Annotated in this window: 41 protein-coding genes; 35 read left to right on the plus strand and 6 right to left on the minus strand. The window is 34.8% G+C overall.

Annotated elements, in window-relative coordinates; genetic code table 11:
* Positions 1 to 628 precede the first annotated feature (628 nt).
* Complete coding sequence (gene rpmB / locus LACWKB10_RS09190) at positions 629 to 814, minus strand: 50S ribosomal protein L28 (protein WP_034981532.1); 186 nt, start codon at positions 812 to 814, stop codon at positions 629 to 631.
* A gap of 163 nt (positions 815 to 977) precedes the next feature.
* Between rpmB and LACWKB10_RS09195 the strand changes: the two genes are divergently transcribed.
* The 17 genes from LACWKB10_RS09195 (at position 978) to LACWKB10_RS09275 (ending at position 25177) form a co-directional block, all read left to right on the plus strand.
* Positions 978 to 1340 (plus strand): Asp23/Gls24 family envelope stress response protein, encoded by a 363-nt coding sequence (locus tag LACWKB10_RS09195; protein ID WP_034981534.1) that lies wholly within the window; start codon positions 978 to 980, stop codon positions 1338 to 1340.
* A 21-nt stretch (positions 1341 to 1361) separates the two neighbouring features.
* Positions 1362 to 3020 carry a DAK2 domain-containing protein gene (locus LACWKB10_RS09200; protein ID WP_034981536.1) on the plus strand — a complete coding sequence of 553 codons (1659 nt, stop codon included), beginning with the start codon at positions 1362 to 1364 and terminating at the stop codon, positions 3018 to 3020.
* Between the two features lie 2 nt (positions 3021 to 3022).
* On the plus strand, positions 3023 to 5059 hold the full coding sequence (recG, locus tag LACWKB10_RS09205; RefSeq protein WP_034981538.1) for an ATP-dependent DNA helicase RecG: 2037 nt from the start codon (positions 3023 to 3025) through the stop codon (positions 5057 to 5059).
* 17 nt (positions 5060 to 5076) lie between these two features.
* The gene (gene plsX / locus LACWKB10_RS09210) at positions 5077 to 6081 is read left to right on the plus strand and encodes a phosphate acyltransferase PlsX (RefSeq protein ID WP_034981542.1); all 1005 of its coding nucleotides are present in this window, start codon (positions 5077 to 5079) and stop codon (positions 6079 to 6081) included.
* Between the two features lie 4 nt (positions 6082 to 6085).
* Positions 6086 to 6328, plus strand: coding sequence for an acyl carrier protein (gene acpP, locus LACWKB10_RS09215; protein WP_034981544.1), 243 nt, complete (start codon positions 6086 to 6088; stop codon positions 6326 to 6328).
* A gap of 119 nt (positions 6329 to 6447) precedes the next feature.
* Positions 6448 to 7458 carry an ABC transporter ATP-binding protein gene (locus LACWKB10_RS09220; RefSeq protein WP_034981546.1) on the plus strand — a complete coding sequence of 337 codons (1011 nt, stop codon included), beginning with the start codon at positions 6448 to 6450 and terminating at the stop codon, positions 7456 to 7458.
* Positions 7459 to 7461: 3 nt separating this feature from the next.
* Positions 7462 to 8439, plus strand: a complete 978-nt coding sequence (locus LACWKB10_RS09225) for an ATP-binding cassette domain-containing protein (protein WP_034981548.1) — start codon at positions 7462 to 7464, stop codon at positions 8437 to 8439.
* A gap of 2 nt (positions 8440 to 8441) precedes the next feature.
* On the plus strand, positions 8442 to 9401 hold the full coding sequence (gene opp4B, locus LACWKB10_RS09230; RefSeq protein ID WP_034981550.1) for an oligopeptide ABC transporter permease: 960 nt from the start codon (positions 8442 to 8444) through the stop codon (positions 9399 to 9401).
* A 16-nt stretch (positions 9402 to 9417) separates the two neighbouring features.
* Entirely contained in the window at positions 9418 to 10341 is a 924-nt protein-coding gene (locus LACWKB10_RS09235; protein ID WP_034981552.1) for an ABC transporter permease, read from the plus strand.
* 191 nt (positions 10342 to 10532) lie between these two features.
* Positions 10533 to 12305 (plus strand): oligopeptide ABC transporter substrate-binding protein, encoded by a 1773-nt coding sequence (locus LACWKB10_RS09240; RefSeq protein ID WP_034981555.1) that lies wholly within the window; start codon positions 10533 to 10535, stop codon positions 12303 to 12305.
* Positions 12306 to 12506: 201 nt separating this feature from the next.
* Positions 12507 to 14276, plus strand: coding sequence for an oligopeptide ABC transporter substrate-binding protein (locus LACWKB10_RS09245; RefSeq protein ID WP_034981558.1), 1770 nt, complete (start codon positions 12507 to 12509; stop codon positions 14274 to 14276).
* A gap of 175 nt (positions 14277 to 14451) precedes the next feature.
* Positions 14452 to 16224 carry an oligopeptide ABC transporter substrate-binding protein gene (locus LACWKB10_RS09250; protein ID WP_034981561.1) on the plus strand — a complete coding sequence of 591 codons (1773 nt, stop codon included), beginning with the start codon at positions 14452 to 14454 and terminating at the stop codon, positions 16222 to 16224.
* A 169-nt stretch (positions 16225 to 16393) separates the two neighbouring features.
* Positions 16394 to 18163, plus strand: a complete 1770-nt coding sequence (locus tag LACWKB10_RS09255; protein ID WP_034981563.1) for an oligopeptide ABC transporter substrate-binding protein — start codon at positions 16394 to 16396, stop codon at positions 18161 to 18163.
* 105 nt (positions 18164 to 18268) lie between these two features.
* Positions 18269 to 18955 (plus strand): ribonuclease III, encoded by a 687-nt coding sequence (gene rnc, locus LACWKB10_RS09260; RefSeq protein WP_034981565.1) that lies wholly within the window; start codon positions 18269 to 18271, stop codon positions 18953 to 18955.
* A 12-nt stretch (positions 18956 to 18967) separates the two neighbouring features.
* Positions 18968 to 22531, plus strand: coding sequence for a chromosome segregation protein SMC (smc, locus tag LACWKB10_RS09265; RefSeq protein WP_034981567.1), 3564 nt, complete (start codon positions 18968 to 18970; stop codon positions 22529 to 22531).
* A 2-nt stretch (positions 22532 to 22533) separates the two neighbouring features.
* Positions 22534 to 23718 carry a signal recognition particle-docking protein FtsY gene (gene ftsY, locus LACWKB10_RS09270; protein ID WP_081945390.1) on the plus strand — a complete coding sequence of 395 codons (1185 nt, stop codon included), beginning with the start codon at positions 22534 to 22536 and terminating at the stop codon, positions 23716 to 23718.
* Positions 23719 to 23752: 34 nt separating this feature from the next.
* The gene (locus tag LACWKB10_RS09275; protein ID WP_034981569.1) at positions 23753 to 25177 is read left to right on the plus strand and encodes a C69 family dipeptidase; all 1425 of its coding nucleotides are present in this window, start codon (positions 23753 to 23755) and stop codon (positions 25175 to 25177) included.
* Between the two features lie 67 nt (positions 25178 to 25244).
* On the opposite strand, the gene LACWKB10_RS09280 is transcribed toward LACWKB10_RS09275, so the two are convergent.
* On the minus strand, positions 25245 to 26678 hold the full coding sequence (locus tag LACWKB10_RS09280) for an APC family permease (RefSeq protein WP_034981571.1): 1434 nt from the start codon (positions 26676 to 26678) through the stop codon (positions 25245 to 25247).
* Between the two features lie 406 nt (positions 26679 to 27084).
* On the opposite strand from LACWKB10_RS09280, the gene ylxM reads away from it, so the two are divergent.
* The 7 genes from ylxM to LACWKB10_RS09315 all read left to right on the plus strand — a co-directional run bounded on the left by ylxM (position 27085) and on the right by LACWKB10_RS09315 (position 31843).
* Positions 27085 to 27426 carry a YlxM family DNA-binding protein gene (ylxM, locus tag LACWKB10_RS09285; RefSeq protein WP_034981574.1) on the plus strand — a complete coding sequence of 114 codons (342 nt, stop codon included), beginning with the start codon at positions 27085 to 27087 and terminating at the stop codon, positions 27424 to 27426.
* A gap of 4 nt (positions 27427 to 27430) precedes the next feature.
* A complete protein-coding gene (ffh, locus tag LACWKB10_RS09290; RefSeq protein WP_034981577.1) occupies positions 27431 to 28858 on the plus strand; it encodes a signal recognition particle protein in 1428 nt (475 codons plus the stop codon).
* Between the two features lie 85 nt (positions 28859 to 28943).
* Positions 28944 to 29216: a 30S ribosomal protein S16 gene (gene rpsP, locus LACWKB10_RS09295; protein ID WP_034981579.1), complete on the plus strand. Its 273-nt coding sequence runs from the start codon at positions 28944 to 28946 to the stop codon at positions 29214 to 29216.
* A 64-nt stretch (positions 29217 to 29280) separates the two neighbouring features.
* Positions 29281 to 29796, plus strand: a complete 516-nt coding sequence (gene rimM, locus LACWKB10_RS09300) for a ribosome maturation factor RimM (protein WP_034981582.1) — start codon at positions 29281 to 29283, stop codon at positions 29794 to 29796.
* Positions 29786 to 30511, plus strand: a complete 726-nt coding sequence (gene trmD / locus LACWKB10_RS09305) for a tRNA (guanosine(37)-N1)-methyltransferase TrmD (protein WP_034981585.1) — start codon at positions 29786 to 29788, stop codon at positions 30509 to 30511. Before rimM ends, trmD begins: the two co-directional genes overlap by 11 nt.
* Positions 30512 to 30628: 117 nt before the next feature.
* Positions 30629 to 30976: a 50S ribosomal protein L19 gene (rplS, locus tag LACWKB10_RS09310; protein ID WP_034981588.1), complete on the plus strand. Its 348-nt coding sequence runs from the start codon at positions 30629 to 30631 to the stop codon at positions 30974 to 30976.
* Between the two features lie 99 nt (positions 30977 to 31075).
* Complete coding sequence (locus tag LACWKB10_RS09315) at positions 31076 to 31843, plus strand: nucleoside phosphorylase (RefSeq protein WP_034981629.1); 768 nt, start codon at positions 31076 to 31078, stop codon at positions 31841 to 31843.
* 225 nt (positions 31844 to 32068) lie between these two features.
* On the opposite strand, the gene LACWKB10_RS09320 is transcribed toward LACWKB10_RS09315, so the two are convergent.
* A complete protein-coding gene (locus tag LACWKB10_RS09320) occupies positions 32069 to 32368 on the minus strand; it encodes a hypothetical protein (RefSeq protein WP_034981590.1) in 300 nt (99 codons plus the stop codon).
* Between the two features lie 60 nt (positions 32369 to 32428).
* Here LACWKB10_RS09320 and LACWKB10_RS09325 point away from each other — a divergent pair, with 60 nt between their 5' ends.
* Positions 32429 to 32803 carry a MerR family transcriptional regulator gene (locus LACWKB10_RS09325; RefSeq protein ID WP_034981592.1) on the plus strand — a complete coding sequence of 125 codons (375 nt, stop codon included), beginning with the start codon at positions 32429 to 32431 and terminating at the stop codon, positions 32801 to 32803.
* 37 nt (positions 32804 to 32840) lie between these two features.
* On the opposite strand, the gene lexA is transcribed toward LACWKB10_RS09325, so the two are convergent.
* Positions 32841 to 33464 (minus strand): transcriptional repressor LexA, encoded by a 624-nt coding sequence (gene lexA / locus LACWKB10_RS09330; RefSeq protein ID WP_034981594.1) that lies wholly within the window; start codon positions 33462 to 33464, stop codon positions 32841 to 32843.
* Between the two features lie 141 nt (positions 33465 to 33605).
* On the opposite strand from lexA, the gene LACWKB10_RS09335 reads away from it, so the two are divergent.
* The 5 genes from LACWKB10_RS09335 (at position 33606) to LACWKB10_RS09355 (ending at position 39282) form a co-directional block, all read left to right on the plus strand.
* Entirely contained in the window at positions 33606 to 33854 is a 249-nt protein-coding gene (locus tag LACWKB10_RS09335) for a DUF896 domain-containing protein (RefSeq protein WP_034981597.1), read from the plus strand.
* 69 nt (positions 33855 to 33923) lie between these two features.
* Entirely contained in the window at positions 33924 to 34139 is a 216-nt protein-coding gene (locus tag LACWKB10_RS09340; RefSeq protein WP_034981600.1) for a YneF family protein, read from the plus strand.
* 71 nt (positions 34140 to 34210) lie between these two features.
* Positions 34211 to 35977, plus strand: coding sequence for an ABC transporter ATP-binding protein (locus LACWKB10_RS09345; RefSeq protein ID WP_034981603.1), 1767 nt, complete (start codon positions 34211 to 34213; stop codon positions 35975 to 35977).
* Positions 35967 to 37757 carry an ABC transporter ATP-binding protein gene (locus LACWKB10_RS09350; RefSeq protein WP_034981606.1) on the plus strand — a complete coding sequence of 597 codons (1791 nt, stop codon included), beginning with the start codon at positions 35967 to 35969 and terminating at the stop codon, positions 37755 to 37757. The genes LACWKB10_RS09345 and LACWKB10_RS09350 overlap by 11 nt, the downstream gene beginning before the upstream one ends.
* A gap of 124 nt (positions 37758 to 37881) precedes the next feature.
* Positions 37882 to 39282: an FAD-binding oxidoreductase gene (locus LACWKB10_RS09355; RefSeq protein ID WP_034981609.1), complete on the plus strand. Its 1401-nt coding sequence runs from the start codon at positions 37882 to 37884 to the stop codon at positions 39280 to 39282.
* A gap of 93 nt (positions 39283 to 39375) precedes the next feature.
* On the opposite strand, the gene LACWKB10_RS09360 is transcribed toward LACWKB10_RS09355, so the two are convergent.
* Both LACWKB10_RS09360 and LACWKB10_RS09365 read right to left on the minus strand, forming a co-directional pair.
* The gene (locus LACWKB10_RS09360; RefSeq protein WP_034981611.1) at positions 39376 to 40551 is read right to left on the minus strand and encodes a cyclopropane-fatty-acyl-phospholipid synthase family protein; all 1176 of its coding nucleotides are present in this window, start codon (positions 40549 to 40551) and stop codon (positions 39376 to 39378) included.
* Positions 40552 to 40629: 78 nt separating this feature from the next.
* Positions 40630 to 41244, minus strand: coding sequence for a 1-acyl-sn-glycerol-3-phosphate acyltransferase (locus LACWKB10_RS09365; RefSeq protein ID WP_034981613.1), 615 nt, complete (start codon positions 41242 to 41244; stop codon positions 40630 to 40632).
* A gap of 58 nt (positions 41245 to 41302) precedes the next feature.
* Between LACWKB10_RS09365 and LACWKB10_RS09370 the strand changes: the two genes are divergently transcribed.
* The 5 genes from LACWKB10_RS09370 to LACWKB10_RS09385 all read left to right on the plus strand — a co-directional run bounded on the left by LACWKB10_RS09370 (position 41303) and on the right by LACWKB10_RS09385 (position 45158).
* Entirely contained in the window at positions 41303 to 42334 is a 1032-nt protein-coding gene (locus LACWKB10_RS09370) for a GIY-YIG nuclease family protein (RefSeq protein ID WP_034981615.1), read from the plus strand.
* Positions 42335 to 42490: 156 nt separating this feature from the next.
* Complete coding sequence (gene rpsB, locus LACWKB10_RS09375) at positions 42491 to 43294, plus strand: 30S ribosomal protein S2 (protein ID WP_034981617.1); 804 nt, start codon at positions 42491 to 42493, stop codon at positions 43292 to 43294.
* A gap of 39 nt (positions 43295 to 43333) precedes the next feature.
* Positions 43334 to 44209, plus strand: coding sequence for a translation elongation factor Ts (gene tsf, locus LACWKB10_RS09380; RefSeq protein WP_034981620.1), 876 nt, complete (start codon positions 43334 to 43336; stop codon positions 44207 to 44209).
* A gap of 291 nt (positions 44210 to 44500) precedes the next feature.
* The gene (locus LACWKB10_RS10420; protein ID WP_369792497.1) at positions 44501 to 44719 is read left to right on the plus strand and encodes a protein NO VEIN domain-containing protein; all 219 of its coding nucleotides are present in this window, start codon (positions 44501 to 44503) and stop codon (positions 44717 to 44719) included.
* Between the two features lie 256 nt (positions 44720 to 44975).
* Positions 44976 to 45158 carry a hypothetical protein gene (locus tag LACWKB10_RS09385; protein WP_034981623.1) on the plus strand — a complete coding sequence of 61 codons (183 nt, stop codon included), beginning with the start codon at positions 44976 to 44978 and terminating at the stop codon, positions 45156 to 45158.
* Positions 45159 to 45984: the final 826 nt, after the last annotated feature.

Here is a 45984-nt window from a genome sequence, read left to right on the forward strand (position 1 = left end):
CCATTTTCAAAGTAGTTGAATATTTAGTCATGAAAAAAGTGCTCCTAATAGTCAGATTAATGTCTAACTATTATGGAGCACTTCAATTCCGGGGGTTAACTTCATTCACTGCTGTTTTTTTATATCTCTTGGAACAAGTTGTTATAAGTTAATAAATATTTTTGGTATATCTCCTCAATTATCTTGCTGCTATGATTTCCACTAATAGTGGCAAGCTCCAAAACAAATTATATAATTAAAAAAATTGAAAGATTGGTATGATTTGTATCCTTTTTGATGAGTAAAAAAAGATTTACATTGGTGGAGATACTGCCTTTGTTATGTTTGATAAAACTTAAAATTACCAAATTTTATATAAGTAAATTGTTGCAATGAGAAGTGTATCGGCAACATCATCTTTTATTAATAGCAGAATATATAAAAAATTGAAATGAAAGATTTGCCAATGAGGTTAGCTAAAAACAATACCTTCAAGTAAAACTACAGACTATAACTTGTCTTTTTTTGACTTGAAAATTAATTGAAAGAGCAATAAGAATATCTCTATTTAAACATAAACTTTTAAACAGATTTTGGGAAATAAAAAAGCAGAAGAAAACTTCTGCTTTAAAAACTTTTTTATTTTACGCTAGGCACGGGTAACTTTACCAGATTTTAATGTCTTAGTTGAAACCCATACACGCTTTGGCTTGCCATCGACAAGAATACGAACTTTTTGAAGGTTTGGCTTCCACGCACGACGTGATGAATTCAGTGCGTGTGAACGTGTATTACCAAAAGTGGTCTTTTTGCCAGTGATATAATCTTTTGCCATTTGCTAAACCTCCTTTATTGTGTTTTCATACTAAATTAAGATAGCATAAGTTTAAGAACATTGCAACTGCAAAAGTATTTTTTAAGAAGGGATTTTTGCATTTAAACTTGATTACTATGATAAAATAGATTCATAATATGAGAACAATGATACGGAGGTAAACATGGCTGTAAAAATCAAAACAAAAAACGGTTTGATTGATATTTCAAATGGAGTGATCGCAACTGTTGTTGGTAGCGCAGCTACATCTAACTACGGTGTTGTCGGCATGGCTTCAAAAAATGCTATCCGTGATGGCTTCGATGGAATATTGAATCGAGCAAATTATAAGCGCGGTGTTGTTGTTAAGTCTGAGGATAATAAGATTACGGTTGATGTTTATATAATAGTCGGCTATGGTTTAAAAATATCTGAAGTAAGTCGCAACGTACAAGATAGTGTTAAATTCAATTTGAAAAATCAACTTGGAATTGAAACTAAAGCTGTTAATGTCATCGTTCAAAGTGTTAAAGTGCTTGATGAATAACTCAAGCGGAGGGTAGAAATATTGGTTTTAAAGGAAATAGACAGTAAAAAATTTAGAGATATGGTTCGCGTCGCTACGCACAGACTTGGTCGCAACGCAGAGTTTATTAACTCTTTGAACGTTTTCCCTGTTCCTGATGGAGACACTGGAACAAATATGAATTTAACTATTGAAAGTGGCGCTAAAGCTGTTGCCAAAAATACTAGTAATAGTGTGGGTGATTTGACAGAAAGCCTTGCTAAAGGGATGTTGATGGGTGCTCGTGGTAATAGTGGGGTAATCTCTTCTCAGCTCTTTAGAGGAGTTTATAAGGCAACTCAAGGCATGAAAACTCTTAATGCACAAGAGTTGGCCAATGCTTTTTCAAATGGGGTTGCAACAGCTTATAAAGCCGTAATGAAGCCAGTTGAAGGAACTATTTTGACTGTTGCTCGGATTGGTGCACAAGAAGGTGCCAATAAGGCCAATGAAACCGATGATGTTGAAGAAGTTATGAAGGCGATTGTTGAAGGTGCTAAAAAAGCGTTAAAGACAACTCCTGACTTATTACCTGTTTTAAAGCAAGTTGGTGTAGTTGATTCAGGAGGCCAAGGCTTACTCTTTATATATGAAGGATTTCTAGAAGGTCTTTTAGGTGAAGAATTTGCTGACCGGTACCAACCTGATGAAGGTGAAATGGATGAAATGATAAATGCCATGCATCATCAATCTGTACAATCACAACTTTCTACTCAGGATATTACTAATGGCTACTGTACCGAAATCATGGTTGATTTAACTGCTGATGTTCCTAATAAGAAAACTTTTAATTTAGATGAATTTAGGGAGCATTTATCTCAGTTAGGTGATTCACTTTTGGCAGTTTCAGATGAAGAAGTGGCAAAAGTTCATGTTCATACTGAACATCCTGGAGCTATTTTTGCGTACGGAAGCCAATTTGGTCAATTGGGAAAAATTAAAATTGACAATATGCGGATTCAACACGAAACAATAGTAAATAACAGTGAAGAAAATCAGGAAAATGTTGATTTTGCCGTAATAGCTGTTGCTTCTGGTAACGGAATTCGCAAACTTTTTGAAAGTGAAGGCGTTAACCGCATTATTTCTGGGGGTCAAACAATGAACCCTTCAACACAAGACATTATTGATTCAATCAAAAAATCAGGTGCTAAAAAAGCAATTGTGATGCCGAATAATGGCAACATTATTATGGCAGCCAAGCAAGCAGCTGAGGTGAGCGACATCCCAGTCGGCATTGTCCCTACTAAAACCATTTCACAAGGCTTGACAGCCATGCTTTCATTTGATCCAGACGATTCTCTTGATGACAATGTTGCAAATATGACTGATGCTCTTGATACTGTTGTTTCTGGTGAAGTCACCAAAGCTAACCGGGACACGAAGATTAATGATATTGAGATCCATCAAAATGATTATTTGGGGATTATTGATGGAGATATTAAGGTGGCTGAAACTGACATCATCACTGCAGCTTCATCAATGGTTGAAAAAATGTTGGATGAAGATTCCGAAATCGTTACTGTGATGTATGGACGAGATTCTAATAAGAAAGAAGCTCAGAAACTGATAGATGCTGTCAAAGAGAAGCATGATGATCTTGAATTTGAACTTCATGATGGCGGACAACCCGTATATAATTTTTTGATTTCTGTTGAATAATTATGTATGCAAAGGAATTATTTGCACCTGTCACTGATTTAAAAGGAGTTGGAACCAAAACTGCTGCTGCACTTGGAAGCTTAGAAATATATAGCATTTATGATTTGTTATATTATTTCCCATTTCGCTATGATGAACTGCAAACGATTCCACTTGACCAGATCATGGATGGTCAAAAGGTAATGCTAAAGGGAGTTGTGGCTACTGAAGCTTTTGTAAGCAGATTTGGCTACAAAAAGAGCAGACTTAGTTTTAAATTGAGAATTGACCATGATGTAGTCATGGTCAATTTTTTTAATCAACCTTGGTTGAAAGAAAAAATTGAGGTAGGTAAAGAAGTTGCAGTCTATGGTAAATACAATATCTCAAGACAAAGTTTAGCAGGTTTTAAATTTATTGCAGCTAAAGAAAATGATAGTGGCATGGCTCCAATTTACTCAGTTAACCGGCATTTAAGGCAAAAAAAATTAATTGATTTCATTAATATTGCTTTAGATGAATATTTGCCGGCTGTTGATGATGTTGTTCCAGTGGATATTCGACGGAAATATCGTTTGCTTCCTGAAAAAAATATTGTACAAAAAATGCATCACCCGCAAAATTTCAATGAGTCTCAGATTGCAAAAAGAAGTGCTATTTTTAGAGAATTCTTTATTTTTCAAACTGAACTAGCTCAGTTAACTGAAGTCAATCCACAAAACAAGGGGATTCCCAAAAAATATGACCTGAATGAAGTTGCTAAATTGACTAAATCTTTGCCGTTTGAATTGTCCACGGATCAAAAGCAGGTTATCAACGAAATTTTTGCTGACATGTTATCATCCAGACAAATGCAGCGTCTTTTACAAGGTGATGTGGGTTCAGGCAAGACTATTGTTGCGGTATATGCAATTTTTGCGGCTGTAACTGCTGGCTTTCAAGCTGCACTGATGGTTCCTACAGAGATATTAGCGACTCAGCATTTTAAAAAGATTGATGAATTGCTAAGGCCTCTAGGTGTAAGATGTGCGCTGCTAACAGGTTCTACGAAAGCTTTGGAACGAAAAGAAATTTATACAGAATTGACCGATGGCACAATTAATGTTGTGATAGGTACGCATGCTTTAATTCAATCAAACGTAATTTTTAAAAAATTAGGATTAGTAATTATCGATGAACAACACCGGTTCGGTGTTAATCAGCGGCAATCTTTAATTAATAAGGGAAATTTGCCTGATGTGCTTACTATGACTGCTACCCCAATTCCCAGAACTCTGGCATTAACGGTTTACGGCAACATGACTATATCTGAAATACGACATCTTCCAGCCGGAAGAAAAAAAGTAATTTCTTCATGGAAAACGAGTGCCCAAATGGATCAGGTTTATCAGCTAATGTGCGAGCAATTAAAGCAGGGATTTCAGGTATATGCTGTAACACCTTTGATCACAGAATCAGAAGCATTAGATTTAAAAAATGCAGAACAGCTTTATGATAAACTCAGTAAAGATTTTCCTGATGAAAAAGTAGCATTACTTCACGGTCAAATGCCTGGTAATAAAAAAGATGAAATTATGTCCGAATTTGCAGCTGGAGAAATTAATATTTTAGTTGCTACCAGTGTGATTGAAGTTGGTGTTGACGTGGCAAACGCTAATATGATGGTTATCTATAATGCTGATCGTTTTGGAATTAGTCAGCTACACCAGTTAAGAGGGCGAATAGGGAGAGGTAAGACTCAAAGTTATTGCATATTTTTGGCTGATCCTAACACACAGGCAGGTAAAGCTCGTATGAAAATAGTGGCATCAACAACAGACGGTTTTAAATTGGCTGAAGAAGATTTAAAGATGCGGGGAGAAGGAGATATTTTTGGTAAAGCTCAATCTGGTCTGCCTGAATTTCAAGTTGGTGATGTAGTTAATAACTACGATACAATGGTAGTAGCACAAAAAGAAGCTAGAAAATTAATTAAACTTGATCCTCTCTTGCAAAAATCAGAAAATAAAACTTTAAAACAAGTGATAGAATATAAACAATTACAGCAAAAGAGAACATAGTAAAGGTTGAGGATACAATGAGAACTATTGCTATTGATGCTATGGGCGGTGAAAATGCCCCTGAAGCAATTATTAAAGCAGTATTACGGGCCAAAAAGGACTTACCCGAGACAAAATTCATACTTTTTGGCGATCAGAAAAAAATAAAAGAATTATTGGGAAGTGATAGCAGTCGCACACAAGTAGTCAATACTTCTGAAATTATTTTAGATGAAGATGAACCAGTTAAGGCAATTAGATCTAAAAAAGATTCGTCACTTGTCGTGGCAGCACAATTTGTGAAGCAGGGCAAAGCTGATGCACTTTTTTCATTAGGTAATACTGGAGCTATTTTAGCTTGTGGCATATTTATAATAGGACGAATTAAAGGTGTGGCCCGTCCGGGATTCATGCCAACATTGCCTGTAAAAAATTCCGATGATGGTTTCAATATGATTGATGTTGGTGCCAATGCCAAAAGTAAACCAGAATACCTGCTTGCCTGGGCTAAAATGGCTTCATATTATGCAGAAAAAGTAAGAGGAGTTAAAAATCCTCGTGTTGGTCTTCTTAATAATGGATCCGAGAGTGATAAAGGTGATGATGTTCATCAAAAAGCATACCAGTTGCTATTGGAAAGCAAACTTAATTTTATTGGTAATATAGAAGGAAATGAGTTATTAGTGGGTAAAGCTGATGTAGTCGCAACAGATGGTTTTACTGGTAATGCAGTTTTAAAAAACATTGAAGGAACTTCAGGTGTTTTGATACATCTTTTGAAGCAAAGCTTGCTTGATAACGGACCTTTTGTTAAATTAGGTGCGTTAATGATAAAAAAGGCATTAAAAGGGTTAGTTTCAAAATTTGATGTTGACAAATATGGTGGCGCAGTTTTACTCGGAGTCAATGCTCCTGTAGTCAAAACACATGGTCGCTCAGGTCAGCGTGCTGTTTATTTTACAATTAAACAAATTGATAAAATTTTACAGGAAAAAATAATTGATAATTTTAAAGCAGAATTTGCAGTTGAAAATAGGGAGTAAAGACATGAGTAAAGAAGAAATTTTTACCAAAATTCGGGATATATTAGCAGATAATTTTGAAGTTGATAAAGAAAAGATAACTGATGAAACTAATTTCACTAGTGATTTGGACGCTGATTCCATTGACTTAGTGGAATTCATTTTACAATTAGAAGATGAATTCGGCGCCGAGATTTCTGATGAAGATGCGGAGAAATTAAAAACTGTAGGAGACGCAGTTAATTATGTTGCAGATCATCAAAAATAAGTAAAAAATATTCATTATTAATTTGCATACAAAATGTTTCACGGTTATAATTAGAAATTAAATAAATTTATTAAATATCTTTAATAAATTCATTGAAGATTTGAGAGGGGAAATGACCTTTGGAAAAACAAAGTGATCTCTTGCTAGATATCCAGCATTTGCATACTGCATATCGTTTACATGGAAAGTTTTATGATGCTGCAGATGATATTAATTTAACGTTGAAGCGAAATGAAATTTTATCCATTGTAGGTGAATCTGGTTGTGGTAAGAGTACAATTGCATCGAGTATTATCGGCTTGTACGACCATAAAAATACGAAAGTGACTGGTGATATTCTGTATAATGAGTTAAATTTAGTCGGATTAAATGAAAGCTTGTTTAACAAAATACGTGGAAACAAAATTGGTATGATCTTTCAGGATCCTCTAGCCAGTTTAAATCCGTTAATGCGTGTTGGCGATCAAGTAGCTGAAACGCTTTATTATCACACAGATATGAATGAAAAAGAGCGTCATGATCGTGTGCTTGAATTATTCAATCAAGTGGGAATGCCGAAGCCAGAAGAAACTTTTCAAATGTATCCTTTTGAATTGTCTGGAGGATTAAGGCAGAGGGTAGTGATTGCTATGGCGATTGCATGTAAGCCCGAAATTATCATTGCAGATGAGCCTACTACCGCTTTGGACGTTACTATTCAGGCTCAAATTTTGGATCTGCTTGAAGATATTCAAAGACAATCTCAATCTGGTATTATCTTAATTACTCACGATTTAGGTGTAGTTGCTGAAACTGCCGATCAAGTTGCAGTTATGTATGGTGGGCAGATAGTAGAAAAAGCTGATGTAAAAACTATTTTTGAGCATCCTTTGCACCCATACACTCGCTCCTTGTTAAATTCAATGCCTCAATCTGAAGATGAAGAAGAAGATTTGCACGTTATTCAAGGAACAGTTCCATCATTGCAAAATATGCCTAGAAAAGGCGACAGATTTGCTGCTAGAATTCCATGGATTCCTGCCAGTGCGCATGAAGAGGACCCAGTAATGCATGAAGTTGAGCCTGGTCACTGGGTAAGATGTACTTGCTGGAAGACGTTCCACTTTCAAGATGAAGTAGGTGGGGAATAGTTTATGGCTAAAGAAATCATTCAAGTAAAAAATTTAAAAGTTCATTATCCCATTAGATCAGGTTTTTGGAACAGAATTACTGATTATGTAAGAGCGGTTGACGATATTAGTATTACCATTAATGAAGGTGAAACCTATGGTCTAATTGGTGAATCCGGCTCAGGCAAGTCAACTACTGGTAAAGCTATTGTGGGTGTTGAGCCTGTGACTAGTGGCAGTATCCTTTACAAGGGTGTCGATATTACTAAATCTAGAAATCGGCGTAAACTAAACTACAATAAAGATGTCCAAATGATTTTCCAAGATTCAATGTCGAGTTTAAACCCGAGAAAACGAATAGAAGACATTATTGCTGAACCTATTCGAAATTTCGAAAATTTAACTACAGATCAAGAACGTGATCGAGTTCAAGAGCTGCTGGATATCGTGGGTATGCCTAGTGATTCAATTTACAAATACCCTCATGAATTTTCTGGGGGACAGAGACAAAGAATTGGCGTAGCTCGGGCGGTTGCAACTAATCCTCGTTTAATTGTTGCTGATGAACCAACTAGTGCTTTGGATTTATCTGTGCAAGCTCAAGTTTTAAACTTTATGAAGCATATACAACAGAAATATAATATTGCTTATTTGTTTATTTCTCATGACTTAGGTGTCGTAAAGCATATGTCTGAAAACTTAGCTATTATGCATCGTGGTCGTTTAGTTGAAATAGGTTCAAGAGAAGATATTTATGAGCATCCGATGCATATTTATACTAAGAGATTGCTTTCTGCTATACCGCAAGTTGACGTTGAGCATCGTGATGAGCATAAGAAACATCGACAAGAAGTTGAGCAAGAATTTCAAAATGATCAAAGCAAATGGTATGACAAGGATGGTCGTGTATTTCCTTTGCAACAAGTTTCTGGCAAACATTTAGTAGCCTTACCGAAAAATGAATTGAACGAAGAGAAGATAAAAGAAAAGGAGGGGGCATAATCATGTGGAAAACAGTTCTAAGACGAATTTTAATTATGATCCCGCAAATTATTATCTTGAGTATTTTGGTCTTTTTCTTGGCTAAGATGATGCCGGGTGATCCTTTTACTGGACAAATTAATCCAAATACTGATCCCAAGCAACTTGAAGCTTTAAAAAGAGCGGCTGGGTTATATGATCCTGCACCTGTTCAATATGCACGCTGGGTGGGAAACCTGTTTAAAGGTGATTTGGGAACAAGCTACATTCAACATGTTGCCGTTACTTCCTTAATTGCCGACCGTGCTGTTAATACTTTCTGGTTATCATTATTATCTACAGCTATCTGCTATGCTATTTCTATTCCTATGGGAGTGACAGCGGGTCGTCACCAAGATGAATGGCAAGATCAAGCAGTTCAAATTTTTAATTATGTTACTTTTGCTATTCCGCCGTTTGTATTTTATATTTTGGGAATCTGGCTATTTGGTTTTACTTTAGGGTGGTTCCCTATTTCTGGCTCTGTTTCTCCAAGTGCCTCTGGCTTTTGGGGAACATTAGGAAGCCAACTTTATCACATTATTCTACCTGCTATACTAGTGGGATTAATTACCACTACATCAATTGTGCAATACTTAAGAACTGGAATAGTTGATAATAAGGTAGAGGATTATGTTCGTACAGCCCATAGTAAGGGTGTACCGGAAAAAGTTGTTTTTAATAAACATATTTTACGTAACTCCTTATTACCAATAGCTTCTTCCTTTGGTACAGTCATTACGGGACTTTTAAGTGGTTCGATGATTGTTGAATCAGTTTTTAGTTATCCTGGAATGGGTAAGTTATTCTTAGATTCTATTGGTCAGCGTGATTACACAACTTTGACTGCCTTAATATTAATTTTTGGTATTTTAACACTATTAGGTAATCTACTTTCTGATATTATCATGAGTATAATTGATCCAAGGATCAGAATTAAATAAGGGGGGAGGAGAAAAGATGTCCGACAAGAAAGAAATTAAGACTAATTTGAAAGATAAAAAGAAAAATGTTTCTTCTTCTCCTGAATCAAGTTTTAAAGTAATTATTAGAGAAATTGTAAAAGATAAGGTGGCATTATCTGCCTTCGTCGTAATAGTGTTAATATTGCTATTTACCATGGTAGGCTCTTTATTCCTAAATTCTGCTCAGGTAACTGAAACTAATATTGTAGAAGCGTATAATCCATGGGGAACTGCTGGTCATATATTAGGAACTGATGATGGTGGACGTGATATCGTCAAATTACTAATAATGGGTGGACGAAATTCCATTTTGATTGGTTTGGGTGTAACCGTAGTCTGTGAAACTGTTGGTTTACTTGTGGGTCTAGTATCTGGATATTACGGTGGTAACATTGATGCCATAATAATGAGAATAGTAGATTTTGTTCAGGTATTGCCAACTTTCCCAATTGAAATTGTTTTGGTTTCTGTTATTCCGAACTACAATTCCTTTAGTTTAATTGGAATTATTTCACTTTTTGGGTGGCCTAAAACGGCAAGGTACTTTAGGGCTTTTATACTGTCCCAAAGAGAAAGAGACTACGTTTTGGCTTCCAAAACCTCTGGTTCTTCAGACCTTAAAATTATGTTTCGTGAAGTATTACCAAATATTACCTCGATGATTATTATTGACGTTGTATTAACTATTGCTGGTAATATTGGTATTGAAACTACGTTATCATATATTGGTTATGGTTTGCCGGCTTCTGTTCCATCGTTAGGTACTTTGATTGGATTTGCAAATGATCCGGTAAACGTAGTGAGTCGTCCCTGGCTGTGGCTTCCGGCTACAATTTTACTGTTAGCAATCTCGCTAAGTATAAATTACGTTGGTCGTGCTCTACAGCGTGCTGGTGATGCCAGACAACGTGAGAATTAATTCATTAATAGAATACAAAAAGCTTTGTCTAAAGAGACAAAGCTTTTTTTAATTAAAAATTATTATTATAAACTTATTAGACTATTATGATACTTTTTGATAAGATTCTTTTCTATGCTAGAATATGTTTGTTAGCTTATTCCAAGAATTTAGAATTTATTCAATAAAAAGATTGGAGTATGAATTAAATTATGAATAAAACAAAACTTTTATATTCTGCTGGTATCGTTTCAACTGCCGCGCTAACTTTAGTAGCTTGTGGCAAAGGCAATAGCACTGCTAAGAATGAAAATGCTAAAACTGCAAGTAAATTTCCACAATCTGTTCCTGTAAAAAAAACCAAAAAAGGTGGAACTTTAAAGTATGCAATTATGACAGATACTCCTTTTACTGGTATTTTTTCTGATGAATTATCGACTACAGCTATTGATAGTTCAGTAGCTGAACCAGGAGAAGAAGAATTATTTGATACTGATGATAATTTCAAAATTACTAATAAAGGTCCAGCTACAATGAAACTGGATCGTAAAGCTAAAACTATTACGATTAAAATAAAAAAAGGTGTGAAGTGGTCAGATGGCAAACAAGTTAATGCTAAGGATGTAGAGTACCCTTACGAAATTTTGGCAAATAAGGCGACCAAAGCACAACGTTATAGTAATCAATTTGAAGAAATTGTCGGAATGAAAGAATACCATAACGGTAAGTCAAAAACTATTTCAGGAATAGAAATGCCAGAAGGACCAGATGGTCTGACTGTCATTCTGCATTTTAAAGAGATGAAACCGGGTATGGTATATAGTGGTAATGGCTATTATTGGGAATATGCAGCTCCGTACCATTATTTAAAAGATATTCCATTTGAAAAATTACAATCTTCAGATCAAATTAGAAAAAAGCCACTGTATTTTGGCCCATATAAAGTTCAGAAATTAGTTCGTGGTCAATCTGTAACTTGGGTTCCAAATAAGTATTATTGGCGTGGCCAACCAAAGTTGGATAAAGTGGTTTCACAAGTGATTTCACAGAATTCGATCTCACAGGCAATTAAAAGTCATAAATTTGACATTGCTCAGGTAGTTAATTCTCAGTGGAACGAAGTTAAGGATACTAAAGGTGTTAATTTTGTTGCACAAATTCCTCTAGGATATCACTATATTGGCTTTAGAGTTGGAAAATGGAATGCTAAGGCCGGTAAAAATGTGATGAATTCTAAAGCAAAAATGAATAATCAAGCACTTCGTCAGGCAATGACTTATGCCATAAATATTGATGAAGTCGATCAGCATTATACTTCAGGTTTAAGTTTTAGAGTTCCGACTTTAATTCCAGCGCAATTTGGAGACTATTTTGATAAAAAAGCAAAAGGTTATACTTATAATTTGAAAAAAGCCAATCAAATTTTAGATAAAGCTGGTTATAAAAAGAAAGGCCAATGGCGTGTCCAGCCTAATGGCAAGCCACTTACTATCAAATTTTTAGCAATGACAGGCAGTTCAATTCAATCACCAACTGTACAAAACTATATTCAGCAGTGGAAAAAAATTGGCATAAAAGTGAAATTAGTTGGAGGAAGATTGACGGAATTTAACTCTTTTTATGACAAATTAGGGCATGATGATCCGCAAGTTGACATGTTTTTGGCGGCTTGGTCTTTGGCTAGCGAACCCTCTCCTGCATCTCTTTATGGTGAGACCTCACAGATGAATTATAGTCGGTTTGCAACTCCAGAAAATAATAAACTTTTGCAAGAAATAGATTCTCAAAAGTCATTTGATCATACGTATAGGGTTAAGAAATTCCATGAATGGCAGAAATATATGAATAAAAAGGCTTATGTTGTTCCTGTTGATAATTCTTATAAGGTAATAGCAGTAAATAATAAAGTTACAGGTTATTCCACCAAGCCCTCTGATAATTCTAATGGTCACCAATTATGGTACAAAATTGGATTTATAAAATAGAAAAATAAAATTTTTAATTAATTTCAATAAAAATGCATTGAGCTGATAAAGTCCAATGCATTTTTATTATTAAGAATAATTAAAATGATATTATTAATAAAATATTATTTTTTATTTAAAAATTTAATTTAATATGATATTATTTAGTATATTACACTCATAATTAGAAAAAGGACTAGATTTTGAAAGGATCAAATAATCATGAAAGAACATAGTCTGTTTTATACGATAGGATTAGTGACAGTTACAGCTTTGACAATGGTTGCTTGCGGTAAAAAAAATAATGATAATGAAAATAGTGCAAAAGAAGCTAGTAAATTTCCTGAAAAAATGCCTGTAAGAACTTCAAAGCGGGGTGGTGTAGTTAAAGTAGCTTTACAAACTGACTCACCTTTTACCGGTATTTTTTCAGATCAATTACAAGTGACGGCCGTTGATGCTGATGTAGCCTCTCCTGGTTCAGAATCTTTATTTGATACTGATGATAATTTTCGTTTTACGGATAAGGGACCAGCAACTTTGAGGATTAATCGCAAGAATAAAACAGTTACAATAGAAGTTAAAAAGGGAGTTAGATGGTCTGACGGCAAACAGGTTACTGCCAAAGATGTAGAATATCCGTATGAGATTTTATCGAATAAAGATACAAATTCACAAAGATATTCAAGTCAATTTGAACTTATAAAAGGTCTTAAGGAATATCATGAGGGAAAGGCAAAATCAATTTCAGGAATAGAAATGCCTGATGGCGAAAACGGTAGGAAAGTAATACTTCATTTCAAGCAATTGAAACCAGGAATGTATAATAGTGGGAATGATTATTTTTCAGAGTATACGGCTCCATATCATTATTTAAAAGATGTACCTTTTAAGAAGTTGGAATCATCAGATAAGATTAGAAAAAAACCTTTGTATTTTGGACCATTTAAATTAGAAAAATTAGTACGTGGTCAATCAGCAGTTTGGGTACCGAATAAATATTATTGGCGTGGTAAGCCAAAGCTGGATAAGATAGTGTATCAGGTAGTTTCGCCTAATTCTTCAACACAAGCTATTAAGAGTCACAAATTTGATGTTGTGAATGTAATAAATTCCCAATGGGATCAGGTGAAAAATACTAAAAAAGTAAAATTTATTGCAGAAATACCGCTCGCTTATTGGTTCATCGGTTTTAAGCTTGGCAAATGGGATCCAAAAACTGGTAAAAATGTCATGAATCATAAAAGTAAGATGGATAATGTTGCTCTACGTAAGGCAATTGGGTACGCAATGAATGTTGATGAAGTAACCAAGCACTATACTCACGGCCTTACATTTCATATAACTACTTTTATTCCTCCTCAATTTGGTGATTACTTTAACAAAAATATTAAAGGATATAATTATGACGTTAAAAAAGCCAATCAAATTTTAGATAAAGCTGGATATAAAAAGAAGGGTAAATGGCGTGTTCAACCTAACGGCAAACCATTAAAGATTAGATTCATGGCTAAAGCCGGTGATCCTAATCAAGAACCGATTATTGAAAATTATATTCAACAATGGCATAAGGTCGGATTGGATGTTAGACTGTTAAACGGCAGAGTAACTGAATCAAACACTTTTTATGATAAGCTTAATCATGATGACCCACAAGTCGACATGTTTGAGGCAGGATGGTTGTTGTCATCTGAGCCCTCAGCAAGAGGTATGTATTGGGAAAAAGGTGCAGCGAATTATGATCGTTTTGTATCTCCTGAAAATGAAAAATTGTTGCAGGAAATGGACTCACAGAAAGCTTTTGATCATAAATATCGTGTAAAAGTTTTTCATGAATGGCAAAAATACATGTTTGATCAAGCGTATATGATACCAACTGTCAATTCATATAAAATTAAAGCAATTAACGATCAAATCACAGGATTTTCTCTCAAACCATCTGAAAATAACAATGGTCATGTACTTTGGTACCAAGTGGGTTATGTTAAATAAAATTATGTAAGACTCAAGTTTTTAAGGCTTGAGTTTTATTTTTGCTAATATGAAAAGGTATTTTATAGAAAATTTTAATTAATAATTAATAAAATATTTATTTTACTAATCTTTTTTGTTATTATTTGATTTAGGTTTTAAATCGTGTTTGTACTTTTGTAAGGAGAGAAGAATGATGAAAGAAAAAAATTTTTTATGCTCCATCGGTATTATAGCTACATGTGCCATGGCTCTGGTTGGTTGTAATAAAGCAAATAAAAGTAATAATGAGGACAGTTCGAAGGAAGCAAGTAAATTTCCAAATGCTTTGCCAAAAAAGGAAACAAAGCAAGGTGGAACTGTTAGAGTTGCCGTTGAAACAGATACGCCCTTTACAGGAATATTTACTGATGAGTTAAGTGTAACTGCGACTGACGCAGAAGTTGCTTCACCCGGCGAAGAATCTTTGTTTTATACAGATGATAATTACAAAATAAATGATAAAGGTCCAGCAACAATGAAGCTGGATCAAAAAAACAAAACTATAACTATTAAAATCAAAAAGGGTGTTAAATGGTCAGACGGCAAACAAGTGGTTGCTAAGGATATGGCATATCCATATGAAATATTGGCTAATAAAAATACTAAAGCTCAAAGATATTCTACTAAAATGGAAGTTCTGAAAGGAATGAAAGAATATCATGAGGGCAAAGCTAAAAAAATTTCAGGAATTGAATTGCCAGACGGTGATAATGGTCGCAAAATGATATTGCATTTTTCCTATATGACACCAGGAATGGCCTTTAGTGGTAATGACTATTATTGGGAATCAGCTTCACCATATCACTATTTAAAGGATGTACCTTTTAGCAAACTCGAATCCTCAGATAAAGTTAGAAAAAGACCAATATATTTTGGACCTTATAAGTTAGATAAACTAGTTCGTGGACAGTCAGCTACATGGGTACCAAACAAATACTATTGGAAAGGCAAACCAAAACTGGATAAAATTATTTATCAAGTGGTTTCCCCTAATTCTACTTCTCAAGCAATCAAATCACATAAGTTTGATATTGCTCAAGTTATTAATGCTCAGTGGAAACAAGTAAAAGATACTAAAGATGTGAGATTTATTGCAGAAATTCCTTTATATTACTCATACCTAGGGTTTAAGGTCGGCAAATTTGATGCCAAAAAAGGTAAAAATGTTATGAATCCTCATAGTAAAATGAATAATAAAGCCTTAAGGCAAGCTATTGGGTATGCCATGAATGTAGAGGATGTCAATAAACGTTATAATAACAATCTGAGTTTCAGAATTCCAACATTAATTCCAAAGCAATATGGTGATGTATATAATAAAAATGTTAAAGGATTTTCATATAACTTAAAAAAGGCTAATGAACTTTTAGATAAGGCTGGTTATAAGAAAAAAGGTAAGTGGCGCATTCAGCCCAATGGTAAACCTCTAAAAATTAACTTTTTAGCCATGTCGGGCGATGCTACACAAGGACCAATTATACAAAATTACTTGCAACAGTGGCATAAAATTGGGCTAAATGTAGGCCTTCTAAATGGTCGGCTGACAGAACGTAATTCATTTTATGATAAAGTTCAAAACGATAATCCTCAAGTAGACATGTTCTTAGGAGCTTGGGGTCTTTCTACGGAACCATCACCTAATGGATTATATAGTGAAGGTGGGCCAGCAAACTATACCAGGTTTGTTACCCCTGAAAATAATAAATTGATTAAAGAGATTGACTCTGCTAAAGCATTTAACCATAAATATCGTGTTGAAAAATTTCATGAATGGCAACAGTATATGTTTGATCAAGCTTATGTCATACCTATCTTTAATGCATATAAAATTAAAGCGGTTAATAATAAATTAACTGGTTTATCACTAAAACCTTCTGAAACTAATAACGGTCATCCAATATGGTACAAAGTCGGTTATATTAAATAAAATGCAGATTATCATTATTTATGATCATGTATACATCTTCCGACTTTAATAAAGCAAAATTAACATTTTATTAGTAAAACTATTGCATTTTTAATTTTAAGTGTTAACATTTAGGTATTAACTTGCTTCCAAAATTATAAATGATGTTGGAGAAGGAGAAAATTGTGTTATGAAAAAAGGTAAACTATTAGGTTCTGTAGGAGTTTTAACTGCTGCAACCCTGACTTTAGTAGCTTGTGGTAAGAGTAACACCAAGAGTAATGAAGGTGCTAAAACAGCAAGTAAATTCCCTATTCAGACTCCCGTAAAAACCGCTAAACAAGGCGGTACGTTAAAGGTGGCAGAAGTTACTAACACCCCATTTACTGGTGTCTTTAATGAAGAGCTGCAAATGGATCAACCAAGTGCTGATGTTACTAGTCCAGGTCAAGAATCTTTATTTGATACTGACGATCACTATAAGATTAATGATAAAGGTCCGGCTACTTTAAAACTGGATCGTAAAGCCAAGACCGCAACTATAACTATTAAAAAAGGCGTAAAGTGGTCTGATGGTAAACAAGTAACTGCTAAAGACATTGAATTTGCATATGAAATTATTGCTAACAAGGCAACAAAATCACAAAGATATGCGACTCAATTTAATATTATTAACGGAATGTCTGATTACCATGAGGGTAAGTCAAAAACTATTTCAGGTATTGAAATGCCAGATGGCCCTAATGGACGTGTTGCAATTTTGCACTGCAAGGAATTGAAACCAGGTATGTACTATAGTGGTAACGGCTATATTTGGGAAATGGCCGCACCTTACCACTATTTGAAGAATATTCCTTTTGCAAAATTGGAATCTTCTGATGAAATTAGAAAGAAGCCATTGTTCTTTGGCCCATACCAAGTTAAAAACGTTGTACGTGGTCAGTCAGTTACATGGGTACCAAACAAATATTATTGGCGTGGTAAACCAAAATTAGATAAGATTGTATACCAGGTTGTATCTCCAAACTCTGCTTCGCAAGCGATTAAGAGTCATAAATTTGATATTACCCGTGTAACTAACAGTCAATGGAAACAAGTAAAGGATACAAAGAAAGTTAACTTTATTGCTCAGATTCCTCTGGCATATAATTACCTAGCATTCAAGGTAGGTAAATGGGATGCTAAGAAGTCTAAGAATGTAATGAATCCCCATGCTAAAATGGGTAACAAGTCATTACGTCAAGCAATGGCTTATGCTATGAATACTGACGATGTTTATAAACATTATACAGATGGTTTGAGTTTCCAAATTCCTACATTGATTCCAGAACAATTTGGTGATTATTTCGATAAAAGCGCCAAAGGATACACTTATAACATCAAAAAGGCTAATCAAATTTTGGATAAGGCTGGTTTTAAGAAGAAAGGTAAGTGGCGTACTAATCCAAACGGTAAGCCATTAACAATAAATCTTTTGGCTATGTCGGGTAATGCCATTCAACAACCAATTGTTCAAAACTTTATTCAACAGTGGAACAAGATTGGCTTGAATGTTAAACTTGTTGGCGGACGCTTGACTGAATTCAACTCATTCTATGATAAAGTTCAAAATGACGATCCAAAAGTTGATCTGTTTTTGGCAGGTTGGAATTTGTCCACTGAGCCTTCTCAGGAACAAATGTATAGTGAAGGAACAATGTCTAACTATTCACGTTTTGTAACTCCTGAAAACACTAAACTTATTCAAGAAATGGATTCCCAAAAAGCCTTTGACCATAAGTATCGCGTTCAAAAATTCCATGAGTGGCAAAAGTACATGATTGATCAAGCATATGTAATTCCTACTAAAAATGATTATAGAATTGATGCTGTTAACAGTAAAATCACTGGTTACTCATTGAAGCCATCACAGACAAACAATGGGCATCAATTATGGTACAAAGTTGCTTACACTAAATAAAGTTATTTAATAAAGAGATTAGAAAACTATTGTCATTTGAGGACAATAGTTTTCTTTTTTAACGCTAAAAACTGGTATAATTTAGATTGTTAAGGAGTTGAAAAAATGGTTAGTACCAAATTCATTAAACGATTAGATACAAAATACAAAATTAAATTTAACAATCCTAACTTATTAGAAGAGGCTTTTACTCATTCTTCTTATGCTAATGAGCATCCTGAAAATGGTATCCGGGATTATGAAAAACTGGAGTTCTTAGGGGATGCAGTTTTGGAATTAGCAATTTCTGATTATCTCTACCGTAATTTTAGAAATCTAAATGAAGGCGAATTAACTAGAATGCGTTCCAATATCGTTGATACTGAAGGATTTGCAGAATTTGCTCAAAAATTTGGTTTCCCGGCTGAGATTAATCTAGGTCATGGTGAGGAAAAAGCAGGTGCACGTTCTCGAAAAACTCTTTTAGAAGATGTTTTTGAAGCTTTTAACGGTGCGCTTTTTCTTGATCAAGGCATGGAAGCAGTCGAGCATTTTTTAAGTTTAACAGTATATCCATTAATTGATGCTGGCAAATTCGATGCTTCAAGAGATTACAAAACAGACTTACAAGAATTGTTGCAACAAGATGGACCTGTTAAGATTGAATATGAAGTTTTAAAAGAAGAACAAATGCCTTCAAGTTTTACTGTCCAGCTAGTTGTTAATGGGAAAGTATTGTCTAAGGGACAGGGTCACAATAAAAAAGCCGCTGAACAAGAAGCTGCAAAAACTGCTCTAGGTAAGCTCAATTAGGGAGATGAGTGTGTGCCACTAACAGAACTGATAATTGACGGCTTTAAATCCTTTGCCGAAAAAACAAAAATTAAATTTGACACCGGTATTACTGGCATAGTTGGTCCCAATGGTAGTGGTAAAAGTAATATTACTGAAGCGATCAGATGGGTCATGGGCGAATCAAGTGCCAAATCCTTGCGTGGTTCAAACATGAAAGATGTCATTTTTGCCGGAAGTGAATTCCGCCAACCGGCAAATCATGCAGAAGTTTCTCTGATTTTTAACAATAAAAAACACGAACTAAATTTTAAGGAAGATCAAGTTGTTATAACTCGACGGATTTTAAGGTCTGGAGATAATGAGTATTTAATCAACAAAAAGAGTGTCAGACAACGTGATGTGCGTGCTCTATTTTTGGATTCTGGAATTTCACAGGACAGTTTAGCAATTATTTCTCAAGGCCGGGTAGATCAAATACTAAATTCTCGTCCAGAAGAAAGACGTTCATTATTTGAAGAAGCAGCTGGTGTACTTCATTTTAAGAGACAAAAAGAAGAAGCAAAGGTTCAGTTGGAACAGACAACTGATAATTTAGTGCGCATCAACGATCTTGTCAAAGAGCTAGAGCAGAGGATTGAACCTCTTCATGAACAAAGTTCCTTAGCTAAAGAATATCAATTTCAGAAAAAGGGTCTGGATCGAGAACTAAAAACTTTATTGGCATTTGAAATTCAGGATTTAGATAATCAAAAAGAAAAAGAACAGGAAAAGGCTGATGAAAATCAGACTCTTTTATCGAAACTGGATCGAGAAGTAAAAGATTCTCAAGCAGCTGTGGCAAACAAAAGAAAAGAATATCAAACTTTAAATAGTCAAAGAGATAAGGTGCAAAATGATTTACTTTCTTTAACTAAAAAGCTTTCTGAAATTAATACCAATTTGCAAGTTGCGGTACAAAGTAAGCAGTATAGCGCAGCTACAAAAAAAGAATATCAATCTGAATTGGGTGACCTAAAAAAGCAATTATCGGCAATTGAAAATGATAGAATGGATCTGCTTGAAAAGGAAAAGAATTTAAAGAGTGAGCAAGAGAAGTTGAATGATAAAAGATCTGAACTCTGCGCACAGCTAAAAGAAGATCCTGAACAACTAAACCGAAAACTAGAGCAGCTCCGATCAGCTTATATTCAGTTGTTGCAAGATCAAACTTCTAATAATAATGAAATAGTTTATTTAAATTCTGAACTGAAAAAACTTTCTGATAATAGCCAGTTTCAAACAGAAAATGTTGTTGAAGAACTAAGAACTGAAACTACTGAGCTTAACCGACTTAAAACTGAAGGTAAGTCACTTAAAGAAAACTGTCAGATTGAAGAACAAAAGATAGCAGATTTAACTAATGAGCAAAAAATAAGTCAAAAAAATTTGTCGTCGCTTCAAGAATCATTGTCGACCAAAAAACAACGTTTTAGCCAATTAAATGCACGTTATGATGCTCTGGAAAATATACGCAAACGTCATGAAGGTTATTTTTACGGAGTCAAAAACGTTTTAAATAATTTATCTGCTTATCCCGGAGTAATTGGAGCAGTGGGTGAATTAGTTGCTTTTCCTGTTAAATATGAAGCTGCAATGGCTACAGCATTAGGGAATGGGGTTCAAGATTTAGTTACTAAATCAAAACTGGATGCTCGGGATGCTATTAATAAATTAAAAGAAAACCATGCGGGTCGTGCTACTTTTCTTCCTCTTGACGGTTTAAGAGAATATACAATACCAACTTCAACTATCAATACAATTTCTTCTTTTTCCGGATTTCAAGGCATTGCTAGCGAAATAGTTAAAAGTTTGCCTAATCAAGATATTGCGCCTGCAATTAATTATCTCCTTGGAAATACTATAATAGTTGACACAATAAGCAATGCTATGAAGATAAGACAGAGAATTTCTCGCTATCGTATTGTAACTCTTGACGGAGATGTTATTTCACCTGGTGGTTCAATGACAGGAGGAGTGCGTAATCAAAAAAGCAATTCTCCACTTCAAACAACTGCTGAACTGAGTCAATTAAGACAAAATATTAATGATTTAAAAGCAAAAATTAAGAATGAACAATCTCAGTTAGCTGATGCTGTAAGCAAGAATGAAATTTTAACTCAGCAGTTGAATGAAATGACATCGAAATTTCAAAATCTTAAACAAGAATTAGGTGAAGCGGCTCTTTCGTATCAAAACCAAGAAAAAGAAGTGAACAGGTTAAAGGCTGCGAATAGTTTGTTTGAACAACAAAAGCAAGAACGCAACCAGGAAATTACTGAAACTAAGAACAAGATTAAGTCTGCCGAAAAAAAGAAGAAAGAACTGCAGGAGAAAATACTTCAGCAAAAACAAGATATTAGTGAATTGCAATTACGTATTAAGAACTTTTCAGAGTTGAATCAAGAGGTTCAGGAAAAGTTAAGCGAACTTGATCCGCAAATAGCGGTTTATGCTAATAAGTTGGAGAACGTTTCAAAGCAAAAATCCGATAAAAAGAATGAATCAAAGCAGCATCAAAATCAAATTAATACTTTGTCCCAAAAGTTGAAAGAACTTGATGAAAATGATGTGCTTGGTGACGAAAAGAAGATGAACTTTGAACGCGAAAATAAAGAGGGCATTGCAAAAAAGGAAAATTTGCAGGAACAACTTAATACTTTAAGTTCTAAATTAGGACAGTATGATGCTAAAATTAACCAGCTTGATCAGGTAGCGAGTCGTAATTATGAACTTCGTAAAGATGCTGCTGCTGAACAAAAAGATTTTTCTGTGAAAATAGCACAGTTGAATAGCCAAATAGATCAACGTCTAGATACTTTGAATACGGAATATTCACTAACATATGAGGCCGCATTGAATCAAGCCGAAACAGAAAATAACGAGACCAATAGGACACAACTTCAAAAGAATGTGAAATTGCATCGCATGTCTATTGCGGACATTGGTCCAGTTAATCTGAAGTCAATTGAGGAATATGAAAGTGTCAAAAAACGTTACGACTTCCTTAATGCACAACAAAATGATTTGTTAAAGGGTCGAGACAATTTAGAAAAATCGATGTCAGAACTTGATCAAGAAGTATGTAGTCGCTTTAGTAAAACTTTTACGGAGGTAGCTCATAGTTTTACTGAATTATTTCCGGTGGTTTTTGGAGGTGGCAGTGCCAAATTAGTTTTGACTAATCCTGAAGATTTATTGAATACAGGAGTTGAAATTATTGCTCAACCACCGGGTAAAAAGTTGCAAAAACTAAGCTTATTATCAGGTGGAGAAAGGGCATTGACTGCAATTACATTGCTTTTTGCTATGCTCAAAGTTAAACCGGTACCATTTTGTGTACTGGATGAAGTGGAGGCAGCACTTGATGATGCAAACGTCACACGCTTTGCACATTTCTTAGAAGAATATGACATGCATACACAATTTATTGTAATAACACATAGAAGAGGAACAATGGAAAAAGCAGACCAACTTTATGGTGTTGTCATGCAAGAATCAGGCGTATCGCAGGTATTGTCAGTGTCATTAAAAGAATTAAAAAATGAGGTGAAATAACAGTGGGTTTATTTGATAAGATAAAAAAATCTTTATTTGGTGAAGAGAATAGTAAAGCTACTGATGATTCGCAGAATCAATCAGAAAAAGAGCAACAAGAATCTTCTGAGGAGTTAGAAAACAAGGAAGAGATAGCCTCTGAAGAAAAACAAACTTCAGAAAAGAATGAATCAGAAAACGAAAATTCGACAGCTTTTCAGGAAGAAGAATCTTTAGAGCAAGAAACTGAGGATGAGCCTGATAATGAAAAGGAAAAAGAAACTGAATTATATGAAAAAGGATTAGAGAAAACTAATCAGGGCTTTGGGGCCCGATTAAATCGCTTTTTTGCCCAGTTCAGGACTGTTGATGAAGATTTCTTTGATGACCTGGAAGAGCTACTCATTGAGTCTGACGTCGGTTATGAGACTGCCGAAGAATTGACTGACGAACTGCGTGATGAAGCAAAATTGCAGAAAGCCAAGTCGCGAGATGATTTGAAAAAAGTTATTGTTGAAAAATTAGTTAATCTTTATGACCAAAGTGGTAATTCCGAAAATGAAAAATTAAAGTCTCATAACGATGGTAAGCCGAATATTTATCTTTTTGTAGGTGTAAATGGCGCGGGCAAAACCACAACAATTGGTAAATTGGCTAAAAGATTTAAAGATGAAGGGAAGTCAGTTCTTTTAGCGGCAGCAGATACTTTCAGAGCTGGTGCAGTTGAACAATTATCAGAATGGGGAGAAAAAGTTGGTGTTCCAGTAGTAACTGGTAAGGAACAAGCGGACCCTGCTTCAGTTGTTTATGATGCGACTGATAAAGCTATTAAAGACAATTATGATTATTTATTAGTGGATACTGCTGGTCGTTTACAAAATAAAAAGAATTTAATGAATGAGCTTGAAAAAATTGAACGGACAATTAAAAAGCAAGCACCAGAAGAGCCAACAGAAACTTTATTAGTTTTAGACGGCTCAACTGGTCAAAATGCACTCCTTCAAGCTAAGGACTTTGACAAGACTACCAAATTAACAGGATTGGTTTTGACTAAATTGGACGGTTCCTCAAAGGGCGGGGTGGTTTTGGCAATTAGAAATGAGATGAAATTGCCAGTAAAATTAGTTGGTTTAGGTGAAAAAGCCAGTGATTTAGCTGATTTTGATGCCGCAAACTATGCTGTCGGACTATTTCATGATTTAATTTAAGAATAGATTTTTTAAAGGGAGATATTTATATTTAATGAAAGAATACAGTGCATGTACAACAATTTTAGTCGGTAAAAAGGCTTCAGTTGACGGTTCGACCATGATTGCGCGTAATGATGACACTTTTCGTCCAATTACACCGCAAAAATTTATTATCAGACCTGCTGCAAAAAATGAATCAGGTCGTAAAATTAAGTCATGGTTGAATAAGTTTGAATTAGACTTGCCTGAAAATGCTCAGGCCGTTCCTGCTGTACCAAATGTTGATTACAAAAACCGTGGTTATTACGATGAGAGTGGTATTAATCAAGAAAATGTGGCAATGTCTTGTACTGAATCAACTTATGGTAATGAGAGAGCACTCGCATATGATCCACTGGTAAAAGATGGTCTTGATGAAGATTGTATGCAGTCAGTTGTTTTGCCTTATATTCATTCTGCTAGAAATGGAGTTGAATATTTAGGCAAACTGATAGCTAAATATGGTTCACCGGCAGGTAACTCAGTTCTTTTTGGTGACAAAAATGAGATCTGGTATATGGAAATTGTTACTGGCCACCACTGGGTAGCGCAACGTATTCCAGATGATGCTTATGCAATTGCTGCAAATAGGGTTTCTATTGAACAAGTAGATTTTGCTGACACAGCAAACTTTATGTGGAGCGAGGGAATTCAGGAATTTGTTGCCGATCACAACTTAAATGTTGATCATCAGGGATGGAATTTCCGTCATATTTTTGGTACTTATAGTGAACAAGATAGGTTTTATAATACTAATCGTGTTTGGTACGGTCAAAAATATTTTAATCCCGAAATTGAACAAGATCCAACCGATGGTGATTTACCTTTCATTAGGCGTGCAGCTAAGAAAATAAACAGAGAAGACATTGAATTTGTGCTCGGCAGTCATTACCAAAACACTCCGTATGATCCTTTTGGTAAAGGCTCAGAAGAAGAGAAGCATCGTTTCCGTCCAATTGGTTTAAATAGAACGCAAAATTCCCACATTTTACAGATTAGAAATGATGTTGACCCTGATAAAGCAGGAATAATGTGGCTTTGTATTGGGGGACCAACTTTCACGCCCTTTGTACCATTCTTTGCTAATATGAATGATACTGATCCTTCTTACAATAACACATCAATGGAATATAATCTTAGCGATGCTTGGTGGTACTACAAATCCTTGGCGGCACTTGTAGAAACGCATTACCCACAGTTTGTTCAACTCGATACTGATTATCTAAATGAACTTAATCAATACTATCGTCGTCGTGTGCATAAGATTATCGAAGTAGCTGGTGATAAATCAGGGACTAATTTAACTTCATATCTAACCAGGGCCAATCAAGAGACTGTTGCCTATACTAGAAAGCGTTCTGAAAAGCTTTGGGCTCAGATGATGATTGATTCAATCAATATGTCAAAACTAACGTTCAATATGGATGAAAATCTTTAAATAATAATACTATTTAAAGATATTAAAAAAGTCTGGAAAAACTTTCCAGACTTTTTTTTGAGAAGTGCTATTTACGCATTTTCTTATTCATAGCAGAATGACGAATGCCATAAATTAAATAAATAAAGACACCAATTAGTGACCATATTAGCATGTACTTTTTTGCTTGTATATCTAATCCCCAGAAAACAACAAAAGAACCGAGAAACGCTAAAAATGGCAGCACAGGATACCAAGGCATTTTAAAAGCTGGATCTACAATATCTTTTCCTTCGCGTGGCCTTAAGCGATAGATTCCCAGAGAAACAAACATAAAGGCAATCAGGGTTCCAGCTGAAACTAATTGTGACAAGAATGAGAAGGGAATAAATGCAGAAATAATAATTGCAATAACCGCAACTGTCCATAATGAGTTTGCTGGTCGATGTTCTTTATTCAATTTACCAAGTACCTTAGGAATCATGCCATCTCGACCGAATGAATATACCAAACGAGAACTTGCCATACAAAGACCAATCAAAGCAGTAAACATTCCTAAAATAGCAACAGACTGAACGATAGTGGCAATATGTCCGAAACCTGTTTTTCTTAAAGCATATCCGACTGGCTCAGCTGAATTTAAATATTGGTGATAAGGTACCATTCCAACTAAGACTAAGCTGACGGCTACGAATAAAATAACCGCAATTAGCAACGAACCGATAATTCCCCGTGGCATAGTCTTTTGCGGATTAATAGCTTCTGCAGAGTTTGATGCAATGGTATCAAAGCCCAAGAATGAAATATAGATCATCGAAACTCCGGCGTAAATGCCTTGCCAGCCACCAAAAGGTCCGTGAGCTGTTGGACGATAATGCGGTATAAAAGGAATGAAATTAGCTTTTTTAATAGCTGTCAAGCCAACGCCCACAAAAAGCAAAATTGCTAAAACTTTGACCACCACTAAAACGTTTTCGACTCGAGAAGCTTTAGACACTCCAAAGCTGACTAGAAATGCAGCCAACAAAATAGCTAGTAATGCAACAAGGTCAAATAATCCCCCATTTACGCCTAGAGGATTGGCTAGGGCAGCAGGTAATTTCCAGCCTAAAGGTGCTATTAATGCACGAAGATTAGCAGACAAACCAGAGCTAATAAATGCCATTCCAATTAGGTATTCTGCTAAAAGAGCCCAACCAGAAAACCAACCCCAAAATTCTCCAAATATAACATTGATCCAAGAATAAACTGATCCTGCAAATGGCATTGCGGCTGCCATTTCTGCATAGGCGAATGCAACAAGACCAGCTACTATAGATGCAATAACACATGACAGGGCTACAGCGGGTCCTGTGTGCAGTGCTGCAACTTCCCCAGGTAATGTAAAAATTGAGGTTGAAACGATAGTACCTACACCCAGAGCTAAAAAGTCACGAACTTTTAGTGTTCTGACTAAGTGACCATCCTTTTCCTGATAAATATCTGGATCTTCTTTTCGATTCATTAATTTCCATAAATTCACACTGAATTGCTCCTTAGCTTTGTTTAGCATTCTGTTTGAAAGAAATCTACCATTTAAAAAGTTCACACGGGTAACAACTTGAGTGCGAACTTACATTTTATATAGTAAAATTTGTTTTAAACAGTAGGTGTAGTGTAACGCTTTTAAATATTTTTTCAAAACAGTTTGATTACTCAAATAAAAAACGGTACAAAATTAATATTTATTCGTGTACCGTCTAATCTAATAACTTTCAAGAATGATAATTCTATATCCGTGATAGTAAAATTCCTAAAAATTAATTAAATTAATAATACAGATTTTTATGAAGAAAAGCAATAAATTTTAGTATATCTTTAATTAAATTTTTGGCTTTCAAGATCGTCAATTTCTGACATTTTTGCTATACTTGTTCAAGGTGAGGGCAATGGATGAACTCGAAAAAAACGAAATATTAGGTGATTTATACGCATATTATGGTGGTCTATTAACCAAGAGCCAGCAAAGTTATTTTGAAGACTATTATTATAACGACCTGTCTTTAGGAGAAATAGCCATTAATCATCATGTTTCACGTCAGGCAGTCTACGACAATTTACGTCGCTGTCGCAAGTTGTTAAAAAATTACGAAGATAATTTACATATGCAGAGGGATTACAATATGATTGAAGACAAACTAGCAAAAGTTGTAGTCGCACTCAAAAAAAGCAAGTCAAGCCAAGCTTTACAAATAACTACTGATCTAATAAATCAACTGAGGGGAGAGTAATTCGATGGCATTTGAAAATTTAAGTGAAAGAATTCAAAAGGCCTTAAAAAATCTAACAGGTAAAGGGAAAATATCAGAAGATGACATCAATAGTGCCAGTCGGGAAATTAGACTGGCATTACTGGAAGCTGATGTTAACTTTAAAGTTGTTAAAGATTTTATCAAGAAAATAAAGCAAGAAGCTCTCGGAAAAGAAGTTCAGGAAAGCCTTAATCCGGGTCAACAAGTCATTAAGATTGTTAACGATGAATTAACCAAGATGATGGGTGAGAGCGCAGTTTCCCTCAATAAATCTAAACATATTCCTACAATAATAATGATGGTAGGTTTACAAGGTACAGGTAAAACTACTACAGTTGGTAAGTTGGCAAACAGATTAATACAAAAAGAAAAAGCAAGACCGTTGCTAATTGCTGGTGATATTTATCGTCCAGCGGCTATTGACCAGTTGCAGCAAATTGGTGACCAGCTAAAAGTTCCTGTTTATAGTGAAAAAGATCAAAAGGACGTAGCTCAAATAGTACAAGACGGCTTAAGCCAAGCCGATAAAGATAAAAATGATTATGTCATTATTGATACCGCTGGTCGTTTGGAAATTGATGAGCCTTTGATGGAAGAACTTGAGCGCGTCAAAAAAGTTGCCCAACCGGATAATATTTTGCTGGTTGTAGATGCCATGACCGGTCAAGCAGCAACTGATGTTGCAAAGGGCTTTGACGAACGTTTAGACATCACCGGAGTTATTTTGACCAAACTTGATGGTGATACTCGTGGTGGTGCCGCTTTATCCATTAGAGCAGTAACCGGCAAGCCAATTATTTATACTGGTCAGGGTGAAAAATTAACTGACCTTGAACAATTCTATCCTGATCGTATGGCTTCTAGAATTCTAGGTATGGGTGATATGCTGACTTTAATTGAAAAAGCTCAGCAGGATTATGATGCCAAAAAAGCTGAAGAAGTTGCTGAAAAAATGAAAGAAAATACTTTCGATTTCAACGACTTTGTTGATCAGATTGAGCAAGTTGAAAAAATGGGTCCACTTGATCAGTTGATGAAGATGATTCCAGGAATGGCAAATAATCCCCAGCTTAAGAATGTCAACTTCGATAAAAAGCAAATTGTTTATGTGAAAGCAATTATTTCATCAATGACAGAAGAAGAGCGAGAAAATCCAGAGTTGCTTAATCCTAGTCGCAGAAGAAGAATAGCTGCTGGATCTGGTCGACCTGTAGTTGAAGTCAACAGAATGATTAAGCAATTTAAACAGGCGCGCGATATGATGAGCAAAATTACCAAGGGTAATTTTAAAGGAATGGATAATTTGCCAGGAATGAATTCTCCAATGGGTCGGATGGCCATGAGACATATGGGTAAAAAATTTAAGAAAAACAAGAAAAAACGGATGAAAGTTAAAAGATACCATTCATAAAAATCACCTGTTAAGTAAAAACACTTTACACCCTTTGAAAAAAATGCTATATTATTGTACGTAACTTTTAGGAGGAAATAAATTTATGTCAGTAAAAATTCGTTTGCGCCGTATGGGTGCTAAAAGAAAGCCATTTTATAGAATCGTTGTAGCTGATTCTAGAATGCCGCGCGATGGTCGTTTTATTGAAGAAGTCGGTTACTATAATCCAGTTTCAGTTCCTAAGGAGTTGAAATTAGACGAAGATAAGATTTTTGAATGGTTGCAAAAGGGTGCTCAACCTTCAGATACTGTGCGATCACTACTTTCTGGTGCAGGCTTAATGAAGAAACTGCATGATTCGAAATTTAATAAATAGTGAATCGTTAGTTAAAAGTTTGAAGTTAACTGCTTCAAGCTTTTTTCTTTGAGTAGGAGAAATTATGCAATTTTATGATGTTGCGCGAATACTATCTACCCATGGTCTTAAAGGAGAAGTAAAAGTTGCTTTAATTACGGATTTTCCGGAAAAACGCTTTGCTGCGAAGCAAGAATTGGCTTTAAAAGCTAATCAACAAAAAAAGTTGACGGTTAAAACCAGCAGGCCTTTTAAACAGTTCTGGCTGGTTCAATTTAATGAAATCACTGATATTGATAGTGCTAAGAAATTAGTCGGCGAAACTTTAGTTGTTAGCGAGCAAAATCAGCATGAACTTCCAGATGGCGCATATTATTATCGCGATATTCTAGGCTGTGAAGTGATAGATAATCATTCTGGGGTTAAGCTGGGTCAAATAACTGGTATCGAAACTCCTGGTGCGAACGATGTCTGGGAAATTACCGAAGAGAATGGTAACACATACTTAATTCCCTATATTGACGAAGTGGTCAAAAAAATAGACATTGCTCACAAGAAAGTTTTCGTAGAACTTTTGGAAGGGTTACGTAATGAAGATTAATGTATTAACGCTTTTTCCCGATATGTTTACACCATTGACAACTTCAATGCTTGGAAGAGGTCTTGAAGATGGCAGATGGCAACTCAATTTAGTCAATTTTCGTGATTTTACCACTGATGTTCACCATCACGTTGATGATAGTCCTTATGGTGGTGGAGCGGGTATGGTTTTGCAAATTATGCCGATCAAAAAGGCACTTGATTCGATCGCAAATAAGGGCAAAATAATTATTACTGCACCGCAAGGCAAAGTTTTTAATCAAAAAATAGCACAAGAATGGTCTAAAGAAGAAAACCTTACGTTTATTTGTGGTCATTATGAAGGCTTTGATCAGCGCATCTATGATTTGGCAGATGAAACAGTTTCAATTGGTGATTACGTCTTAACTGGTGGTGAATTACCTGCAATGAGTATGATTGATGCTACTGTTAGATTGATTCCGGGTGTTTTGGGAAATATTGCCTCACCAGTAGAGGAGAGTTTCACTCGTGGTTTGCTGGAATATCCCCAATATACCAGACCGGAAGATTTTGAAGGAAAGAAAGTACCTGAAGTATTAACATCTGGAAATCACCAAAAGATTGATGAGTGGCGTCATAAGGAAGCTTTGCGGGCAACCTACTTGTACAGACCGGATTTACTTGAAAATTATAATTTAAGTAAAGAAGAAAAGAGAATGTTGACGGAAATAGAGCAGGAAAAAGATCAAACTTGATTTTAATTGCTATTTTTGCTAACATAATTGAGGTGTGATTTATTTTTGCACTAATAGTTAGGGGTGTTCCGCTGACGTGAATGACGTGAATGAATGCCGGAGAAGGAGAAAATAAAAATGGATCCATTAATTCAAGAATTAACTAAAGAACAATTACGTGACGATATTCCTGACTTCCGTGCAGGAGACACAGTTCGTGTCCACGTGCGTGTTGTCGAAGGTTCACATGAACGTATTCAGATGTTTGAAGGCGTTGTTATTAAGCGTAAGGGCACTGGAATTGGTGCCAGCTATACAGTACGTAAGATGGCATCTGGTGTTGGTGTTGAACGTACTTTTCCAGTAAACGATCCGCGTGTTGCCAAGGTTGAAGTATTGCGTCACGGTCGTGTACGTCGTGCTAAACTTTACTACTTACGTGATCGTCACGGCAAGTCTGCTAGAATTGCAGAAAAGCGTCGTTAAATAAGCGCTTAAGTAAAAGAGAATCATTCCGTAAAGGGATGATTCTCTTTTTTGTTTATGTTAAAATCTTCAGCAAAATATTTTTTATGGAGGAAGAGAATTATGAAAGAACCATTTTTGTTAAATTTTGATCCTGAACCGATGGCGGTTTTAGAACCAGAGCACGAAAAAGAAATTAATCACTTTCATTTTCAACCTAAATTGCTGTTTGCATTTTTAACTACAGCTGCAATCAACAAATTTTTAGTTGGTCGTTCTCATAAACAAGTGGGATTTTTTGAATGTTTTGAAGGAAAAACTCCCATTTATGAAGTTGATTTAGATGGAGCAAAGTTTACCCTTTGTCAGGCTAAAATGGGGGCCGCGGCCGCTGTGCAACTGTTAGATTGGTTAATAGGCTACGGTGTTAAACAGATTTTAGCAATTGGCTCAGCAGGTTGTTTGGTTGATTTACCGGAAAATTATTTTCTCGTGCCTATAAAAGCCATAAGAGACGAAGGTACGTCATTTCATTATTTAAACCCAGGGACATTTGTCATGTTAGAATCTGCATTTTTAGACAAAACAAAGAAACTAATGAACGAAAATGGATTTACGGTTAAAGAAGTAACTACGTGGACTACTGATGGTTTTTTTAGAGAAACTGCCAAGAAAGTAAAACAGGCTAAAGCATTGGGCGCCTCATGTGTTGAAATGGAATGTGCGGCGCTCGCTGCTTGTGCACAATTTAGAGGGGTCGACTTTGCACAAATATTATTTACGGCAGATTCTCTTAAAGACATAGAAAAGCATGATGAAAGAGGCTGGGGCAGGGATGCTCATGAAGCAGCAATTAATTTAGCTACCAATATCATTAGTAAAATTTAACCAAGTTTGTGAAAAAATACTGACGTGGAACCAAAGTGAAACAGCGTTATTATTCACAAGCAAATAACATAAAAGCTTTAGAAATAGCATTTTTAAGTATAAAATCAATGTAAAAATTGTGAATTGATTTAAAGCATTAGTTGTGGAAAGTCAATTTCTTGCCATTATGACAGTATTTTGAGACGTTACGTTTGACTACTAACAGGAATTTTGTTAGATAAATATCTAAAAATACTTAAAGTTCAAGCAAATCAAAATAATAGTCAAAATTAGTCTGATAAACCAGTGAGACCAAGTGATTTGTCCGTAAAGAAAAATTCCGTTTGCTAGAGCGGTAAGTAAAACTGCTACTAGAAATATAGTAGTTAAAAGTGGTTTTTTTAGAAAACTTCCGGCAATAATGCCTAATGCGAACAAGACGTTGATCATGATTAGCCAAATTGGCAAACTAGTAAAAGATGAAAAGCTGGCGCTAGTAATAAGAACACCATATATAATAGTTAAAGAGATTGTTAGATATGACATTTTTATACCTCCTGCTAAAATTTAATCATCTTAGGTCGACCCTACGTCAAGGAGATAATTATGTATTTGAAAGAATTTATTCAAAAGGAAAATACTACACGTGATACAGTTAGACATTATATCTACTTAAGCTTATTAAATCCTGGTCGTAAGGGAAGAAACTATTGGTTTACTGAAAACGAAACTGATATTTTTGAAGCAATTAAAGAGTTCCAAGACTTAGGTTTTTCGCTTCAAGAAAAAAAGGACATAAAAAAACTACACGATGAATCGTGTAGTACTGAAAAGCAGCGTAAACAAAACTTAAAGTTAATTAAGGATAAAATCGCTGTTATAAATGCAAAAATAAACAAATTAAAAATGCAGGAAAAAGTCCTGGAAGAAGTAAAAGAAACTATGGAGAAAAAAAGCATTATTGAAACTCGTAAAAAATAATTTTTATTTATCCCAATAATGCTATAAAGCTCTTTTGTTAAATAATAGTGTTACGGTACAGTCCAACTACTTTACCTAAAATGTGGACGCTTGACAATATGATCGGTGCCATCGTATCATTTTCAGGCTGTAAACGATAGTGACCTTTTTCCTTGTAAAATCGTTTTACAGTTGCTTCATTTTCATCTGTCATTGCTACTACAATTTCACCGTTAATAGCTGAAGATTGTTTGCGGACAATTACGTTATCTCCGTTTAAAATACCAGCATTAATCATACTTTCTCCATGTACTCTCAACATAAAGAGATCCCCAGCATCGTTTGCTAAATCAGGAGGCAAAGGGAAATAGTCTTCTATGTCTTCAACAGCTAAAATAGGTTGACCAGCAGTCACATCACCAACAACTGGAATTTCTTTTGGTTGGACGCCAATTGCTTTTTTCCCTTCATTGGTTATTTCTAATGCTCTTGGTTTTGTAGCATCCTTTATTATTAAGCCTTTGTTTTCAAGCCTTGATAAATGGCCGTGTACAGTAGAAGTGGAAGATAAATCTACAGCATGACATATTTCACGCACAGTTGGAGGAAAGCCCCTGTCTTCAACCGTTTCATATATATAGCGTAAAATTTGCAACTGCTTGTTATTTTGTTTTGTAGTCATAGTTATCTCCAGTATTATAAACGTCTTTAATACTTTTAATTCTAGCAGATAATTTGGTATAGTACAAACAAGCGTTCTGAAAATTTTAAACTTTTTTTATTACAGATAATAATGTAGACTTTTTTAAGAGAGGTGCTAAAAATGAATGAAGATCTTGAGAAAAAACTAATAAATCGGATAAATGAACTTTATCATAAAAAGGAATCTGTTGGACTGACAGAAGACGAGGAAATAGAACGGAAGAAATTACATCAGGAATTTATTAAGAACTTCAGAGCAGGCTTTAAACAAGATGTAGAGAATTTAGTGATAATTGATAAAAATGGCAAAGAAATTACTTCTGAAAAAGCGAAAAAAGCTCAAAGAAAAAAAGGTTTAAGAAAAGATTAACTTTGATCTTTAATTTTACTGTATTTTTAGGTAAGATATACCTATTGGACAAATTGAGGTGATTATTTTATGAACTTAGGATTAGCGATTTTTCTGATTGTTATAGCATTAATATTAGGACTTGTAGGAGGCTTTTATGGTGCCAGAGCATATATGAAAAAATATTTTAAGGATAATCCGCCAATCAGTGAAGATATGATTGTTGCCATGATGTCTCAAATGGGCCAAAAGCCTTCAGCTAAGAAGGTAAACCAAGTGATGAACATGATGAAGCACCAAAAATAAAAACTTACTAGATTGAAATAGTGTGGCGGAGAATAAACTCTCCGCTTTTTTACTGAATTTTTAGGTGAATAATGGGCATATTTTTTAAATTAGGTTGGTTTTTTAAAAAAGAAAAAAAGCGTTACCTAATTGGTATTACGTTTTTGGCACTTACTTCAGTTGTGAACTTGGTGCCACCGAGAATCTTAGGTCTAATGGCTGATCAATTAGATGAAGGACATATTAGTTGGCAAGAATATGGTCTTCTAATTTTGGCAATTGTTTTAGCAGCCCTGTTGCTGTATGGCTTTCGCTATTTTTGGCGTAGTCAGATTTGGGGTGGTGCAGCAGAACTGGAACTACAGTTAAGATCGAAACTATTCCGTCATTTCATGGCTATGGATCGCACTTTTTACCAACGTCACAGAACAGGTGATTTGATGGCTCACGCTACAAATGATGTTTCGGCCGTTCAGGAAGTTGCCGGTGAAGGCGTTTTAACACTCGTTGACTCACTAATAATGAGTGTATCTACCATGGTGGCCATGATTGCTTTTGTTGATTGGCGTTTAACATTTGTGGCTCTTTTGCCGTTACCATTTTTGGCTTGGGGAGCATGGAAATTAGGAGACAGGCTACATGATGCATTTGATAAGTCTCAAGCAGCTTTTTCCAGGTTAAACAATAAAACTCAGGAATCAGTTTCAGGTATTAAGGTTTTGAAAACATTTGGTCAGGGTGAAGAAGATACTGCTGCTTTTGACCAAATGATAGATGACACTATTAAAATCAATAAAAAAGTTTTTAAATGGGACTCTATGTTTGATCCTTTAGGCACATTGCTTATTGGTTTGACATATACAATAACTATTATTTACGGTGGGATGCTTGTTTTTAACAAAGCACTCACTATTGGCCAGTTAGTTTCATTTATTGCATACATTGGTAATATGGTCTGGCCTATGTTTGCCATCGGATATCTTTTTAATATTTTAGAGCGTGGAAGCGCAAGTTACGATCGTATTGAAAAGCTGCTGGAAGAAAAGTCTGAAATTACGGATAAATATGCTGATCAAAAATTATCTGCCAAAGATATAGCGGGCGATCTTATTTATCATGTTAAATATTTTGCATATCCAGATGAACCGAAAGTTCAAGTGCTGAATAATATCGACTTTACGTTAAAAACAGGTCAAACTCTGGGTCTTGTGGGTAAAGTAGGAGCTGGTAAAACTACTATAATACAGCTTTTACTTAGGGAATTTGATAAGTATGATGGTCACATTACGCTAAATGGACATGATATCAGAGAGATTCCGCTTAATGTTTTATTACGCCAAATATCATATGTACCTCAAGACAATTACCTATTTTCAACCAGTATCCAAAAGAATATCGCTTTTTCAAAAGCAGACAGTAATGAAAGTGCTATTGTTTCTGCAGCAAAGAAAAGTGATCTGCACAATGATATTTTACAGATGCCAGGTGGTTACAATACTTTGGTGGGTGAAAATGGCGTTTCACTTTCCGGAGGACAAAAGCAACGTATGTCTATTGCCAGAGCGCTACTTAAACAAAGCCAAATCTTAGTTTTAGATGATGCATTGTCAGCAGTAGATGCCAGGACTGAAATGTCTATTTTACGCTCTCTAAGAAAGGAACGTAAAGGAAAAACAACATTAATTGCTACGCATAGACTTACATCGGTAATGAATGCTGATTTAATTTTAGTCCTAAAAAATGGTCGGATTGTTGAACGAGGAACTCATGACCAACTGCTGATGTTAAATGGTTGGTATGCTGATATGTGGCAAAGACAAGAATTAGAAGACAAGGTAGGTGACTCCAATGGACGATGAAAATTCATTCCAATCAGTCTGGTCTCAAGAAATTCCTGTGAAAGAGCAACTTAGCATTTTTAAGCGCTTGCTGCGTTTTGTGATGCATTTTAAAAATGAAATGATCATTGCAGGTATTGGTGCTTTTTTAGTAAGTGTAATTAATGTTTTACTGCCATATGGTTTACAGTATTTTTTAGATAATTTTTTGAGTAAAGCTGATGTTACAACACAAATAATTCTATTTGCTGGTTTTCTTTACGCATTTGGTTCCATTGTCAAAGGAATTTTGCAGTTTACCTACGAGTACTTTTTTGCTTTAGGATCAGAAAAATCACTTGAAGGATTGCGTTCTGAACTTTATAAAAAGTTGCATACATTAGGAATGCGATACTTTGATCAAACTCCAGCTGGTTCAATAGTCTCAAGAGTAACAAATGATACTATGACTTTGAGCAATTTTTTGACTGTATTATCAAGCGTAGTAATTTCATTTTTCTCAATTATTTCGGCTATGGTAGCGATGTTTTCTACCAATGTGGTGGCTGGATTTATAGTTCTTGCTTTTTTACCCTTACTTTTAGTGATTATTTGGCAATATTCTAAAAGAAGTTCGAAACTTTACCGTAGTTATCGCGAAAGATTAAGTCGCATAAATACTAACTTAAATGAATCAATTGAAGGAGTTTCTTTAATCCAGCAATTTAAGCAGGAAAAGCGTATGACTAATCATTTTGAAAGTGAAAACTCTGCCTTAATGAAAACACGTTTCGATATGATTAATCTTAATTCCTTTTTGTTATCACCTTTAACTAGTTTGCTATATTCACTTGCATTAGCATTAACTTTAATGTACTTTGGATTTCCGTTAAGGGAAACCTTTGTTCCAGCTGGTGTTGTTTATGCATTTTCACAATATATTTCACAGTTTTTTAATCCAATTGCCAATATGATGGATCAAATGACTTTTTTCCAAGATGGTATTGTAGCAGGCAAAAGAATTTTTCGGATTTTAGATAATACTGATTACGAACCACAACAAAAAGCTGAGGCAGGATTAACAATTAATCAAGGAAAGATTGAGTTTAAGCACGTAAGTTTCTCATATGATGGTAAAAACGAAATTTTACATGATATTTCCTTCACAGTTAATCCCGGAGAAACTTTAGGCATAGTTGGACATACAGGTTCGGGTAAAAGTTCAATTATTAACGTAATGATGCGTTTTTATGAATTTTATAAAGGTGAAGTGTTAATTGACGGGGTTGACATCAAAAAATATCCTAAAGCAGAATTGCGCAAAAAACTTGGATTGGTATTGCAAGAGCCCTTTATGTTTTACGGGGATATTAATTCCAATATTCGCCTTTATAACAAGGACATAACTGACAAGCAAATAAAAAAGGCTGCCGAAACTGTTCAGGCAGATGGCTTTATTGAGAATCTCCCTGGAAAGTACCATGCTAAAGTAGGTGAAGGTGGAGGTGAGTTTAGTCAAGGTCAAAGGCAACTAATATCTTTTGCTCGTACTTTGGTGACGGATCCTAGGATATTAGTTCTGGATGAGGCCACTGCAAATGTCGATACTGAAACTGAAACGTTGATTCAACAAGGATTGAAGAGATTGCGCAAGGGTCGCACAACTTTGGCTATCGCGCACAGGCTTTCAACTATTGTTGATGCAGATCAAATTATTGTATTGAATGATGGCAGAATTGTGGAAAGAGGCAATCACGAGAAACTTCTTTCACAAAAAGGTTATTATTATAATTTATATACCTTACAGAATAGCCAAAAGTGAAAAAAAGCACAAAGCTAAAAACTTTGTGCTTTTTTATATTTAGTATTGACAGCGTTTACATTAAAGAGTAAATTTATCATGTTAGCAGTAGCTAAATTATGATTTTAGTAAGAAGGGAATTATAATGGAATATCATAAAATTAATCAAACTGACTTGGATAACCTAAGCAAGTTCATTTCAGATCCAGAAAGGTTTATTACTAAACCAACTAAGCACTGGGATCATGACCAATTTGGTACAGTCAAAGCTATGCCAGATTTGGTAATTCAACCAACAAGCAATGAAGAGGTAATGAATGTTGTTAAATACGCTAGTGATCATTCAATACCTTTGGTTCCAAGGGGAAATTCAACTGGTTTAATGGGAGCTAACCTTGCTGTTGATGGCGGAATTTCACTTGACATGATCAAAATGAACAAGGTTTTGGAATATGATCCAGAAAGTTTGACCATGACTGTTCAAGCTGGATTAAGACTGAAAGACTTGGACGAATATTTAGCTGATAAGCCTTTCATGTATATGCCTGCTCCAGCCATGCACTGGGCAACTATTGGTGGCAATGTTTCCACAAATGCGGGTGGACTCAAAGCCATCAAATATGGAGTTACCAGAGAGCACATTCGTGAGATCAAAGTAGTTTTGACTAACGGAAAATTGTATAAATTTGGTTCCAAAGCAGTCAAATCGTCTTCAGGCTATTCACTAAAAGATTTAATTATTGGATCAGAAGGAACTTTGGGTGTTGTAACAGAAGTTACAATTCGTTTATACCCAAGACCACACAAATCTATCAATGCGATTATTCCATTTCCAACTTTAAATGACGCTATTAGATCTGTTCCAGCTATTCTTAAATCTGGAGTTGTGCCAACAACCGTTGAATTTATGGGACGCAAGGTTGTTAAACTCTGGGAAACATATGCTAAGGACGAATTTCCGATTAAGCATGGTGATGGTTTTATTATCATTGGAATAGACGCCTTCACTGAAGATGAATGGAAAGCAGAACTTGACGAAACTTTAGAAGTCGTTAAACCGTTTAAAGCAGAAAAGGCAATTGTATTAAGTGCTGATTCTGATGAAGCTAAGAAGATTTGGAAATGTCGTGAAGAGTTATTACTTGCTATTCAAAACTCCACACCAAAGATGGATGAAATTGATGTCTGTGTTCCAATCAACCACATTCCAGTAGTTTTAGACCGAATCGAAGAGCTAGAGAAGGAATTGAATATTAGAATTCCAAACTTTGGTCATGCTGGAGACGGCAACCTGCATATTTACCTTTGCTCAGATGATATGACTGATGAAGAATATGCAAAAACAAGCGATAAAGTAATTTCTGAGTTATACAAGACTGCTAAATCACTTGATGGAAATATGTCTGGTGAACATGGTATTGGCTACGCTAGAGCAAATTATTATGAAGACTTTTATGGTAAAGAATATACTGACTTACTACGCAAGGTTAAAAAGTTATTCGATCCTAATTATATTGTTAATCCAGGAAAAATTTTTGAACCTTAATTCGTATCTTAATTCATAGTGTATATGTGTGTTTAATAAAAAAAGCTGACAAAGTTTATTTGTCAGCTTTTTGTGTAGATTAAATTATTAATATTACTTATTTAACATATACCTTCTAGTCATTGGTAAGTTTTTACCTGAAGGTCCTTTAGTAATCAGATATTGGACAACATCGATATTGCCAGATTCAAAAGAAGCAGCGCAAGCCTGCAGGTATAAATCCCACATTCGAGTAAAACGCTCACCCATATTCTTTTGAATTTGATCCCGTTTAGCATTAAAATTTTTATCCCAAATTTCCAATGTTCTTTGATAATGTCTTCTAAGCATTTCCAAATCCGTAATTTGCATGTTGTTTTCGACAATATGACTGATATTTTCACTTAATCCTGGTACATAACCACCTGGGAAAATGTACTTGTTAATCCAAGCGTTCTTGGCACCGCCTTGTTGACGTGTAATGCCATGAATGAGAGCTACGCCATCTTTCTTTAAATATTTTGAAACATCGGCAAAGTATTGACCTAAATTTTCTTTACCAACGTGTTCAAACATTCCTACAGAGGTAATGTAATCCCATTGTTCATTTCCCAACTCGCGGTAGTCTTCTAACTTAACTTCTGCAATATCCTGCAAGTTTTGATCGTATATTTTCTTTTGAACAAGTTTATATTGCTCTTCACTTAAAGTTACGCCAGTTACCTTAAGGCCATATTCTTTAGCCGCTAGCAGCATGAGAGTGCCCCAACCGCATCCAATATCAAGCAATGTCTTTCCTTTTTCGGGATGTAATTTATTTAAAATATGGTGGATTTTTGCCAACTGTGCTGTCTCAAGATCGTCATTTTCGTTTTCAAAATACGCACACGAATATGTTAAAGTTGGGTCAAGCCATAATTTATAAAAGTCATTACCAATATCATAATGACTTTGAACATCTTTTTCACTTTGTGCTTCAGTGTGTTTTTCTTTTGGTAAAAATTTACGAAATTTACTGGACCGCATGAAACTTCCAGCACTTTCATAAGCCCCGCAAATTAGTTTTTGTAAACTGCCCTTAATTTCGATTCTTTTATCCATATATGCTTCGCCTAAAGCCAGAGAAGCATTTTTTGAAATGGAACTTGTCGGAATCTTTTCGTTAAAAATTATCTCTATATTTGGAGCACCGTTTCCATATACCTCGCTTTTGCCATCCCAATATGTTACTTTGACTGGGAATGGAAAAGATTTGCTTAACATGGCTCTATAAAAACTTTTTTCTAACAATTTTAAAATCCTCCATCTAACTTTTTACATTATTATTTTAACACTTGTTTATAAAGCTTATGTTTAAAGAATGATTTTTTATTTAGGTTGATAATGAAAATCAGGATTCTGCTCGTAATCAATTTTATCCCAGGCTTTTTTCAATTTATTGTCTAGCATTGTTTCGTTTTCGTGAGTGAGTTTTATTTTACGGTCAATCATAAATGGCTCCCCAAAACAAACTTCTAAGGGTTGGCGTTTTAATAAACCAGTGAAAGTTAGTGGACCCTGATAGACTACTGGTACTATGGGCTTGTTTGATAATTTAGCAATGGCAATTGTGCCGCCTTTCATTTCAGATGAGTGCCTTGTACCTGAGGGAAAAATAATTAAAGAATAATTACCTTTTCTCAATCCATTAATGGGAGTTTTTAAGGCTGAAGGTCCAGGATGTTTACGGTCTACTGGAAAAGCATGTGCGTGTTTTAAAATGAACCGTAATATCGGGTTTTTAAACAATTCTATTTTAGCCATAAACATGAATTCTTTTGGACTTGCCGCTAAGGCGAATAAAATTGGTTCCCACCAAGTTCTATGTGGTGCTGCTAGTATATAGTTCCCTTCGGGAATTATTTCCTTATGATTAACGTGTAAATGTCCATTTAATAGCCAAACTATAAAGCGAGCTACCGGACGAATAAAATGATAAAACATAATTTCCTCCAATTGATGTAAAATATTATAACAAAGCTGCGAGAGAGGACAAATTTTTATGGAAAAATTATTGAAAAATGAGCGCATTGATTATATGTACAGTGATGATTTAAAAATAATCCAAAACAAATCATCTTTCAGCTTTTCATTAGATACTTTGCTTTTAGCAGCAACTGCAAAAGATTCAATTAAAGATAATTCCAAAGTGGCTGATTTATGTGCTGGCAATTGTGCAGCAACAATGTATATGGCTTATTTTAACCGTGCTAAATATGATGCGGTTGAAATACAAGAAGAAGTGGCTTCACAAGCTGAACGTTCTATATCGCTAAACAATATGGAAAATCGTATCCAGGTTTTTCAAAAAAATGTTAAAGATGCTCCAGTTTTTTTGAGAAAAGATTCGTATGATGTAATTGTCGTGAATCCACCTTACTTTAAAGTTGCACAAAATCATAAAGTAAATCCTGATCCAGCAAAGGCTATTGCCAGACATGAAATCTTAATTAATTTAGAAGAAATAATTTCTGTAGCCAGTGCCTTGCTTAAAATGAAAGGCAAATTATTTATGGTCCATCGACCAGAGCGTTTAAATGAGATTGCATATTTTTGTCTTAAACATGATTTGAGTATTAAGCTTGTACAGCCATATGTTTCTCATAGAGGAGAAAACTGCAATTTAATAATTATTGAAGCAGTTAAGCATACCGGTAGCGATGGTCTGGTATTAAGGGATGCCATTGAGGTACATGATAAAAACGGTAATTATCTTCCTCCGATTCAGCGTATAATCAGAGAAACGGAATCGGATAGAGAAAAAAGGCAAAAGAGTAGAAGATATTATTTTTATGTACTCTTGTGCAAAGATAATAGCTTCTATGGTGGCTTTACTGATGATTTATCCAAACGACTAAAGGCACATAATAGTGGCAAAGGTGCCAAGTATACAAAGTCCCGCAGACCAGTCAAACTGCTTTACCACGAAGAGTTTAAAGATAAGAAGCTGGCGCTTAAAAGGGAATATTGGTTTAAGCACCATAACAGATTATGGAAGGAAAGATTTTTAAGAGAACATAAAGTTAACTTTTAACCTTGCATCTTAAACAATAATCTAGTATTATTTTAACGTATGCCTTTATGCATATGTATAAAAAACATCAAGAGCAATCAGTATTTCGGTGCCATACAAATGGTGAAATACTGAAATGACCGCTTGAGAGGATTAAAACCATAGGAGGAAGTTAATATGTCAGTAGTTTCGATGAAACAATTGCTTGAAGCCGGTGTCCACTTTGGTCACCAAACTAGAAGATGGGATCCAAAAATGGCTCCTTATATCTTTACACAAAGAAATGGTATTTATATCATTGATTTGCAAAAAACCATCAAAATGTTAGATGATGCTTATTCATTCGTGAGAGCCGTTGCTCAAAACGGTGGCGTTATTCTTTTTGTTGGTACTAAGAAACAAGCTCAAGATTCAATTGCTGAAGAAGCTACTCGTGCTGGTCAATACTACGTTAACCAACGTTGGTTAGGTGGTACATTGACTAACTGGAAGACTATCCAGAGCCGAGTACAAAGATTAAAAGATTTAAAGAAAATGTCAGAAGACGGCACATTTGATGTATTGCCAAAGAAGGAAGCTTCTCTTTTGACTAAAGAAAAGGATAAATTAGAAAGATTTTTAGGCGGTATTGAAGATATGCCTAGAATTCCTGATGTTTTATTCGTAGTTGATCCAAAGAAGGAAAAGATTGCTGTTCACGAGGCCAACATTCTTGGAATTCCTGTAGTAGCTATGGTTGATACTAATACTGATCCAGATCCAGTTGACGTAGTTATTCCTGCAAATGACGATGCTATTCGTGCTATTCGTTTAATTTCAGGTGCTATGGCTGATGCTGTTATCGAAGGTAAGCAAGGTCAAGATGATGACAATGCTGAAGCAGAGATGGCTAAGGGTGCAGAAGAAAAACAAGCAGATACTGAAGCTGATGCAGAAAAAACAGTAGAAGCTGAAGAAACTTCTGACTCAGATGAAGACTAGTTTTAATTATTAATAAGTTTTTATTTGGAAGGAAAAATAATGGCAAACATTACTGCTAAACAAGTAAAAGAATTACGTGACCGTACTGGCGCCGGCATGATGGATTCCAAGAAGGCTTTGGTTAAAGCTGATGGTGATATTGAAAAGGCAATTGACATTTTAAGAGAAAATGGTGTTGCTAAAGCTGCTAAGAAGAGCGGCCGTATTGCTGCTGAAGGTTTGGCCGAATATGCTTTTGAAGGAAATAATGCTGTTGTAGTAGAGATTAACTCTGAAACAGATTTTGTTTCGTCTAATGATAAATTTATCAAATTAGTTGATGATGTGACCAAGGCTATTTTAGCGGCTAAACCTGCTAACGTTGAAGAAGCATTAAAATCACCAATGGGTGATTCCACGATTGGCGAGGAAATTACCAATCTTACTGCTGTCATTGGTGAAAAAATCACTTTAAGACGATTTGATCTAATTACTAAGAATGATGATGAAGTCTTTGGTGCTTACAAGCACAATGGTGGTGCAATTGTTGCAGTTGTTACCTTAAAAGGCAACAGTGAGGAAGCAGCTAAGAACATTGCAATGCACGTCGCCGCAATTAATCCAGAATACTTGAACAAGGATTCAGTGCCAAAGGCTGATTTTGATCGTCAGAAAGAAGTTTTCACTAAGGAAACTGAAAATGAAGGCAAGCCTGCTAAAATCATTCCTAAGATTGTTGAGGGCAGAGTAAACAAGTATCTCAGTGAAATTTGTTTAGTGGACCAACCTTACGTTAAAGATGGTGATATGACAGTAGCTGAATATGCTAAATCAGAAGGCTGCGAAGTTGTTGGCTACAAACGTTACGAAGTTGGCGAAGGTATCGAAAAGAAGCAAGAAGACTTTGCCGCTGAAGTAAAAGAACAAATGAAATAGATATACATATTTTTATTGATTCAATTAAAAGCTCTTATCTGTATAGATGAGGGCTTTTTGTTTGCTAAAATTTTGCGAAATTATTGACAAAAAATGATGATCTTAAAGTATTAAACTTTCTGTATTTGAAAAAGAAAATAATTTTAACAAGAAATGAGGTTTCAATAAGTAGGTTCAAATTGCGAAATATTATAAAACACTCAAAAAGTAAGATCAAAATCCAATAAGGTCAAGATAAATTATTTAGGTAGAGAGCAAAAAAATACTAAGCTCGGTAAAATAGGAGAAAGAATTGTATATAATTACGAGGTTAGGAATTTAAAAAAGTTAGGAAATTTAAAAGTAAAGTTGCAATCTGAAGTAGATAATTCATTAGGTTATGATATTTTATCCTACGAGGAAGATGTGACTCCATGTTATATTGAAGTTAAAACCACAGAACAAAAAATAATAATGGTGAACTTAGCTTTTTTATTTCGCAAAATGAACTGGAAAAAGCAAAGACTTTGAAAAATTATTGGATTAATCAAGTTTACTTTACTGTTGATAAGCAACCAGTCATAAAAAAGTTAGAAGATCCCTTTAAAAAAGATAAGATCAAATTGCAACCAACTCTTTACTTAACTCACGTAAAGATTAAAGATTAGAAAAATTAGTTAAATTTTACTATACTTTTAATTTTTTAAATCCATTAATGATTATTTTAGCTTATATTTATAATTAATATAAATAAACAATTACTAGATTGATTAAATTGGAGGTATTTATGGGTTTCTGGGTTATGATTTTGGCTTTGATATCTGGAGCGGTTCTAATCTATTTTAGTTTTGATGGTCAGCTTTCAAAGTTAACAAAGAAAATTGCTTTTGTGGCAGGATTCCTACTGATAGTGGGTGCTATTTTTATAGCTACTCCAACTGGAGCCGAATTTGTAATGAAAATTACATAGTATTATATAATTTAAGTGGAAATAAAATTGGCAATTTTTTATACTAAAACTGCACTGTTAAAATACAGAGCATTTTTAATATAAACGTAAAAATGAAATTTAAAAATCTGAAAAACTAAGTGACAGTAATGTTTTACTTAGAAGAAATGATTGAAAGTGACAAATTTGCATTAGGACTATATTTGACAATTTTGTTATTAAACGGATGAAAATCATTACAATTTAAAAAGAGATGATAGCAAAATGTAACTAACTGTTTATTAGACATCTCTTTAAACATGATATTACTGACATCAATGTTCACGAGACCAAACATGTTTTTAAAGATTTTTATTTCGCTTGATAGGTAAAAGCAAGAAGAAAAAAATTCATTATGTTTCTATAAGAAGCTTATATCGATTAGAAGTAGGCATCTGTCTAAAAAGGAGCTAGGATCTAAAATGATGAACATTTATATTAAAGTATCTCTTGCAGTCGGAGCAAAAAAAGAATATAAAAACAAACGTTTGATAATGGACAATATGCCACCTTTTAGTAAATAGTAGGATGAACCAAAAAGTAGTATCAATTTTAAATCAAATATTGTGCATTAGAATTAGAGGATATCACTGAGTTCATTGTTAACAAAGGATCGTTCGTTGAAAATGAAAATCAATATCAAAATATTGTGGCATGATTAACATTAATAAATTAAAAAGTAAAAAAATACTTTGACTAATAATACCCCCAAATCTTATTAAATGAAGTGCAACTAAAAAGTTAGACATTTTAATATTACGCAAGACTCAATGCACGATTTCGATATTTGATCGGGGTCGTGTATTTT

The organism is Lactobacillus sp. wkB10, from assembly GCF_000760615.1.
GTDB classification, from domain to species: Bacteria; Bacillota; Bacilli; order Lactobacillales; family Lactobacillaceae; genus Lactobacillus; species Lactobacillus huangpiensis.

What these genes read in the sequence shown, in the direction of transcription:
- rimM (WP_034981582.1), top strand. Translation starts at nt 29,281, where the DNA reads ATGCAATTTTATGATGTTGCGCGAATACTATCTACCCATGGTCTTAAA.
- LACWKB10_RS09250 (WP_034981561.1), top strand. Translation starts at nt 14,452, where the DNA reads ATGAAAGAAAAAAATTTTTTATGCTCCATCGGTATTATAGCTACATGT.
- ffh (WP_034981577.1), top strand. Translation starts at nt 27,431, where the DNA reads ATGGCATTTGAAAATTTAAGTGAAAGAATTCAAAAGGCCTTAAAAAAT.
- LACWKB10_RS09365 (WP_034981613.1), bottom strand. Translation starts at nt 41,244, where the DNA reads ATGTTTTATCATTTTATTCGTCCGGTAGCTCGCTTTATAGTTTGGCTA.
- LACWKB10_RS09245 (WP_034981558.1), top strand. Translation starts at nt 12,507, where the DNA reads ATGAAAGAACATAGTCTGTTTTATACGATAGGATTAGTGACAGTTACA.
- plsX (WP_034981542.1), top strand. Translation starts at nt 5,077, where the DNA reads ATGAGAACTATTGCTATTGATGCTATGGGCGGTGAAAATGCCCCTGAA.
- opp4B (WP_034981550.1), top strand. Translation starts at nt 8,442, where the DNA reads ATGTGGAAAACAGTTCTAAGACGAATTTTAATTATGATCCCGCAAATT.
- LACWKB10_RS09340 (WP_034981600.1), top strand. Translation starts at nt 33,924, where the DNA reads ATGAACTTAGGATTAGCGATTTTTCTGATTGTTATAGCATTAATATTA.
- lexA (WP_034981594.1), bottom strand. Translation starts at nt 33,464, where the DNA reads ATGACTACAAAACAAAATAACAAGCAGTTGCAAATTTTACGCTATATA.
- LACWKB10_RS09275 (WP_034981569.1), top strand. Translation starts at nt 23,753, where the DNA reads ATGAAAGAATACAGTGCATGTACAACAATTTTAGTCGGTAAAAAGGCT.
- recG (WP_034981538.1), top strand. Translation starts at nt 3,023, where the DNA reads ATGTATGCAAAGGAATTATTTGCACCTGTCACTGATTTAAAAGGAGTT.
- tsf (WP_034981620.1), top strand. Translation starts at nt 43,334, where the DNA reads ATGGCAAACATTACTGCTAAACAAGTAAAAGAATTACGTGACCGTACT.
- LACWKB10_RS09350 (WP_034981606.1), top strand. Translation starts at nt 35,967, where the DNA reads ATGGACGATGAAAATTCATTCCAATCAGTCTGGTCTCAAGAAATTCCT.
- LACWKB10_RS09235 (WP_034981552.1), top strand. Translation starts at nt 9,418, where the DNA reads ATGTCCGACAAGAAAGAAATTAAGACTAATTTGAAAGATAAAAAGAAA.
- LACWKB10_RS09320 (WP_034981590.1), bottom strand. Translation starts at nt 32,368, where the DNA reads ATGTCATATCTAACAATCTCTTTAACTATTATATATGGTGTTCTTATT.
- rplS (WP_034981588.1), top strand. Translation starts at nt 30,629, where the DNA reads ATGGATCCATTAATTCAAGAATTAACTAAAGAACAATTACGTGACGAT.
- rpsP (WP_034981579.1), top strand. Translation starts at nt 28,944, where the DNA reads ATGTCAGTAAAAATTCGTTTGCGCCGTATGGGTGCTAAAAGAAAGCCA.
- LACWKB10_RS09325 (WP_034981592.1), top strand. Translation starts at nt 32,429, where the DNA reads ATGTATTTGAAAGAATTTATTCAAAAGGAAAATACTACACGTGATACA.
- acpP (WP_034981544.1), top strand. Translation starts at nt 6,086, where the DNA reads ATGAGTAAAGAAGAAATTTTTACCAAAATTCGGGATATATTAGCAGAT.
- LACWKB10_RS09370 (WP_034981615.1), top strand. Translation starts at nt 41,303, where the DNA reads ATGGAAAAATTATTGAAAAATGAGCGCATTGATTATATGTACAGTGAT.
- LACWKB10_RS09345 (WP_034981603.1), top strand. Translation starts at nt 34,211, where the DNA reads ATGGGCATATTTTTTAAATTAGGTTGGTTTTTTAAAAAAGAAAAAAAG.
- LACWKB10_RS09240 (WP_034981555.1), top strand. Translation starts at nt 10,533, where the DNA reads ATGAATAAAACAAAACTTTTATATTCTGCTGGTATCGTTTCAACTGCC.
- LACWKB10_RS09195 (WP_034981534.1), top strand. Translation starts at nt 978, where the DNA reads ATGGCTGTAAAAATCAAAACAAAAAACGGTTTGATTGATATTTCAAAT.
- rnc (WP_034981565.1), top strand. Translation starts at nt 18,269, where the DNA reads ATGGTTAGTACCAAATTCATTAAACGATTAGATACAAAATACAAAATT.
- rpsB (WP_034981617.1), top strand. Translation starts at nt 42,491, where the DNA reads ATGTCAGTAGTTTCGATGAAACAATTGCTTGAAGCCGGTGTCCACTTT.
- trmD (WP_034981585.1), top strand. Translation starts at nt 29,786, where the DNA reads ATGAAGATTAATGTATTAACGCTTTTTCCCGATATGTTTACACCATTG.
- LACWKB10_RS09335 (WP_034981597.1), top strand. Translation starts at nt 33,606, where the DNA reads ATGAATGAAGATCTTGAGAAAAAACTAATAAATCGGATAAATGAACTT.
- LACWKB10_RS09225 (WP_034981548.1), top strand. Translation starts at nt 7,462, where the DNA reads ATGGCTAAAGAAATCATTCAAGTAAAAAATTTAAAAGTTCATTATCCC.
- rpmB (WP_034981532.1), bottom strand. Translation starts at nt 814, where the DNA reads ATGGCAAAAGATTATATCACTGGCAAAAAGACCACTTTTGGTAATACA.
- LACWKB10_RS09255 (WP_034981563.1), top strand. Translation starts at nt 16,394, where the DNA reads ATGAAAAAAGGTAAACTATTAGGTTCTGTAGGAGTTTTAACTGCTGCA.
- ylxM (WP_034981574.1), top strand. Translation starts at nt 27,085, where the DNA reads ATGGATGAACTCGAAAAAAACGAAATATTAGGTGATTTATACGCATAT.
- LACWKB10_RS09355 (WP_034981609.1), top strand. Translation starts at nt 37,882, where the DNA reads ATGGAATATCATAAAATTAATCAAACTGACTTGGATAACCTAAGCAAG.
- LACWKB10_RS09385 (WP_034981623.1), top strand. Translation starts at nt 44,976, where the DNA reads ATGGGTTTCTGGGTTATGATTTTGGCTTTGATATCTGGAGCGGTTCTA.